General features: G+C 75.8%; 57 protein-coding genes, 1 tRNA gene and 1 pseudogene (2 of these 59 cut by a window edge). 45 read left to right on the top strand and 14 right to left on the bottom strand.

Features of this window, described 5'->3' with window-relative positions:
- On the bottom strand, positions 1–16 hold the 5' end (the start) of the coding sequence (locus CHC04_RS11270) for a TetR/AcrR family transcriptional regulator (RefSeq protein ID WP_245817117.1). 608 nt of this gene lie to the left of the window's left edge; the window shows 16 of its 624 coding nt (coding positions 1–16); it begins with the start codon at positions 14–16; its stop codon lies beyond the left edge, outside the window.
- A gap of 416 nt (positions 17–432) precedes the next feature.
- On the opposite strand from CHC04_RS11270, the gene steA reads away from it, so the two are divergent.
- The 8 genes from steA to CHC04_RS11230 are packed head-to-tail and all read left to right on the top strand — an operon-like array spanning position 433 to position 10,827.
- Entirely contained in the window at positions 433–1,620 is a 1,188-nt protein-coding gene (gene steA, locus CHC04_RS11265) for a putative cytokinetic ring protein SteA (RefSeq protein WP_089403955.1), read from the top strand.
- On the top strand, positions 1,617–2,570 hold the full coding sequence (locus tag CHC04_RS11260) for a copper transporter (RefSeq protein ID WP_089403954.1): 954 nt from the start codon (positions 1,617–1,619) through the stop codon (positions 2,568–2,570). Before steA ends, CHC04_RS11260 begins: the two co-directional genes overlap by 4 nt.
- A complete protein-coding gene (locus CHC04_RS11255) occupies positions 2,567–3,385 on the top strand; it encodes a hypothetical protein (RefSeq protein ID WP_089403953.1) in 819 nt (272 codons plus the stop codon). Before CHC04_RS11260 ends, CHC04_RS11255 begins: the two co-directional genes overlap by 4 nt.
- A gap of 17 nt (positions 3,386–3,402) precedes the next feature.
- Complete coding sequence (gene murJ, locus CHC04_RS11250; RefSeq protein WP_089404070.1) at positions 3,403–5,022, top strand: murein biosynthesis integral membrane protein MurJ; 1,620 nt, start codon at positions 3,403–3,405, stop codon at positions 5,020–5,022.
- Positions 5,015–6,151: a glycosyltransferase family 4 protein gene (locus CHC04_RS11245; protein WP_089403952.1), complete on the top strand. Its 1,137-nt coding sequence runs from the start codon at positions 5,015–5,017 to the stop codon at positions 6,149–6,151. Before murJ ends, CHC04_RS11245 begins: the two co-directional genes overlap by 8 nt.
- On the top strand, positions 6,148–8,511 hold the full coding sequence (locus CHC04_RS11240) for a hypothetical protein (protein ID WP_089403951.1): 2,364 nt from the start codon (positions 6,148–6,150) through the stop codon (positions 8,509–8,511). Before CHC04_RS11245 ends, CHC04_RS11240 begins: the two co-directional genes overlap by 4 nt.
- A complete protein-coding gene (locus CHC04_RS11235; RefSeq protein ID WP_281252222.1) occupies positions 8,489–10,225 on the top strand; it encodes a CTP synthase in 1,737 nt (578 codons plus the stop codon). The genes CHC04_RS11240 and CHC04_RS11235 overlap by 23 nt, the downstream gene beginning before the upstream one ends.
- A 2-nt stretch (positions 10,226–10,227) precedes the next feature.
- Positions 10,228–10,827, top strand: coding sequence for an NUDIX domain-containing protein (locus tag CHC04_RS11230; protein ID WP_217897300.1), 600 nt, complete (start codon positions 10,228–10,230; stop codon positions 10,825–10,827).
- Positions 10,828–10,922: 95 nt separating this feature from the next.
- Here CHC04_RS11230 and CHC04_RS11225 read toward each other — a convergent pair whose 3' ends face one another.
- Positions 10,923–11,615, bottom strand: a complete 693-nt coding sequence (locus CHC04_RS11225) for a fibronectin type III domain-containing protein (RefSeq protein WP_141233765.1) — start codon at positions 11,613–11,615, stop codon at positions 10,923–10,925.
- Positions 11,616–11,803: 188 nt separating this feature from the next.
- Positions 11,804–12,457, bottom strand: coding sequence for a hypothetical protein (locus CHC04_RS11220; protein ID WP_089403948.1), 654 nt, complete (start codon positions 12,455–12,457; stop codon positions 11,804–11,806).
- A gap of 192 nt (positions 12,458–12,649) precedes the next feature.
- Here CHC04_RS11220 and ald point away from each other — a divergent pair, with 192 nt between their 5' ends.
- The 9 genes from ald to CHC04_RS11175 all read left to right on the top strand — a co-directional run bounded on the left by ald (position 12,650) and on the right by CHC04_RS11175 (position 20,741).
- Positions 12,650–13,765, top strand: coding sequence for an alanine dehydrogenase (ald, locus tag CHC04_RS11215; protein WP_089403947.1), 1,116 nt, complete (start codon positions 12,650–12,652; stop codon positions 13,763–13,765).
- A gap of 2 nt (positions 13,766–13,767) precedes the next feature.
- Entirely contained in the window at positions 13,768–14,751 is a 984-nt protein-coding gene (locus tag CHC04_RS11210; protein WP_245817116.1) for a site-specific tyrosine recombinase XerD, read from the top strand.
- Positions 14,752–14,949: 198 nt separating this feature from the next.
- Entirely contained in the window at positions 14,950–15,855 is a 906-nt protein-coding gene (locus tag CHC04_RS11205; protein WP_089403946.1) for a ParA family protein, read from the top strand.
- Positions 15,852–16,355 (top strand): hypothetical protein, encoded by a 504-nt coding sequence (locus CHC04_RS11200; protein WP_089403945.1) that lies wholly within the window; start codon positions 15,852–15,854, stop codon positions 16,353–16,355. The genes CHC04_RS11205 and CHC04_RS11200 overlap by 4 nt, the downstream gene beginning before the upstream one ends.
- A 29-nt stretch (positions 16,356–16,384) precedes the next feature.
- Positions 16,385–17,221 carry a segregation and condensation protein A gene (locus tag CHC04_RS11195; RefSeq protein WP_089403944.1) on the top strand — a complete coding sequence of 279 codons (837 nt, stop codon included), beginning with the start codon at positions 16,385–16,387 and terminating at the stop codon, positions 17,219–17,221.
- Complete coding sequence (gene scpB / locus CHC04_RS11190) at positions 17,218–18,033, top strand: SMC-Scp complex subunit ScpB (RefSeq protein ID WP_089403943.1); 816 nt, start codon at positions 17,218–17,220, stop codon at positions 18,031–18,033. Before CHC04_RS11195 ends, scpB begins: the two co-directional genes overlap by 4 nt.
- Positions 18,034–18,050: 17 nt before the next feature.
- A complete protein-coding gene (locus CHC04_RS11185) occupies positions 18,051–19,142 on the top strand; it encodes a DUF2332 domain-containing protein (protein ID WP_176449941.1) in 1,092 nt (363 codons plus the stop codon).
- A 65-nt stretch (positions 19,143–19,207) separates the two neighbouring features.
- Entirely contained in the window at positions 19,208–20,053 is an 846-nt protein-coding gene (locus tag CHC04_RS11180; RefSeq protein ID WP_089403941.1) for a pseudouridine synthase, read from the top strand.
- 397 nt (positions 20,054–20,450) lie between these two features.
- Positions 20,451–20,741 (top strand): hypothetical protein, encoded by a 291-nt coding sequence (locus CHC04_RS11175; RefSeq protein ID WP_089403940.1) that lies wholly within the window; start codon positions 20,451–20,453, stop codon positions 20,739–20,741.
- 14 nt (positions 20,742–20,755) lie between these two features.
- Here CHC04_RS11175 and CHC04_RS11170 read toward each other — a convergent pair whose 3' ends face one another.
- Positions 20,756–21,010, bottom strand: coding sequence for a hypothetical protein (locus CHC04_RS11170; protein ID WP_245817115.1), 255 nt, complete (start codon positions 21,008–21,010; stop codon positions 20,756–20,758).
- A gap of 37 nt (positions 21,011–21,047) precedes the next feature.
- Complete coding sequence (locus CHC04_RS23560; RefSeq protein ID WP_141233764.1) at positions 21,048–21,371, bottom strand: hypothetical protein; 324 nt, start codon at positions 21,369–21,371, stop codon at positions 21,048–21,050.
- 245 nt (positions 21,372–21,616) lie between these two features.
- Here CHC04_RS23560 and aroH point away from each other — a divergent pair, with 245 nt between their 5' ends.
- Genes aroH through der form a run of 3 tightly spaced genes read left to right on the top strand, consistent with a single transcriptional unit; the run spans position 21,617 to position 24,053 of the window.
- A complete protein-coding gene (gene aroH, locus CHC04_RS11165; protein ID WP_089404066.1) occupies positions 21,617–21,979 on the top strand; it encodes a chorismate mutase in 363 nt (120 codons plus the stop codon).
- A 35-nt stretch (positions 21,980–22,014) separates the two neighbouring features.
- Complete coding sequence (gene cmk, locus CHC04_RS11160; RefSeq protein ID WP_089404065.1) at positions 22,015–22,710, top strand: (d)CMP kinase; 696 nt, start codon at positions 22,015–22,017, stop codon at positions 22,708–22,710.
- The gene (gene der / locus CHC04_RS11155; protein WP_089403939.1) at positions 22,707–24,053 is read left to right on the top strand and encodes a ribosome biogenesis GTPase Der; all 1,347 of its coding nucleotides are present in this window, start codon (positions 22,707–22,709) and stop codon (positions 24,051–24,053) included. Before cmk ends, der begins: the two co-directional genes overlap by 4 nt.
- Before the next feature lie 3 nt (positions 24,054–24,056).
- Here the strand turns inward: der and CHC04_RS11150 are convergent, their stop codons facing one another.
- Positions 24,057–25,625: an MDR family MFS transporter gene (locus CHC04_RS11150; RefSeq protein WP_245817114.1), complete on the bottom strand. Its 1,569-nt coding sequence runs from the start codon at positions 25,623–25,625 to the stop codon at positions 24,057–24,059.
- A gap of 149 nt (positions 25,626–25,774) precedes the next feature.
- On the opposite strand from CHC04_RS11150, the gene CHC04_RS11145 reads away from it, so the two are divergent.
- The 3 genes and pseudogenes from CHC04_RS11145 to CHC04_RS25270 form a co-directional block, all read left to right on the top strand.
- Positions 25,775–26,458 (top strand): CPBP family glutamic-type intramembrane protease, encoded by a 684-nt coding sequence (locus tag CHC04_RS11145; RefSeq protein ID WP_089403938.1) that lies wholly within the window; start codon positions 25,775–25,777, stop codon positions 26,456–26,458.
- Between the two features lie 84 nt (positions 26,459–26,542).
- Positions 26,543–26,616: transfer RNA gene (locus CHC04_RS11140), tRNA-Pro, on the top strand.
- Between the two features lie 236 nt (positions 26,617–26,852).
- Positions 26,853–27,257 (top strand): annotated as a pseudogene (locus CHC04_RS25270) (ATP-binding protein); the annotation flags it as partial.
- Positions 27,258–27,739: 482 nt separating this feature from the next.
- Here CHC04_RS25270 and CHC04_RS24120 read toward each other — a convergent pair.
- The 3 genes from CHC04_RS24120 to CHC04_RS24115 form a co-directional block, all read right to left on the bottom strand.
- Positions 27,740–28,147 carry a hypothetical protein gene (locus tag CHC04_RS24120; protein WP_089403937.1) on the bottom strand — a complete coding sequence of 136 codons (408 nt, stop codon included), beginning with the start codon at positions 28,145–28,147 and terminating at the stop codon, positions 27,740–27,742.
- 17 nt (positions 28,148–28,164) lie between these two features.
- On the bottom strand, positions 28,165–28,848 hold the full coding sequence (locus tag CHC04_RS11125; protein ID WP_176449940.1) for a GAF domain-containing protein: 684 nt from the start codon (positions 28,846–28,848) through the stop codon (positions 28,165–28,167).
- A 70-nt stretch (positions 28,849–28,918) separates the two neighbouring features.
- Positions 28,919–29,413, bottom strand: a complete 495-nt coding sequence (locus CHC04_RS24115; RefSeq protein ID WP_217897298.1) for an STAS domain-containing protein — start codon at positions 29,411–29,413, stop codon at positions 28,919–28,921.
- Positions 29,414–29,756: 343 nt separating this feature from the next.
- On the opposite strand from CHC04_RS24115, the gene CHC04_RS24555 reads away from it, so the two are divergent.
- Complete coding sequence (locus tag CHC04_RS24555) at positions 29,757–29,939, top strand: ANTAR domain-containing protein (protein WP_217897297.1); 183 nt, start codon at positions 29,757–29,759, stop codon at positions 29,937–29,939.
- A 38-nt stretch (positions 29,940–29,977) separates the two neighbouring features.
- Here CHC04_RS24555 and CHC04_RS11110 read toward each other — a convergent pair whose 3' ends face one another.
- The 3 genes from CHC04_RS11110 to CHC04_RS11100 all read right to left on the bottom strand — a co-directional run bounded on the left by CHC04_RS11110 (position 29,978) and on the right by CHC04_RS11100 (position 31,779).
- Positions 29,978–30,250: a hypothetical protein gene (locus CHC04_RS11110; RefSeq protein ID WP_089403935.1), complete on the bottom strand. Its 273-nt coding sequence runs from the start codon at positions 30,248–30,250 to the stop codon at positions 29,978–29,980.
- A gap of 82 nt (positions 30,251–30,332) precedes the next feature.
- Positions 30,333–31,058 (bottom strand): Crp/Fnr family transcriptional regulator, encoded by a 726-nt coding sequence (locus CHC04_RS11105; RefSeq protein WP_089403934.1) that lies wholly within the window; start codon positions 31,056–31,058, stop codon positions 30,333–30,335.
- Between the two features lie 70 nt (positions 31,059–31,128).
- Complete coding sequence (locus CHC04_RS11100) at positions 31,129–31,779, bottom strand: chemotaxis protein CheB (protein WP_089403933.1); 651 nt, start codon at positions 31,777–31,779, stop codon at positions 31,129–31,131.
- 132 nt (positions 31,780–31,911) lie between these two features.
- Between CHC04_RS11100 and CHC04_RS11095 the strand changes: the two genes are divergently transcribed.
- From CHC04_RS11095 to CHC04_RS11085, 3 genes are all read left to right on the top strand, one after another.
- Positions 31,912–32,358 carry a hypothetical protein gene (locus CHC04_RS11095; protein WP_141233762.1) on the top strand — a complete coding sequence of 149 codons (447 nt, stop codon included), beginning with the start codon at positions 31,912–31,914 and terminating at the stop codon, positions 32,356–32,358.
- 76 nt (positions 32,359–32,434) lie between these two features.
- Positions 32,435–33,457 (top strand): chemotaxis protein CheB, encoded by a 1,023-nt coding sequence (locus CHC04_RS11090; RefSeq protein WP_217897296.1) that lies wholly within the window; start codon positions 32,435–32,437, stop codon positions 33,455–33,457.
- 4 nt (positions 33,458–33,461) lie between these two features.
- Positions 33,462–35,390: a CheR family methyltransferase gene (locus tag CHC04_RS11085; protein WP_217897295.1), complete on the top strand. Its 1,929-nt coding sequence runs from the start codon at positions 33,462–33,464 to the stop codon at positions 35,388–35,390.
- 10 nt (positions 35,391–35,400) lie between these two features.
- On the opposite strand, the gene CHC04_RS24910 is transcribed toward CHC04_RS11085, so the two are convergent.
- Together CHC04_RS24910 and CHC04_RS24105 are read right to left on the bottom strand one after the other, a co-directional pair.
- Positions 35,401–36,705: an ANTAR domain-containing protein gene (locus tag CHC04_RS24910; RefSeq protein ID WP_089403930.1), complete on the bottom strand. Its 1,305-nt coding sequence runs from the start codon at positions 36,703–36,705 to the stop codon at positions 35,401–35,403.
- On the bottom strand, positions 36,692–37,093 hold the full coding sequence (locus tag CHC04_RS24105; protein ID WP_089403929.1) for a hypothetical protein: 402 nt from the start codon (positions 37,091–37,093) through the stop codon (positions 36,692–36,694). The genes CHC04_RS24910 and CHC04_RS24105 overlap by 14 nt, the downstream gene beginning before the upstream one ends.
- A 136-nt stretch (positions 37,094–37,229) precedes the next feature.
- Between CHC04_RS24105 and CHC04_RS11070 the strand changes: the two genes are divergently transcribed.
- From CHC04_RS11070 to CHC04_RS10985, 18 genes are all read left to right on the top strand, one after another.
- Positions 37,230–38,033: a GAF and ANTAR domain-containing protein gene (locus CHC04_RS11070; RefSeq protein ID WP_089403928.1), complete on the top strand. Its 804-nt coding sequence runs from the start codon at positions 37,230–37,232 to the stop codon at positions 38,031–38,033.
- Positions 38,034–38,464: 431 nt separating this feature from the next.
- Positions 38,465–39,730, top strand: coding sequence for an ROK family transcriptional regulator (locus CHC04_RS11065; RefSeq protein WP_176449938.1), 1,266 nt, complete (start codon positions 38,465–38,467; stop codon positions 39,728–39,730).
- 72 nt (positions 39,731–39,802) lie between these two features.
- The gene (locus tag CHC04_RS11060) at positions 39,803–41,107 is read left to right on the top strand and encodes an ROK family transcriptional regulator (protein ID WP_089403926.1); all 1,305 of its coding nucleotides are present in this window, start codon (positions 39,803–39,805) and stop codon (positions 41,105–41,107) included.
- 208 nt (positions 41,108–41,315) lie between these two features.
- On the top strand, positions 41,316–42,617 hold the full coding sequence (locus tag CHC04_RS11055) for an ABC transporter substrate-binding protein (protein ID WP_089403925.1): 1,302 nt from the start codon (positions 41,316–41,318) through the stop codon (positions 42,615–42,617).
- 65 nt (positions 42,618–42,682) lie between these two features.
- Positions 42,683–43,636: a carbohydrate ABC transporter permease gene (locus CHC04_RS11050; RefSeq protein ID WP_089403924.1), complete on the top strand. Its 954-nt coding sequence runs from the start codon at positions 42,683–42,685 to the stop codon at positions 43,634–43,636.
- Between the two features lie 13 nt (positions 43,637–43,649).
- Positions 43,650–44,483, top strand: coding sequence for a carbohydrate ABC transporter permease (locus tag CHC04_RS11045; protein WP_089403923.1), 834 nt, complete (start codon positions 43,650–43,652; stop codon positions 44,481–44,483).
- A gap of 160 nt (positions 44,484–44,643) precedes the next feature.
- The gene (locus tag CHC04_RS11040; protein WP_141233761.1) at positions 44,644–45,558 is read left to right on the top strand and encodes a thioredoxin family protein; all 915 of its coding nucleotides are present in this window, start codon (positions 44,644–44,646) and stop codon (positions 45,556–45,558) included.
- A gap of 27 nt (positions 45,559–45,585) precedes the next feature.
- On the top strand, positions 45,586–46,812 hold the full coding sequence (locus tag CHC04_RS11035; RefSeq protein WP_089403921.1) for an ABC transporter ATP-binding protein: 1,227 nt from the start codon (positions 45,586–45,588) through the stop codon (positions 46,810–46,812).
- Between the two features lie 14 nt (positions 46,813–46,826).
- On the top strand, positions 46,827–47,822 hold the full coding sequence (locus tag CHC04_RS11030; protein WP_089403920.1) for a sugar phosphate isomerase/epimerase family protein: 996 nt from the start codon (positions 46,827–46,829) through the stop codon (positions 47,820–47,822).
- Between the two features lie 27 nt (positions 47,823–47,849).
- Positions 47,850–48,236: a C-glycoside deglycosidase beta subunit domain-containing protein gene (locus CHC04_RS11025; protein ID WP_089403919.1), complete on the top strand. Its 387-nt coding sequence runs from the start codon at positions 47,850–47,852 to the stop codon at positions 48,234–48,236.
- A gap of 11 nt (positions 48,237–48,247) precedes the next feature.
- On the top strand, positions 48,248–48,658 hold the full coding sequence (locus CHC04_RS11020; protein ID WP_089403918.1) for a C-glycoside deglycosidase beta subunit domain-containing protein: 411 nt from the start codon (positions 48,248–48,250) through the stop codon (positions 48,656–48,658).
- The gene (locus tag CHC04_RS11015) at positions 48,655–49,686 is read left to right on the top strand and encodes a sugar phosphate isomerase/epimerase family protein (RefSeq protein ID WP_089403917.1); all 1,032 of its coding nucleotides are present in this window, start codon (positions 48,655–48,657) and stop codon (positions 49,684–49,686) included. The genes CHC04_RS11020 and CHC04_RS11015 overlap by 4 nt, the downstream gene beginning before the upstream one ends.
- Entirely contained in the window at positions 49,683–51,218 is a 1,536-nt protein-coding gene (locus tag CHC04_RS11010) for a GMC oxidoreductase (RefSeq protein WP_089403916.1), read from the top strand. Before CHC04_RS11015 ends, CHC04_RS11010 begins: the two co-directional genes overlap by 4 nt.
- Entirely contained in the window at positions 51,215–52,741 is a 1,527-nt protein-coding gene (locus CHC04_RS11005; protein ID WP_089403915.1) for a GMC oxidoreductase, read from the top strand. The genes CHC04_RS11010 and CHC04_RS11005 overlap by 4 nt, the downstream gene beginning before the upstream one ends.
- Positions 52,742–52,785: 44 nt before the next feature.
- A complete protein-coding gene (locus CHC04_RS11000; RefSeq protein ID WP_089403914.1) occupies positions 52,786–53,568 on the top strand; it encodes a nuclear transport factor 2 family protein in 783 nt (260 codons plus the stop codon).
- Complete coding sequence (locus CHC04_RS10995; RefSeq protein WP_089403913.1) at positions 53,568–55,001, top strand: MFS transporter; 1,434 nt, start codon at positions 53,568–53,570, stop codon at positions 54,999–55,001. Before CHC04_RS11000 ends, CHC04_RS10995 begins: the two co-directional genes overlap by 1 nt.
- A gap of 250 nt (positions 55,002–55,251) precedes the next feature.
- Positions 55,252–56,184: a sugar phosphate isomerase/epimerase family protein gene (locus tag CHC04_RS10990; protein WP_217897294.1), complete on the top strand. Its 933-nt coding sequence runs from the start codon at positions 55,252–55,254 to the stop codon at positions 56,182–56,184.
- Positions 56,181–57,127: the 5' portion of a sugar phosphate isomerase/epimerase family protein gene (locus tag CHC04_RS10985; RefSeq protein WP_089403911.1), read on the top strand. 25 nt of this gene lie beyond the right edge of the window; the window shows 947 of its 972 coding nt (coding positions 1–947); it begins with the start codon at positions 56,181–56,183; its stop codon lies off the right edge, out of view. The genes CHC04_RS10990 and CHC04_RS10985 overlap by 4 nt, the downstream gene beginning before the upstream one ends.

Below are 57,127 nucleotides of genomic sequence, written 5' to 3'. Positions count from 1 at the left end.
GCCGCCGCTCGCGCACCCCCGAGCCGCGCCGCTGCCGCCGCCGCGCGGCCCGCCCCGCCGGCGGCCCGTCGGCACCCGCCGACGGCTGCGCGGGGGCCGCGCGCTCACCGACCGGTGCGGGAGGGGGCTCGGACGGGGGCTCCGGACGCGTCCCCGGGACCGCCCGGATGACCGGAGCGGGGACCGGCGCCGGGGCGTGCTCCGGCGCCCCGTCGGCGGCGCCGGGGCGGTTCGCCGGGAAGCTGGCAGCTGGAGCCCCACGTGTCACGACGACGACGCTAGACAGCGATACCGGATCCTCCCCGGGTGCTGGTGGGGCGCACGTGCCGGGCGTGTCGCGCTCACCGTGGTGTCGGACACCCTGCGTGAGCAGGCCGTCGCCGAAGCGCGTCGGAGGGCGGCCCCCACAGGCGTGCGTGGGAGCATGCGGGCATGCGCATCGGCACCCTGCGACGGAGCCGGGCCCAGGAGGCGGCACCCGGGGTGAGCGGCACCGTCCGGCTGGACCGTCGCACGAAGAACCTCACCAAGCGCCTGCGGCCCGGGGACATCGCCGTCATCGACCACGTCGACATCGACCGCGTCAGCGCCGACTCCCTGGTCGCCGCGAAGGTCGGCGCCGTGGTCAACGCCGCCCCCAGCATCTCCGGCCGCTATCCGAACCTGGGACCGGAGATCCTGACCTCCGCGGGCATCCCGCTGGTCGACGGCGTCGGCAAGGACGTGCTCGGCGCCCTCAAGGAGGGCGCGCAGGTCCGCGTCGAGGGCGACACGCTCTACGGTCCCGACGGCGCTCCGGTCGCGAAGGGCACCGAGCAGACGCCGGACACCGTCGCGGCGGCGATGGCCGAGGCCCGGGCGGGGCTGTCCACGCAGCTGGAGGCCTTCGCCACCAACACGATGGAGTACATGAAGCGCGAGCGCGCGCTGCTCCTCGACGGCGTGGGCGTGCCCGACGTGCGCACGAAGATCGAGGGCCGGCACGTCCTCGTCGTCGTCCGCGGGTACGACTACAAGGAGGACCTGCAGGCGCTGCGGTCCTACATCCGCGACTACCGGCCGGTGCTCGTCGGCGTCGACGGCGGCGCCGACGCGCTGGTGGAGGCCGGCTACTCCCCGGACATGATCATCGGCGACATGGACTCGGTCAGCGACCACGTCCTCAGGAGCGGCGCCGAGGTCGTGGTGCACGCCTACGCCGACGGCCGCGCCCCCGGGCTCAAGCGGGTGCAGGACCTCGGCGTCGACGCCATCACCTTCCCGGCCGCGGCCACCAGCGAGGACATCGCGATGCTGCTGGCCGACGAGAAGGGCGCCAAGCTCATCGTCGCCGTGGGCACCCACGCCACGCTCGTGGAGTTCCTCGACAAGGGCCGCGGCGGCATGGCCTCGACCTTCCTCACCCGGCTGCGGCTGGGCGGCAAGCTCGTCGACGCCAAGGGCGTGAGCCGGCTCTACCGCAGCCGCATCTCCACCGGGGCGCTGATCGTCCTGGTGCTGGCCGCGCTGCTGGCCATCGTCGCCGCCCTGGCCGTCACCACCGCCGGGCGGATCTACCTCGACCTGCTGGTCGACCAGTGGGACAGCTTCGTGTTCTGGTTGGAGAACCTCTTCTCGTGATCGACTTCCGCTACCACCTGGTCTCCCTGATCGCGGTGTTCCTCGCGATCGCCCTGGGGCTGGTGATCGGCGCGACCCAGCTGTCGGGGCCGGTGCTGGACAACCTGCGGGGGCAGGTCAGCTCGCTGCAGGAGGACAAGCGCGAGCTGGAGGACACCACCCAGACACTGCAGACCCAGGTCGACGCCGACGACGCCTTCGAGTCCGCGGTCGCCCCCGCGCTGGTGCAGAACACGCTCACCGGGCGCAGCGTGCTCCTGGTGCTGACCTCCGAGGACGTCCCCACCGAGACCGTCGAGGAGGTGACCGCGCTGGTCACCGAGGCCGGCGGCACGATCACCGGCCAGCTCACCCTCACCCCGGGGTACAGCGACCCGGCCACCGAGTCGGCGCTGCAGAGCTACGTGACCACCCCGGCCGGCCGGCCCGCCGGCGTGGCGCTGCCCGAGACCGACGACACCGGCCAGCTCGTCGGCGCGCTGCTGGGCCAGACCCTGATGGTCCCGCCCACCGGCGCCCCGGTGCCCGACACCGCCGCCGTCTCCACCGTCCTGGCCGGGCTGACCGCGCTCGACGTGCTGTCCGCCGACTCGGACTCGGTCACCCCCGCCGACCACGCCGTCGTGCTCACCACCGGGACGCTCGACGGCGAGGACGCCGCCGACCGCACCGACACGCTGGTGGACCTGGTCACCGCCCTCGACGCCGCGGGCTCCGGCGCCGTGGTGGCTGGCGACGCCGCCTCGGCCGGGGAGAACGGCCTGGTCGGCGCCGTCCGCGACGACCCGGAGACCGCCGCCGCGGTCTCCACCGTCGACAACGTGACCAGCCCGTCGGGCCGGATCAGCACCGTGCTGGCGCTGGGCCGCGAGCGCGAGGGCACCTCCGGCGCCTACGGCACCGGGGAGGGCACCCAGCCGGTCCCGCCGCTGCCGGCCGCCACCCCGTGAGCCCGCACCCGGCGCTGCTCGTGGCGGCCGGGGCGGCGGCGGCCCGCGCCGGACTCGCCGCGGCGGCCGCGGTGGACGCGCGCCCGGCCGGGGCGCCGTGGCGGCGCACCAACTACGCCGGCCGGCCGGTGACCCTGCTCGGCGGCCCCGCGCTGGCCGCCGCCGCCACCGCCGGGGCGGTCCTCGGCGCGCCGGCCGGCACCCGCGGCGCGGCCGCCGTCGCGGGGGCGGTGTCCGGGCTGGTGGGCGGCTACGACGACCTGGCCGGCGCCCGGCCCGAGCAGGCCGGCGACAAGGGGCTGGCCGGGCACCTGCGGGCGCTGCGCGCCGGGCGGGTGTCGGCCGGCGCGGTCAAGGTCGCCGGGATCGGCGCCGCGGCCGCCGTCGCCGCGCTGGCCACGCGCCGCGGCCCGGTCGACGGCGTCCTCACCACCGGCCTGGTCGCCGGCACCGCCAACCTGGTCAACCTGCTCGACCTGCGCCCGGGCCGGGCGGCGAAGGCCGCCGCCCTCGCGGCGGCCGCCGGGCTGCGCGGTCCTGCCGGCGGCCTGGTCGCCGGCCCGCTGGGCGCGGCGCTGGCGGTGCTGCCGGCCGATCTCGGCGAGCGGGTCATGCTCGGCGACGCCGGCGCCAACGCCGTGGGCGCGCTGCTCGGGCTGCGGGCCGCCGCCGTCCCCTCCCGCCCCGTGCGCGCCGGCCTGCTCGCCGCGGTCACCGCGCTGACGCTGGCCAGCGAGCGGATCAGCTTCACCCGGGTCATCGAGGCCACCCCGGGCCTGCGCGAGCTCGACCGGCTCGGCCGCCGCCCGGCGTGACCGCGGCAGGGCCGACCGTGTCGGGACGCCGGGTGGCCGAGGGCGTGGCCGGCGCCGCCGCGCTCATCGCCGTCCTGACCGTGCTGGCCCGCCTCGCCGGGTTCGGTCGCACGCTGGTGTTCACCAACGCCGTCGGCGCCGACAGCACCGGCGACGTCTACACCGCGGCCAACACCGTCCCCAACATCGTCTTCGAGGTGGTCGCCGGGGGAGCGCTGGCCTCCCTGGTGGTGCCGATGCTCGCCGGCGGGATCGCCACCGGCGACCGCGAGCAGGTGCGCCGTACCGCCTCGGCGCTGCTGGGCTGGACCCTGCTGCTGCTCGTCCCGCTGGCCGCGCTGGTCGCCGTCCTGGCCGAGCCGATCGCGCGGCTGCTGCTCGGCGGCGGCTCCGACGCCGAGGTGGCCCTCGGCGCGCGGTTCCTGCTGGTCTTCGCCCCGCAGGTGGTGCTCTACGGGCTCGGCATCGTGCTCACCGGCGTGCTGCAGGCCCACCGCCGCTTCGCCGCGCCGGCGATCGCGCCGCTGCTGTCCAGCGTCGTCGTCGCCGGCTCCTACGGGCTGTTCGCGCTGCTCGGCGGCGCCCGGGACGTCGAGGCGCTGTCGACGCCGGCCGAGCTGGTGCTCGGGGTCGGGACGACGCTCGGCGTGGCCGCGCTGACCCTGCCGCTGCTGCTGCCGCTGCGCCGGCTGCACCTGGGCCTGCGCCCGTCGCTGCGCTTCCCGGTGGGCGCCGCGCCGCGGGTGCGGCGGCTCGCCGTGGCGGGCGTGCTCACCCTGGCCGGGCAGCAGCTGGTGGCCGCCGTCGCGATCCGGCTGGCCAGCGGCGGTCCCGACGGCACCCAGGTGGCCTACACCGCCGGGCTGACGCTGTTCCTCGTGCCGTGGGCCGCGGTCGCGGTGCCGCTGGCCACCTCGGCCTACCCGCTGCTGGCCGAGCGGGCCGGCACCGGCGACGAGGCCGGCTACCGGCGGGCGCTGGCCCCGGTCACCACGCTGGTGCTGGTGGCCTCGCTGGGCGCCGCCGCCGTGCTCGCCGCCGTCGCCGGCCCCATGGCCCGGGTGTTCCTCCTCGGCGGCAGCACCGGCGACGTCGCCGCGCTCCGCGACACGATCCTCGGCTTCGCGCCCGGCCTGGCCGGCTACGGGCTGGTCGCCGTGCTCACCCGCGCCCTCTACGCCCGCGGCCTGTGGAAGGCGCCCACGGTCTGCGTGCTCGGCGGGTGGCTGCTGGCGGTCGCCGCCGACGTCGGGCTGGCGCGGGCCCTCCCGCCCGCCGACCGGGCGCTGGCGCTGGCCGCCGGCCACAGCCTCGGGGTGACCGTCGCCGGGCTGGCGCTGCTCGCGGTCACCGCCCGGGTGGCCCCCGGCGGGCTGGCGGGCCTGGCCCGCTGCGGCCTGCCCGCGCTGCTCGCCGCCGGGGCCGGCGCCGCCGCCGGGCTGCTCACCGCCCGGGCGCTGGGCGCCGACCCGGTCCCGGCCGGCTCGCTGCCCGGCGCGGTCGGTGCCGGGCTGCTGGCCGCGGCGGCCGTGACCGCGGTGGCGGGGGCGGTCATGATGGGCACGGCGCGCCGGCCCCTGCTCGCGGCGGTGCGCGCGCTGCGGACGCCCGGGGGGACGGAGGTGCACGGTGGCTGAGCGGGAGCTGGCCGGCCGCCGCATCGCCGAGGTGCTGGCCACCAGCACCGGCGGCGTGGGCACCCACCTGCGCTCGGTGCTGCCCGCGCTCGCCGGCGCCGGCGCCGCGGTCACCGTCTGCGGCCCGGCGGCCACCGACGCGCTGTTCGGGTTCTCCGCGGCCGCCCGGTTCACCCCCGTCGAGATCTCCGCCGGCCTCGACCCGCTGGCCGACACCCGCGCCGTCCTCGCGCTGCGCCGGGTGCTGTCCGGCGCCGACCTGGTGCACGCCCACGGGCTGCGCGCCGGGCTGGTCGCCGCCACCGCGGTGCGCACCACGGGCGGGGCCCGCCGTCCGCTGGTGGTCACGCTGCACAACGCGCTGCCCGACCGCTCCGGCCCGCTGCGGCGGGTCCTGGCCCAGGCCGAGCGGGCCACCGTCCGCGCCGCCGACGTCGTGCTGGCCGCCTCGGCCGACCTCGCCGCCAACGCCCGGCGGCTGGGCGCCCGCGACGTCCGGGTCGCGCCGGTGGCGGCGCCCGCGCTGCCGCCGGCGACCCGCTCCCGCGACGAGGTGCGCGCCGGCCTCGGCCTGGCCGACGGGCGGCCCCTGGTGCTCGCCGTGGGCCGGCTGCACCCGCAGAAGGGCTACGACGTCCTCCTCGACGCCGCCGCCACCTGGGCCGCCCAGCCGGACCCGCCGCTGGTCGCCGTCGCCGGCGACGGCCCGCTGCACGCCGAGCTGACCGGGCGGATCCGCGCCCGGCGGCTGCCGGTCACCCTGCTCGGCCGCCGCGACGACGTCGCCGACCTGCTCGCCGCCGCCGACCTGGTGGTGCTGCCCTCCCGCTGGGAGGCCCGCTCGCTCACCGCCCAGGAGGCGCTGCGCGCCGGCACGCCCCTGGTCGCCACCCGCACCGGCGGGCTGCCCGAGCTGCTCGGTGCCGGCGCGCGGCTGGTCCCGCCCGGCGACGCCGCCGCGCTCGCCGAGGCCGTCACCGGCCTGCTCGCCGACCCCGCCCGCGCCGCGGCCCTCGCCGCCGCCGGGCGGGAGCAGGCCGCGGGCTGGCCCGACGAGGCGGCCACCGCCCGCGCCCTGGTCGCCGTCTACCGGGAACTGCTGGGACCCCCGGGGACCGGCGCGGCATGAGGCGCGCCGCCGTCCTGCTGGGGACGCTGCTGACCCTGCTCGTGGCCGGGCTGCCCGGCACGGCGGCCGCGGCCGAGGACTGGTCGGCCGACCGGGTGCTCGTCGTCGGCGTCCCCGGCCTGGTGTGGAGCGACCTCGACCCCGGGACGACGCCGGCGCTGTGGGAACTGGCCGACACCTCGCCGATCGGCGCGGTCTCGGTGCGCGCGGCGCGCTCGACCACCTGCCTGCTCGACGGCTGGGCCACCCTGGGCGCGGGCAACCGGGCCCGGTTCCCCGCGCCCGACGAGGCCGCCCCGCCGGTGCCGCTGCCCACGGTCCCGCTGCCGGGCGAGGGCTCCGGCGCGGGCGCCACCCCGTCGCAGCCGCCGGTGCCGGCCGGACCGCCGGTCAGCCCCGAGCTGTCCCACTGCGGCCTGCAGGAGCGGCTGGCGCAGGTCGGGCTGGCCGATCCGCTGACCGCCGTCCGCGCCGTCGCCGAGGACCCCGCCACCGCCCGCTTCGGCGCCGAGCCCGGTGCGCTGGGGACCGCGGTGGGCTGCGCGACCGTCGTCGGCCGGGCCGCGGCGCTGGCCGTCGCGGCCCCCGGTGTCGGGCTGACCCGCGAGGAGGCGCTGCCCGCCGACCCCGCCGCCGTGGCCGGCCTGCTGGAGCCCTGCCCGCTGACGCTGGTCTCCCTCGACGGGCTGGTCGACGCCGGCGTGCCCGCCCCGGAGGGCAGCGAGACCGGCACCGAGCCCGCCTCCCGGGCGGCGGCGGTGGCCGGGGTCGACGACGCCGTCGCGCGGCTGCGCGCCGCGGTGGCCGCGCTGCCGGGGGAGACGCTGCTGCTGGTGCAGGGCGTCTCGGAGGTCAACGACGGCCGCCCGCAGCTGCACGTGGGCATCGCCTCCGGGCCGGGGTTCACCGGGCCGGGCTGGCTCACCTCGGCCAGCACCGGCCGGGCGCCGTTCACCCAGCTCATCGACGTCGCCCCGACCGTGCTGCGCGCCCTGGGCGCCGAGCGCCCCGCGTCGGTCAACGGGCAGCCGCTGACGGTCACCGGCGGGCGGCCGCCCACGGCCGAGGCGGTCGCCGCGCTGGAGCGGGCCAACACCGCGGCGGTCACCCACCACCGCAGCACCGGCACGTTCTTCGTCGCGCTGGTGGCCGTGGACGCCGCCGTCGTCGTCCTCGGGCTGCTCGTCCTCGGCCTGCGCCGCGGCGCGCGCGCCCCGCTGGCCCGGCTGCGGCCGCTGCTGGAGGTCGCCGCGCTCGCCGCCGCGGCACTGCCGGTGGCCACCCACCTGGCCGGGCTGCTGCCGTGGGAGCGGGCCGGGTCCCCGCGCTGGGCGCTGGCCGGGTCGGTGCTCCTCGCGACCGCGGCGGTGACCGCGGTGGCGCTGCTCGGGCCCTGGGCGCGGGGAGCAGGGCGACGGCGGCGGCTCGGCCCGCCGCTGGCCGTCCTGGGGATCACCCTGGCCACGCTGGTCGGTGACGTGCTGGCCGGGTCGCCGCTGGAGCTCGACGGCCTGCTCGGCTACGACGCGATCGTCGCCGGCCGGTTCACCGGCTACGGCAACCTCGGCTCCGGCCTGCTCGCCGCCGCCGCGCTGGTGGCCACCGCCGTGGCGGCGACGGCGGCCGGCCGGCGCGCCGGGGCCGGGCGCGACGACGTCGGGCGGCGGCAGCGGCGGGTCACCGGCGCCGTGGTGCTGGTCGCCGGGGCGCTCACCGTGGTGCTGGTCGGGGCGCCGGGCCTGGGCCGCGACTTCGGCGGCGTGCTGGCGACCCTGCCGGGCTTCCTGCTGCTGGCGATGCTGCTCACCGGGGTGCGGGTGACGCTGGTCCGGCTGGCCGCGGTGCTCGCCGCGGGCGTGGTCGCCGTCGGCACGCTGGCGGTCCTGGACTGGACGCGGCCGGCCGACGAGCGCAGCCACCTGGGCCGCTTCGTCGAGCAGCTGCTCACCGGCGAGGCGTGGACGGTGGTCAGCCGCAAGGGGCAGGCCAACCTCGACATCCTGCTGGGCAGCGCCCTGGCGTGGGTGCTGCCCGTGGCGCTGGTGGCGGCGCTGTGGCTGGTCCGCGGCCGGCGGCTGCGGGGATACGGGCTGCTGCGCGACGGCGGCTCGGGCCTGGCACCGGCCGACGCCGCGGTGCTGCGGTCCGGGCTGGTCGCCGCCGCCCTGAGCCTTGCCCTGGGCGCCGCGGTCAACGACTCCGGCGTGGCGCTGCCGGCGACCGCCGCGGCGCTGCTGGTGCCGCTGCTGGTGGCGCTGGCCGCGACGTCCCCGGCGGGCCGCGAGGTGTCCGGCGGCACCCGGGGGGATCTGGCCGATCGTGTTACGGTGGGTTCCCGTGGGTCGACCTGGAATGCGTGATCGCGGGCTCCTCCACAACTCCCAGCCGACGAAGTTCGTCTTCGTCACCGGCGGAGTTGTCTCCTCTCTGGGCAAGGGCCTGACGGCCAGCTCCCTCGGCGCGCTGCTGTCCGCCCGCGGCCTGCGGGTGACCATGCAGAAGCTGGACCCCTACCTCAACGTCGACCCCGGGACGATGAACCCGTTCCAGCACGGGGAGGTGTTCGTCACCGAGGACGGCGCCGAGACCGACCTCGACGTCGGCCACTACGAGCGGTTCCTCGACACCGACCTCGGCGCGCGGTCGAACGTGACGACCGGGCAGGTGTACTCCGACGTCATCGCCAAGGAGCGGCGCGGGGAGTACCTCGGGGACACCGTGCAGGTCATCCCGCACATCACCAACGAGATCAAGGCGCGCATCCTGGCCGCCGCCGAGGTCGACGGGGAGGACGGCGAGGACTCCGCCGACGTCGTCATCACCGAGATCGGCGGCACCGTCGGCGACATCGAGTCGCTGCCCTTCCTCGAGGCCGCCCGGCAGGTGCGCCACGAGATCGGCCGCGACAACTGCTTCTTCCTGCACATCTCGCTGGTGCCCTACATCGCGCCGTCGGGGGAGCTGAAGACCAAGCCGACGCAGCACTCGGTGGCGGCGCTGCGCAACATCGGCATCCAGCCCGACGCGCTGGTGTGCCGCGCCGACCGCGAGATCGGCACCGGGCTGAAGCGCAAGATCAGCCTGATGTGCGACGTCGACGCCGAGGGCGTCATCTCCTGCCCCGACGCGCCGTCGATCTACGACATCCCCAAGGTGCTGCACCGCGAGGGCCTCGACGCCTACGTCGTGCGCCGGCTGGGGCTGCCCTTCCGCGACGTCGACTGGACCGTGTGGGGCGACCTGCTCGACCGGGTGCACCGCCCGAAGCAGACGGTGACGATCGCGCTGGTCGGCAAGTACGTCGACCTGCCCGACGCCTACCTGTCGGTGACCGAGGCGCTGCGCGCCGGCGGGTTCGCCCACCGCAGCCGGGTGCAGATCCGCTGGGTGCCCTCCGACGACTGCCAGACCCCCGAGGGCGCGGCCGCGGCGCTGTCCGACGTCGACGGCGTGTGCATCCCCGGCGGCTTCGGCGTGCGCGGCATCGAGGGCAAGCTCGGCGCCATCCGCTACAGCCGCACGAACGGCATCCCGACGCTGGGCCTGTGCCTGGGCCTGCAGTGCATGGTCATCGAGTACGCCCGCAACATGGCCGGCCTGGAGCACGCCAACTCCGCGGAGTTCGACCCCGACACCCCCGACGCGGTGATCGCCACCATGGCCGACCAGCTCGACGTCGTCGCCGGCGAGCGGGACCTGGGCGGCACCATGCGGCTGGGCAGCTACCCGGCGCACCTGCAGAAGGGGTCGGTGGCCGCGGCCGCCTACGGCGCCACCGAGGTCACCGAGCGGCACCGGCACCGCTACGAGGTCGCCAACGCCTACCGCGACCGGCTCACCGAGGCCGGCTTCGTGTTCAGCGGCACCTCGCCCGACGGCCACCTGGTGGAGTTCGCCGAGCTGCCGCGCGAGGTGCACCCGTTCTTCGTCGGCACCCAGGCCCACCCCGAGCTCAAGAGCCGCCCCACCCGGCCGCACCCGCTGTTCGCCGCGTTCGTGCAGGCGGCCGTCGACCGCGCCGAGTCCGCCCGGCTGCCGGTGCCCGACCTCGAGGCCGAGAAGGTCGGGATCTGACGGTGAGCGAGCCGGCCGCCGGCGGCGGGTACCGGGTGCTGGGCAGCGAGACGGTCTACGAGGGCCGGGTCATCCGCCTGGTCAGGGACACCGTCGCGATGCCCGGGGGCGGGGACAGCGTCCGCGAGGTGGTCCGCCACCCCGGCGCCGTCGCCGTCGTCGCGCTCGACGACGAGGGCCGGGTGGTGCTGCTGCGGCAGTACCGGCACCCGGTGGGCGGCTACCTGTGGGAGCTGCCCGCCGGCCTGCGCGACGCCGCCGGCGAGGAGCCGCTGGCCACCGCGCAGCGGGAGCTGGCCGAGGAGGTGCGGCTGGCCGCCGAGCGGTGGTCGCTGCTGACGACCACGTACAGCACCCCGGGCTTCTGCGACGAGCTGGTGCTGGTCTACCTGGCCGAGGGCCTGTCCGACGTCGACCGGCCCGAGGGCTTCACCGTCGAGCACGAGGAGCTCGACATGACCGTCGAGCGGGTGCCGCTGGCCGAGGCGGTGCAGCGGGTGTTCGACGGGTCGATCCGCAACGCGGCCGCCGTCATCGGGCTGCTCGCCGCCGCGCAGCACCGCGCCGCGGGCACGACGCTGCGCCCCGTCGACGCCCAGTAGGGCGCCCTCGCCCCGTCGAGATCGCGCGATCTCGACGGCCGGCCCGGCGTGTCCTGGTCGAGATCACGTGATCTCGACCGGGAGGGGGCGCGGGCTCAGCCGACGACGACCGGGCTCGACCAGCCCACCTGCACGTACTCGACCACCTGCGTGTCGGCGTCGAGCAGCGCCTCCTCGAGCCAGAACACGTAGCGCACGCCCGGGGTCAGGCCGCCGAGCACCGCGCTGACCTCGCCGCAGCCGGCGCGCTGGGCGACGTCGACCCGCGGCGGCTCCGGCTGCCCGCCGGTGGTCAGCGCCTGGCTGACGGCGGTCACCCGGTAGCCCCGGACGGCGTCGCGGCCGTCGGCCTGCCAGCTCACCGTCGCCGACCCCGCACCGGGCACCACACCGGGGGTCACCTGCCGCGGGTTGCCGTAGCCGCCGCACTCGGCCGGCGGCGGGGTGACCTGCAGCGGCTGCCCGCGGGGCACCATCGGCGCGGGCAGCTCGACCTGCAGCCGGCGCGCCGGCGGCGCCGCCACGGGGAGCTCCGCCACCGGTGCGGGGTCGACGGCGGCCGGCGCGACCGGGTCGGCCGGCGTCGCGGGGGCGGGCGGGCCGGCGGGAGCGGCACCGCGGACCGGCGCGTCCGAGGCGGTCACCTGCGCGGCGATGTCGGTGGCCGGGGCCGACAGCGCCACCAGGCCCACCGCCGCGGCCGCGGTCAGGCGGAGCGCGACCCTCCCCGCCGTCGGGCCGCCGCGCCGCCGGCGGGGTGCCGACGGCCGTCGTCTCGCTCGTCCCACGGACACCTCCCGGCTCGGGAGGGGACTTCGGCACCGGGGACGGCGGACTCAACCCGAGCGGGGCCGCCGCCCGGGGAGGGGCCTTCATCGCGACGAAGGCACCTTCCCGGCCCCCGCGAGGGGCCGATATCGCGATGAAGGCATCGTCCAGGCCCCCGGAAGGGGGCCGATATCGCCATGAAGGCACCTCACGGGCGGGACGGCGGTGCGGTGGCGCCGGACCCTGCCGCGTCGGGCACCGGCAGCCGCAGCCCCAGCCGGCCGGCCTCCAGCGTCGCCAGCAGCCGCACCGCCGCCGGGTCGCCGGCCCGCCACGCCTCACCGGTGCCCGGCGGCAGCGCGGCCAGCCGGGGCAGGGGAGCGGTGGCCACCGCGCGGGCGGCCAGCAGCTCCAGGTCCGGCCCGTCCCCCCGCAGCAGCCGTGACGCCGCCGACGCCTCCCGGATCCAGCGCAGCCGCCAGGGCAGCCAGCGCAGCAGCAGCCAGCCCACCGGCAGCACCACCAGCACGACGGCGAGCACGGTGGCCAGCGTGGCGACGGCGTCCTGCGCGGCCTGCCCGGCGCCGCTGACCGACCCGGCGGCGTCGCCGAGGGACCCCAGCGGCTCGGAGAGCTCGTCGCCGACCACCGGCACGTCCTCGGCCGCCGACGCCGCCGACCCCATGCTGTCGGCCACCGAGGTCCCGAGGTCCTCCACCGCCCGGCCGGGCTCGGCCAGCACCAGCACCGCGCCGTGCACCGCCCGGGCGACCAGCACCCACAGCACCAGCCAGGCGAGCACGCCGACGTCGGCCAGCACCTGACCGAGCCGGCGGTCGGGGCGCGAGGCGTACAGGCGCATCGGGGTGTTCCTCCTCCTCGGGGGTGACCCGGCCACTACCCGGGTCACCCGCCCGGCCATCGTGGGCGCTGCGCGGACTGACGGCAGCCCGGGCGCTGGTTAGGGTCCGTTCCGGGTCCCCTCACCGGGGGCGCGAGGACAGGCGCGGGACCGACGACCTCGGACCGGCCGCAGCGACAGGAGTGGACCGCCATGCACGTCGGGGTGCCCCGAGAGGTCAAGAACAGGGAGTACCGGGTCGCGCTGACCCCCGCCGGGGTCACCGAGCTGACCCGGGCCGGTCACACGGTGCTCGTCGAGCGGGGGGCGGGGGAGGGCTCGTCCATCCCCGACGGCGACTACACCGCCGCCGGCGCCCGCATCGTCGACAGCGCCGACGACGTCTGGGCCGACGCCGACCTGCTGCTCAAGGTCAAGGAGCCCATCGAGGAGGAGTACGGCCGGCTGCGGGCCGGGCAGACGCTGTTCACCTACCTGCACCTGGCCGCCTCGCGGCCCTGCACCGAGGCGCTGGTGGCCTCGGGGACCACCGCGATCGCCTACGAGACCGTGCAGACGGCCAACGGCGCGCTGCCGCTGCTGGCGCCGATGAGCGAGGTCGCCGGGCGGATGGCGCCGCAGGTCGGCGCGCACAGCCTGGAGCGGGCCCACGGCGGGCGCGGCGTCCTGCTCGGCGGGGTGTCGGGCGTCTACGCGGCCAAGGTCGTCGTCATCGGCGCCGGGGTGTCGGGCATGAACGCCGCCACCATCGCCCTGGGCATGCAGGCCGAGGTCGTCGTCCTGGACAAGGACGTCGACAAGCTGCGCGCCGCCGACAACGTCTACCGCGGCCACCTGCAGACGGTGACCTCCAACGCCTACGAGGTGGAGCGGGCCGTCCTCGACGCCGACCTGGTCATCGGCGCGGTGCTGGTGCCCGGCGCCAAGGCCCCGACCCTGGTCAGCAACGACCTGGTGAAGCGGATGAAGCCGGGCTCGGTGCTCGTCGACATCGCCGTCGACCAGGGCGGCTGCTTCGAGGACAGCCGGCCCACGACACACGACGACCCGACCTTCCGGGTGCACGAGTCGGTGTTCTACTGCGTGGCGAACATGCCCGGCGCCGTCCCGAACACCTCCACGCACGCGCTGACCAACGTGACGCTGCCCTACGTCATGGCGCTGGCCGAGCAGGGCACCCGGGCGGCGGTCACCGCCAGCCCCGCCCTCGCCCACGGCCTCAACGTCGCCGCCGGGCAGGTCGTGCTGCCGGAGGTCGCCGAGGCGCACGGGATGACCGCCGTGCCCTGGGAGGAGGTCCTGTCCTGACCGTGACGGCGCCGGCGGGCACGCCCGCGCGCGACACCGACGTCGAGCGGGTGGTCGGGGGCTACCTCGACCACCTCGCCGTCGAGCGCGGGCTGGCCGCCAACACCATCGCCTCCTACCGCCGCGACCTGCGGCGGTACGCGCAGTACCTGGCCGCGGCCGGGGTGCGCGGGCTCGGCGAGGTCGCCGAGAGCGACGTCGCCGGGTTCCTCGCCGCGCTGCGCGCCGGGGACGACGGGCACCCGCCGCTGTCGGCGACGTCGGCCGCGCGGGCCGTCGTCGCCGTCCGCGGGCTGCACCGCTTCGCGCTGCTCGACGGGCTGGTGCCCGGCGACGTCGCCGCGGAGGTGCGCCCGCCGGCGCCGGCGCGGCGGCTGCCCAAGGCGGTGCCGGTGGAGGCGGTGGTGGCGCTGATCGAGGCCGCGGGCTCGGTGGAGGGCCCGCGCGGGCTGCGCGACCGGGCGCTGCTGGAGGTCCTCTACGGCACCGGGGCGCGCATCTCCGAGGCCGTCGGCCTGGCCGTCGACGACCTCGACCGCGGCTCGTCGGTGGTGCGGCTGGCCGGCAAGGGCGGCAAGGAGCGGATCGTCCCGGTGGGCAGCTACGCGCTGCGCGCGGTGGAGGACTACCTGGTGCGCGCCCGCCCGGCGCTGGCCGCAGCGGGGACGACGGCGGCGCGCGGCGGGGTCCGCGGCGGGCGGCTGTTCCTCAACGCCCGCGGCGGGCCGCTGTCGCGGCAGAGCGCCTGGGCGATCCTGCGCTCGGCGGCCGAGCGCACCGCCGACGCCAGTCTCGCCGAGCACGTCTCGCCGCACACGCTGCGGCACTCCTTCGCCACCCACCTGCTCGACGGCGGCGCCGACGTGCGCGTCGTGCAGGAGCTGCTCGGGCACGCCTCGGTGACGACGACGCAGGTGTACACGCTGGTCACCGTCGACAAGCTCCGCGAGGTCTACGCCGGGAGCCACCCGCGCGCCCTCTCCTGACGAGACGGGCCGGTCCGGGTCGGCACCTTCTGCCAGCCCCTACTGCGCAGTACGGACGTGTCCCCGGCAAGATCCGCCAGCGACGGCGTGTCCCGTGGATCGGCGCAGGTCATCTCCCTACCGTCGTCCCCGACCCGAGCGGACCGGGCCGGCCGACCGCGGCCGGCACCGCCGGGGAGCACGGAGGAGTGGCGACTCATGGCGATCCGAGGGGACGGAGCCGGTCAGGCTCTCGCACTCCCGGCCGACGGCGGGGAGATGGGGGCGGCCGCCTCGCGGCTGGACCCCGCCCGCGCGCGTCAGCACCGACTGCCCGAGCCCCCGCCCCTCGAGCGGCACGGCCCGGCCCGGGTCATCGCGATGTGCAACCAGAAGGGCGGCGTCGGCAAGACGACGTCGACGATCAACCTGGGCGCCTCGCTGGTCGAGTACGGCCGCCGGGTGCTGCTGGTCGACCTCGACCCGCAGGGCGCGCTGTCGGTCGGCCTGGGCGTGCCGGCCCAGCAGCTGGACCGCACCATCTACAACGCGCTGATGGAGCGGCAGACGACGCTGGCCGACGTCCGCGTGGGCACCGACGTGCCCGGCCTGGACCTCGTGCCGAGCAACATCGACCTGTCCGCCGCCGAGGTGCAGCTGGTCAGCGAGGTCGCCCGCGAGCAGACCCTGCTGCGCAAGCTGGACTCCGTGCGCGACGAGTACGACTACGTCCTCATCGACTGCCAGCCCTCCCTCGGCCTGCTCACCGTCAACGCCCTGACCGCCGCGCACGGCGTGGTCATCCCGCTGGAGTGCGAGTTCTTCTCGCTGCGCGGGGTGGCCCTGCTGGTCGACACGATCGACAAGGTCAAGGAGCGGCTCAACCCGTCGCTGGAGATCGACGGCATCCTCGCCACGATGTACGACTCACGCACCGTGCACTGCCGAGAGGTGTTCAGCCGCGTCGTCGAGGCCTTCGGCGACACCGTCTTCCAGACCGTCATCCACCGCACGGTCCGCTTCCCGGAGACCACCGTCGCCGGCCAGCCCATCACCACCTGGGCGCCGACCTCCTCGGGCGCGGCGGCCTACCGCGACCTGGCGAAGGAGGTCATCTCCCTGTGACACGACGTCCGGTCCTGCCGGGCGCCGACGAGCTGTTCCGGCGCACCGACAACCCGCCCGCGGCGGAGGTCACCGAGCTGACCCCGCTGAGCTCCGCGGTGGCGTCCCCGGCGCTGCGCTCCGCGCGGCGGTCGGCGGTCCCCGAGCCGGAGCCCGAGCAGCCGGCGTCGCTGACGCTCGTGCCCGGCGGTGCTCCCGCCGACCCGCTGGCCGCCTTCCGCGCCCCGGCGCCCCCGCCGGTGCCCGCGCCCGGCGCGCGCACCCGCGGCAAGGCCGCCCGCGCCAGCGGAGCCGGCCGCACCCGGCACGACGAGAAGATCACCGTCTACATCTCCGCGGAGGACCTCCTGGCGCTGGAGAGCGCGCGGCTGTCGCTGCGCGCCCAGCACGGCGTGGCCGCCGACCGCGGCCGGATCGTGCGCGAGGCGGTGTCGGTGCTGCTCGCCGACCTCGCCGAGAACGGCGAGGACTCCGTGCTGGTGCGCCGCCTCAAGGGCTGACGCCGCCGCACGGCCTACATTTGCAGTCCGTGAGCGGAGAAGCGCACGCGGTCGCGACCGCGCCGGAGCCGGTGGACACCGGCCGCTTCACCGTCCGGCTCACGAACTTCGAGGGCCCCTTCGACCTGCTGCTGCAGCTGATCAGCCGGCACCAGCTCGACGTCACCGAGATCGCGCTGTCGGTGGTCACCGACGAGTTCATCGCCCACCTGCGCGCGCTCGGCGACGAGCTCGACCTCGACCAGGCCAGCGAGTTCCTCGTCGTCGGGGCGACCCTGCTCGACCTCAAGGCCGCCCGGCTGCTGCCGGCGGCCGACATCGAGGACGAGGACGACCTCGAGCTGCTCGAGGCCCGCGACCTGCTCTTCGCCCGGCTGCTGCAGTACCGCGCCTACAAGGAGGCCGCCGCGGTGCTGCGCGAGCGGGAGGCCGTCGCCGTCCGCCGGCACCCCCGGGAGGCGCCGCTGGAGCCGCGGTTCGCCGCGCTGCTGCCGGAGGTGCTGCTCGGCGTCACCCCCGAGCGGTTCGCCGCGCTCGCCGCGCGGGCGCTCACGCCGAAGGAGCCCCCGACCGTCGGGGTCACCCACCTGCACGCGCCGCCGGTCAGCGTCGCCGAGCAGCTGCTCGCCGTCCGCGCGGCGCTGCTGGGCGCCGGCACGCTGACCTTCCGCGCGCTCACCGGCGACTGCGCCACCACCCTGGAGGTCGTGGCCCGCTTCCTCGCGCTGCTCGAGCTCTACCGCCAGCAGCGGGTCACCTTCACCCAGCTCACCCCGCTCGGGGAGCTGCAGGTGCGCTGGACCGGGCCGGCCGACGTCGCCGCGGTGGCCGACCTCGGCGGGGCGGCCGACGGGGAGGCCCCGTGACCGCGGAGCCGCCGGACCGCGGCCCGGTCTCCTGGGAGGCGCTGGCCGCGGAGCTGGCGGCCACCCGCGAGGAGGCCGCCGGCCGGCCCGACGACGACCCCGCCGTCTGGGACGCCGTCGCCGCCGAGCTCGCCGCCCGGGTGGCCGAGCGCCCCGCGCCACCGGCCGGCGACGTGCCGCCGGTGCCGGAGGAGCCGCTGGTGCTGCCCGGCATGCCCGAGCCCGAGCCGGAGCCGGAGCCGGAGCCGGAGGAGGAGCTCGACCCGGCCGACCTGCGCGGCGGGCTGGAGGCGCTGCTGTTCGTCGCCGAGGGCCCGCTCGACGAGGCGACGCTGGCCGCGGCGCTGCGCGTCCCGGTGCCGCGGGTGCGGGCGGCCCTCGCCGAGCTCGCCGAGGGCTACGACGGGCGCCGCGCCGGCATCGCGCTGCGCCGCGCGGGGGAGGGCTGGCGGCTCTACACCCGCGAGGAGTTCGCGCCCGTCGTCGAGCGGCACCTCACCGGCGCCGCGCGCAGCCGGCTGACCCAGGCGGCGCTGGAGACCCTCGCCGTCATCGCCTACCGGCAGCCGGTGACCCGCGCGCGGGTGTCGGCGATCCGCGGCGTCGGCGTCGACGGCGTCATGCGCACGCTGCTCTCGCGCGGCCTGGTCGCCGAGGTCGGCACCGACCCCGACAGCGGTGGGGGCCTGTACGGGACGACGGCGCTGTTCCTCGAGCGGCTCGGCCTCAGCGGCCTGCACGAGCTGCCGCCGCTGGCGCCGCTGCTGCCCGACACCGCCGAGGTCGCGCGGGAGACCTCCGAGACGCCCTGACCCCTAGGGTCGCCGTCGTGCCAGGGGCGACCGCGGACGGCGAGGACCGGGCAGACCGGACCCGCCCGCTCGCCGACGCCTACCGGCGCTTCGCCGCGGACGCCGGCACCTCGCCGTTGTCCGCGCGCGTCGCCGGGGCGCTGGGCGGGTCGCCGGAGGCGCTGCGGGCGCTCGCGGCGCTGCCGGCCCGCCGGCGGCGGCCACCGGTCGTCCTCGCCGCCCTGCACGACCTCGCCCTCGCCGGGCGCGCCCCGGCCCTGGCCGCCGCCTACGTCTCCGGGGACGGCGAGGCCGCTGCCGCGGGGGCGGTCGACACCCTGCTGGGAGCGGCCGACGCGGTGGCGGCCACCGCCGCGCGGCGTCCGGTGCTGTCCGACGAGGCCGGGCACCCCGCGGTGCTGTACCCGGCGCTGGCCGAGGCGGCGCGGCGCGCCGGTGCCGGCGCGGTCGGGCTGGTCGGCGTGGGCCGCCCGGCGGGGCTGGACCTGCTCGTCGACCGCGTCGGGGTCTCCTACGGCGACGGGCGGTTCCTGGGCGACCCGTCGTCCCCGGTGCAGGTGTCGGCCCGGGTGGTGGGGGACCGCGCGGTCCCGGCCCGGTCCCTGCCGCCGGTCGTCGCCCGGGTCTGCGTCGACGCCGACCCGCTGGACGGAACCGACCCCGACGGCGTCCGGTGGCTGCGCGCCTGCCTCCCGCCGGACCGGCCCGAGCGCCGGGCGGAGCTCGACGCGCAGCTCGCGCTGGCCGGGACCGACCCCCCGGTGCCGGTGCGCGGCGACGTCGCCGAGGTGCTGCCCGACGCCGTCGCCCGGGTGCCCACCGGCGCCCTGCCCGTCGTCGTGACGGCCTGGTCGCTGGCGCGCCTGCGACCGGAGCGGAGGCTGCACTTCCTGCACCGCCTGGACGAGGCGGCGGCCGGGCGGCCGGTGGCGTGGGTGTCGGTGGAGGGGGTCGGGGTCGCGCCGGGCGTCCCGACGCTCGGCGACCGCCCCGCCTCGGGCCACAGCACGATCGGCGTCACGGTGGCCGGCCGGTCGGCGCGGCAGGCCGAGGCCGTCGGCCGGTGCTGGCAGCGGGGCCGCGTGCTGTCGTGGCTGGTCGACTCCTGATCCCCCGGCCGGCCGGCCCGCCGCCGCGTCCCGGCGGTCGTCCGGAGGGTGGGAGACTGGTGCGGATGGACACCGCACCGCAGCCCGACGACCTCCCCGGCACCCCCGGCGGTGAGGGCTGGTCGGAGGACATGGAGCTCGCCCCGGCCCACCCCGGCGACCGCCCGCCCTCCGCCACGGCCGAGCGCGAGGGGGAGCGGCTGCAGAAGGTGCTCGCCCGCGCCGGCGTCGGGTCCCGGCGGGTCGTCGAGAACATGGTCGACCAGGGCCGGATCAGCGTGAACGGCCGCACCGTGACGGTGCAGGGCATGCGGGTGGACCCGGCGCGGGACAAGATCGCCGTCGACGGGCAGCGGATCGAGCTGCGCGACGACCGGGTCACCTACGCGGTGAACAAGCCCGCCGGCGTGATCACCGCGATGAGCGACGACCGCGCGCGGCCCACCATCGGCGACATGGTGGGCGACCTCGCACCGGGGCTGGTGCACGTCGGCCGGCTCGACCAGGACACCGAGGGGCTGCTGCTGGTCACCAACGACGGCGAGCTCGCCCACCGGCTGGCCCACCCGAGCTACGGGGTGAAGAAGACCTACCTCGCGCAGGTGTCGGGCTCGATCTCCCGTGACCTGCACCGCCGGCTGCGCGCCGGCATCGAGCTCGACGACGGCCCGGTGAAGGTCGACTCCTTCCGGATCGTCGACGCCCACGCCGGCCAGTCGGTGGTGGAGGTCGTGCTGCACGAGGGCCGCAAGCACATCGTGCGGCGGCTCCTGGCCGCCGTCGGCCTGCCCGTCTCCCGGCTGACCCGCGTCGCGGTCGGCCCGGTCTCGCTGCAGCGGATGCGCAGCGGCGCGATCCGCCGGCTCACCCGCCAGGAGGTCGGCGCGCTCGAGGAGCTCGTCGGGCTCTGAGCCGGCGCGCGCTCACCCGGCCGGGTGAGCACCCGGCGGCGGGCGGCGGCCTCGGCGATGCTGCCCGTCGTGACGGGCGGGGACGAGGCGCGCTGGGCCGAGGCCCGCTCCCTGCTCGACCGGCGGCCCACGGCCTCGGCGGGGGAGCGGCTGGCCCGGTGGCGGCGCCGGCGGGTCCTGCTGCTGCTGGTGGTCCTGCTGGCGGGCACCGCGGCAGCGGCCGTGCTGGCCGTCCTCCTCGCGGACCCGGTTCCCGGCCGGGACGCGGAGGTGCCCACGTGGCGGGCCGTCGTCGGCTACGGCGTGGCCGCCGGGGGACTGGCGGTGCAGCTGACCGGCCTGGTCCTCGCCTGGCGCGGGGCACGCCGGGTGGGGGGGCTGGCGCAGCCCGCTCGCGGTGCTGACCCCGGCGCAGCGCCGGCAGCTGCTCGCCGGTGTCCGGGGCCGGCGACCGGTCGAGCCGGAGCGGCTGCCCCTGGCCCGGCTGCTGGCCGAGCAGCTGGTCCACCAGCGGGCCCAGGTCGTGATGTCGGCCGGCCTGGGGATCCTCTTCGCCGGCACGTGGGTGGCCGAGCAGACGGCGACCCGGCTGACCGTCCTCCTGCTGTGGGCAGCCGTGGCGTGTGTCGCCGGGCCGCTGATCGAGCGCGACGCCCGCCGCGCCCGGCGGTTCCTCGACCGGACGTAGCGCCGCCCCGACGGTCAGACGGTCAGCGCGAGGCAGATCCAGCACAGCGGGTCGTCGGCCTCGGCCCCGTCGTCGGGCCAGGACCACTCGGCCGGGTCGAGGAGCGCCACCGGCGCCAGGCACACCGACCGGCCGGCGACGAGGCCCTCCCCGCCCACCGCGTGCAGCCGGCCCTGCGGGACGGACAGCGGCTCCCCGTCCCAGGCGAGGGACACCACCGCGTCCGCACCCACGGTCCAGCGGTCCCGCGGCCGCGGCTCCGGGCTCACCGGCGCCCGTCCTGTCCGGGGAGGGAGGAGCCGGCCGTCACCGGAGCAGGAGCCGCTCGCCGGCAGGCGACCGCCGGGCGAGGTCGTCGAGGAGCGCGCGGGCGTCGTCGGCCACGGTGGCCGACCCGAGCCGCACGACGACCTGCCGGTGCCCGAGCCGCCGGAGCGCGGTCACCGTCCGGCACAGCGCCTCGGCGCCCACCCGGTCGAGGTGGCCGCGCAGGGCGACCGAGCCCGCGGCCCGGTCGGTGCGGGCGGTGAACAGCGGTGCCCTCGCACGGGACGTCCCGTCGAGGAGCGGGCGCGCGGGCGTTCCCGGTCGGCGTGCGGGGGATCGGCGGTGGGCCTCTTCTCGACTCACCCCTCAACCGTCACGAATCCGTCCGTTACTCCCCAGGGCCCTTGGTCCCGGTGGGCACCCTGGTTCCCGGGGGCTAATGCCTCGCCACCGTTATCCCTAACTCACGCACGAACAGGTGCGCGAGGAGGTGCCTTCATCGCGACAAAGGCACCTGGGGGAGGACGGGTCGGGGCGGGTGGCGGGCGGAACCTAGACTCGACCGGGCACCCCGGATCCGGGAGCCCGATCGACGGAGGAGGGTGCTCGTGGCCGTACGGGCCATCCGGGGCGCGACACAGGTGGACGCCGACGACCGCGGCCTGGTCCTCGAGGCCACCCGCGAGCTGGTGAACGCCGTGGTGGAGCGCAACGAGCTGCACCACGACGACATCATCAGCATCCTGTTCACCGCGACGCCGGACCTGGTGTCGGAGTTCCCTGCCCTCGCCGCCCGCGAGCTGGGCATGGGCGACGTGCCGCTGATGTGCGCCACCGAGATGGCGGTGCCGCACGCGCTGCCGCGGGTGCTGCGGCTGATGGCGCACGTGGAGACCGACCGGCCGCGGGCGGGCATCCAGCACGTGTACCTGCGGGGTGCGGTGGCGCTGCGGCGGGACATCGCCCAGTGAGCGGTTCGGTGACCCGAGGAGTGGAGGACGTGGACGTGAGTGGTTTCCGGGGACAGGTGACCCTCGACGGCCCGTCCGGCACGGGCAAGTCCAGCGTCGCGCGGGCGGTGGCCGCCCGGCTGGGTGCGGCCTACCTCGACACCGGCGCGATGTACCGCGCCGCCACGGTGGCGGTGCTCGACGCCGGGGTCGACCCCGAGGACGCCGAGGCGGTGGCCCGCGTGGTGGCCGGCGCCCGGATCGAGGTGGGGACGGCGGCGGAGACCGAGCGGGTCGAGGTCGACGGCGCCGACGTCGCCGAGCGCATCCGCGGCGCCGAGGTCACCCGCGCCGTCTCGGCGGTCTCGGCGGTGCCCGCGGTGCGGCGCCGGCTGGTCGACCAGCAGCGGTCGCTGGTGGGCTCGGCCGACGCGGTCGTCGTCGAGGGCCGCGACATCGGCACCGTGGTGCTGCCCCAGGCGACCGTGAAGGTCTACCTGACCGCGGCGCCGGAGGCCCGCGCGCAGCGGCGGGCGCTGCAGCTGGGGATCAGCGACCCGGCGGAGGTGGCCGCGCTCGCCGCCGACCTGCGCCGCCGCGACGAGTACGACAGCAGCCGCGCGGACAGCCCGCTGCGGCCGGCCGCCGACGCGGTGGTCGTGGACAGCACCGACCTGGACCGGGAGGCCGTCGTCGACCGGGTGGTCGGGCTGGCGCTCGCGGCGGCCGGGGCGCGAGAGGTGGACGCGTGAGCGAGGAGGGCACCGGCGGCCCGCTGCCGGTGGTGGCGGTGGTCGGCCGGCCGAACGTGGGCAAGTCGACGCTGGTCAACCGGATCCTGGGCCGCCGCGCCGCGGTGGTGCAGGACGTCCCGGGTGTGACCCGGGACCGCATCTCCTACGAGGCGCTGTGGAACGGGCGGCGGTTCACCGTCACCGACACCGGCGGCTGGGACCCGAAGGCCGAGGGGCTGGGCGCGTCGATCACCCGGCAGGCCGAGTTCGCGATGCGCACCGCCGACGTCATCGTGCTCGTCGTCGACAGCCAGGTGGGCGCCACCGACACCGACCTCGCCGCCGCGCGGATCCTGCGCCGCAGCGACCGGCCGGTGATCGTCGTCGCCAACAAGGTCGACGACGAGCGCAGCGAGTCCAACGCGGCGGAGCTGTGGTCGCTGGGGCTGGGGGAGCCGCAGCCGGTCAGCGCGCTGCACGGCCGGGGGTCGGGCGACCTGCTCGACCTGGTCCTCGACGCCCTGCCCGAGGCGCCGCGCGAGCAGCCGGAGGAGGGCGGTCCGCGCCGGGTGGCGCTGGTGGGGCGACCGAACGTGGGCAAGTCCAGCCTGCTCAACCGGCTGGCGAAGGAGGAGCGCTCGGTCGTCGACTCGGTGGCCGGCACCACCGTGGACCCGGTCGACTCGATCATCACCCTCGGCGGGGAGGAGTGGCGGTTCGTCGACACCGCCGGCCTGCGCCGCAAGGTCAACACCGCCAGCGGCACCGAGTACTACGCGAGCCTGCGCACCGAGGCGGCGATCCAGGCCGCCGAGGTCGCCGTCGTGCTGCTCGCCGCCGACGAGGTGATCAGCGAGCAGGACCAGCGGGTGATCACCCAGGTCATCGAGGCCGGCCGCGCGCTGGTCATCGCGTTCAACAAGTGGGACACCCTGGACGAGGACCGGCACGCCCAGCTCGAGCGCGAGATCGAGCGCGACCTCGCGCGGGTGAAGTGGGCCTCGCGGGTCAACATCTCGGCGGCCACCGGCCGCGGCGTCGGCAGGCTGCCCGAGCACCTGCGGGCGGCGCTCGCCTCCTGGGAGACCCGGGTGCCGACGGCGGAGCTCAACGCCTACGTCCGCCAGCTGGTGCAGGAGACCCCGCCCCCGGCGCGCGGCGGGCGCGCGCCGAAGATCAAGTACGTGACGCAGGCCGACGTCCGGCCGCCGCGGTTCGTCGTCTTCTCCACCGGCTTCCTCGAGGCCGGCTACCGCCGCTTCCTCGAGCGCAAGCTGCGGGAGCGGTGGGGCTTCGGCGGCACCCCGATCGACATCTCGGTCAAGGTCCGCGAGGGCCGGGGGAACGACCGGCGCGGCTGACGGTCAGGCCACGGTCGCGGCGTCGTCGGCGGGGTCCTCGTCGGGGTCGTCGGTGTCGCGGCCGCGGTCGTCGTCGAAGCGCAGCGGCTCGGTCCGCCGGGGCATGGCCAGCACGGCGAGGGCGATGACGACGGCGGTGACGGCCGTGGCGACGAAGACGCCGTGGGAGGCCGCGTGCAGGCTCTCCCGCGCGAAGTCGGCGACGGCGCCGCCCTGGGCGAGGGCCGCGGTCGTGCTGTCGACGTCGGCGGGCACCTCGCCGTCGAGACCGGGCGGCGGAGCGGCGAAGCGGGCGGCCAGGGTGGTGTTCGCGATCGCGCCGAACACCGCGGCGCCGATCGCCGATCCCATCGACCGGGAGAACATGTTCGTGGCGGTGACGACGCCGCGCCGGTCCCAGCCGACCACCGACTGCACCGCGACGATCAGCGGCGCCGACGACAGCCCGAGGCCGAGGCCGGTGAGGAACATCCACGCCCCGACCTGCCACAGCTGCGCCGACGGGCCCAGCAGCGCCGTCCCGGCCGTGCCGGCGACGGCGAGGACGACGCCGAGCAGCGCCGTGTCGCGGAACCCGATGCGCAGGTAGAGCCGGCCGGACAGGCTCGCCGCGATCGGCCAGCCGAGGGTCAGGGCGGCCAGCGCGAAGCCGGCCTCGAGCGCACCGGCGCCGAGCACCCCCTGCGCCCACGTGGGCAGGTAGGAGCTCAGGCCGATGAGCAGCGCGCCGAGCCCGATCGCGGCGACGTTGCCGCTGAGCAGGATCCGGCGGCGCACCACCCACGGCGGCAGCACCGGCTCGGCGGCCCGCCGCTCCACCAGCGCAAAGGCGACGAGCAGCACGGCCGCCGTCGCGAGGACCCCGATGGAGACCGGCGACGCCCACGCCCACGCGCTGCCGCCCTGCAGCAGGCCGACGATGAGCAGCCCGGCACCGGCGGCCAGCAGCACCGACCCGGCGACGTCGAAGCGGGCCTCCCGGCGCTCGACCGGCTCCGTCCACCGGCGCCACAGCGCGACCAGCGCCACCGCGCCCAGCGGCAGGTTCACCCAGAAGATCCAGCGCCAGGACAGGTAGTCGCTGAAGACCCCGCCCAGCGTGGGCCCGAGCACCGCCGAGATCCCCCACACCGAGGCGACGTAGCCCTGCACCCGGGCGCGCTCCTCGACGGTGTAGATGTCGCCGATGACGGTCATGCCGATCGGCTGGATCGCCCCCGCCCCGATGCCCTGCAGCGCGCGGCCCACGATCAGCGCCGGCATCGACCAGGCCAGGCCGCAGAACAGCGACGCCGCGACGAACACCGCGATGCCGACCAGCAGCACCGGCTTGCGCCCGTGGACGTCGGCGAGCTTGCCGTAGACCGGGACCGTGACCGCCTGCGTGAGCAGGTAGACGCTGAACAGCCACGGGAACTGGCTGAAGCCGCCCAGGTCGTCGACGACGGCGGGGACCGCCGTCGCGATGATCGTGCTGTCCAGCGCGATGAGGGCGGTGCTGAGCATGACCGCGCCGAGCACGGGACCGCGCTCGGAGCGGAGCCCGATCGAGGCCCGGGTTCCGGTTGTCACGGGCAACGACAACCCGGGGAGAGCCCAGGTCGTTCCCGGCGCGGCGTGCGGTCGTCGGCGCCGTGCACGCCCGGCTGCCCGAGGGGTAGGACCCGGTCGTGACGGCAGGCGCCGGGATCCCGCGGCGGACCACGACTGGGTGGCGCGGTGTGCCGCTCGCCGTCGCGCTCGTCGGGGTGCTCCTGCCGTGGAACAACCTCGTCGTCCCCGCCCTGCCGGAGGGCACCGGGACCTACGTCGGCGTGAACCTGGCCGCCGCCGGCGCGCTGCTGGCCACCGCCCGGCTGACCGGTTCCTCGTGGGCGGACCTCGGCCTGGACCGCCGCGACGTCCCGGCGGGGCTGCGGTGGGGCGGCGCGGCCCTCGCGCTCGTCGCGGCCGGCTACACCGCCGTCCTGGCGCTGCCCCCCACCCGCCCGCTGCTCGCCGACGCGCGCGTCGCCGGCCTCGGCACGGCGGAGATCGCCGGCGACGTGCTCCTGCGCATCCCCCTGGGCACGGTCCTGTGGGAGGAGGTCGCCTTCCGCGGGGTGCTGCTGGCGGTGCTGCTCCGGGTGCTGCCTGTGCGCGCGGCGACGGCCGCCGCGGCCGCCGTCTTCGGGCTGTGGCACGTCCGGCCCACGCTGAGCGGCCTGGCGGCCAACGACCTGGTCGACGGGCCGCTCGCCACGGCCGCGGCGGTGACGCTGGTCTGCGCGGGGACGGCGGTGGCCGGCCTGCTGTTCACGTGGCTGCGGCTGCGCAGCGGCAGCCTGCTGGCCCCGGCGCTGCTGCACCTGGCCACCAACACGCTGGGCACCCTGGTAGCGGTGGCCGCCCATCGGCTCGGCTGAGGCCGCCGACCACCGTCCGGGTCGGGGGAGCGGGTGCGGTAACCTGCTCTGGCAGCGATCGGGCGGTGCGAGCCGCCCGGCGCTCGGGCTGTAGCGCAGCTTGGTAGCGCACTTGACTGGGGGTCAAGGGGTCGCAGGTTCAAATCCTGTCAGCCCGACAGAGCAAGCTGCAGGTCAGGGGCCGTGTCCGGAGAGATCCGGTACGGCCCCTGACGGCTTTCCGGGGCGGTTCGACCACCATCGTGAGCCCGCGGACGCTCTCGACGGCTTGGGATGGCCGCACCGGGGTAGGTGACGATGCCGTCGGCACTGTGACAGCACGGGTCCGGCCGGTCCGTCGAGACGGGTGATCTGCCCATCCCCGGGTCGAGCGGGGACTCGACGCTCATCCGGGATGAGGTCGATGGGCAACTCGTCGTGGGTGCAGCCGCCGGCGCCGGGGCCGGAGGTGGCCGCCGCGTGGCACCGGCAACCGGGCACCGCCGCGGAGCTGACCGCCATGCGCCGTCGGCTGCGCGCGGCGCTGGCCGGCGGCGGGCTGCCCGCCGGGACCGACGACGGCGAGCGACTGCTGCTCGCGGTCGAGGAGCCGGCTGCCAACGGCCTGCGGCACGGCCGGCCACCGGTGCAGGTCACCGTCACCGCGGCCGGTCCGGGCTGGCTCGTGGAGGTCCGGGACACCGCGACCGCGCGGCCTCCCACACCGGCGATCGGCCGCGACGCCGCACTCGGGGGCATGGGCCTGCACCTGGTGGCCCGGCTCAGCCGCGCGCACGGCTGGGCCGTCGACGGGGACCGGAAGACCGTGTGGGCGCACATCGCCTACCGGCCGCCCCTGCCCCCGCCACCACCACAGCGGATCCGGGCAGCCACCGAGCGGGCCCGTGACCTGGCCGCGTACCTGGCCGCCACCGAGGTCCGGATCGCTGCGACGCTGCAGCGCATGGCCGCCGACGCCGCCGTCGAGGGCAGGCACGAGCGTGCCGACGTCTTCCGCCCCGTCGCCGAGCGCGCACAGGGACGCCGAGCGGGTGCGCCGGATCAGCCTCCCGCAGTCCCGGCCTCCGCTGGGGGAGACCGCCGGGCCGGGGCTCGGCGCGCTCCCCGTCGGACGGCCCGCCGGCACCGAGCGCCGGCGCTGACCGCCCCGGATAGCACCGAGCGCACGGAGGCCCGGGCGGTGCCGGTGTCCGAGGTGTCGGTCCTGGGGTCACGACTGTCACGGCGGACTGGCCTACCGGTGCGGTCCCTCCGGCGCGCCGGAGGGATGCCGGGGGCCGTTCACGCGCTGCCGCCTGGTTCCCCCTGGCCGGCCGACGGCCGAGGAGGAGCGGGCGGCGCACCCTCCTGCGGCCGCGGAACGGCGGCTGAGCCGTCGGGGCTCAGCAGCGCGTCGGTGACGGCGTGGACCTCGTCGGCGGGTGCCGGGGCGCGGGGCGCGCCGGGTCGCGGGGTGGTCAGCGGGACCCGGGCGGCGCGGTAGACCTCCTCGAGCGCCTCGTTCACGGCGACGGCGAGCACGTTCTGGTCGAAGCTGCCCAGCGGCAGCAACCCGTTGAGGTAGGCGTCGAGGTCGAACAGGTCCCCGTTGCCGCCGAGGGCGACGTAGCGCAGCCACAGCTCGTGGACGGTCATCTCCGCGCGCCGACGCGCGGCCTCCACCCGCTCGTGCCGGTCCTCGCCTGTCACCTCGGCCGCCCGTCGTCTCAGGACGTCGGCGGGTCGGCGGCATCACCGGCGAGCGTGGCGAGCAGGTCCTGTGCGACCTCGCGCACCGGGCGGTGGGTGCGCTCGGCGGCGGCGGCCAACGAGGCGAAGGCGACCTCCCGGTCGGGCGCGCCGCGGGCCAGCAGCACCCCGATCGCCTGGCTGATCACGTCCCGGCCGGCCAGCGCGTCGGTGAGCCGGCGGCTGAGCTCCCGGGCCCCGGCCAGGTTCTGAGTGGCGGACAGCAGGATGGCCGCCTGCCGGGCGAACAGCGTCATCACCTGCTCGTCGTGCTGGTCGAACCGGCCGGGCTGCAGCCCGTACAGCTTGATCGCGCCGATCGACCTCCCGCCGGTGACCAGCGGGGCGCTCAGCGCCGACCGGATGCCCAGTTCGGTGGCCTGCTCGTTCCAGGCCGGCCAGCGCCGGTCGCCGGTGGTGTCGTCGATGCGCACCAGCTGACCGGTGCGCCAGGCGGTCAGGCACGGTCCCTCGTCGAGGGAGTACTGCAGGGCGTCGGCCCGCTCGGCGAGCTCGCTGGTCGCGGCCATCGTGCGGGTGCCGTGCTCGTCGACGACGGTCACCGCCGCTCCGTCCGTGCCCGGCGCGGTCGCCGACGCCAGCGCGGTGACCAGCTCCACCGCGGAGCGGACCGTCTCCTGCGAGAGCACCAGCCCGGCCATCTGCACCAGGGTGGCCGCCAGCCGCTCGGACCCCTGGGAGCCGGCCGGTCCGTCCGGCCCCGCAGCCGCGTCAGGATCGGCCGGCGGCATCCCACGTCCCCTTCGCCGGCGCCCCGGTGCCCCGGCACGGTGGCCCGGCCGGCGTCGGCCCCAGGGCCGCGGGCCGGACCGCGGGAGCGGGGCCGGGGTGGCAGGCGACCGGCCCGGAGACCGACCGGGCCACCGGTGGCAGCGCATCGCCGAGGCCGACCAGCGGCAGCAGCCGCCGCAGGTAGGGCCGCGCCCCGACCACGATCACGGCCGCGCCGGCTGTCCGCGCCACCCGTCGGACCGCCGCCATCGCCCGCAGCCCCGACGCGTCGCAGAAGCTCAGTCCCGCCAGGTCCAGCACCCACGCCGGGGCAGCGGCACGGGCCAGCAAAGCGCAGGCGGCGTCCAGGTGCCCGCAGGTCGCCCTGTCCAGCTCTCCGCTGAGGAGGATGCGCCCGGCCGGGAGGTCGAGGGTCACCAGCAACCCGGCCACCGCCGGCTCCGCCGGGGGGAGAGAGGTCGTCGTCTGCTGCACGGCACGTCCCGGACTCGGGTGCGCGCGAGACGGGTCGACTCCGGTTCCCGGGCTCCCCGCGGCTGAGCGCGCACGGATCGGGCCGGGCGTTCGACCCGTCCCCCACGGTAGCCCCTGCCGGTGCCGGAGACCACCGGGCACCGGGACGTCCTGGTGCCCGAGCCCGTGCCGGACGGACGACGACGCGCGCGAGCAGACGACGCCGCAGCGGCTGCCGCACGTCGACGGCGGGTGCGGGACTGGGCGCAGCAGCGGCGGGCGGTCGCGCGGACGCTCCGGGAGGAGGCCCTGCAGGTGTGGGCGCGCACGGCCGGTCTCCGACCGCCGGGCGGGCAACCTCGAGGTGGCGCTGGCCAGCAACCGGCGCATCGGCATGGCGATCGGCATCCTCATGGGCCGCCACGGGCTGACCGATGCCCAGGCGTTCGACCTGCTGCGGGAGTTCGGCAACCGCCGCAACGTCAAGCCGGCCGCGGTGGCGGAGGACGTCGTCCACACCGGCGCACTGCGCATCGCATCCGCCTGATCCGCACCGCCCCGGGTCCTCCGGGCGACCACCGGGCCTCAGCCCACGTCGTCGACGCCCTCCGCGGTGAGCCGCGCGCGGACCCCGGCGGCACGGGCGCGGGCGACCCCGGCGAGGTGGCGCTCGGCCGCGGCGCGTTCCCGGAGCGCCGCGGCCCGGCGGCCGTCGACCGCGACCAGCACGGCCTCGTCCAGCCGGCCGGCCGTCGTCTCGTGGAGGGCGGCGGCGCGCTCGTGCAGCGCGATCGCGGCCCGCTCCCGCCGCACGGCGCGGTCGAACGCCTCGCGTCCCCGCGCCGTGGGATCGGTCACGCCGTCCAGTGTGCCCGGCCGGATGCCCCCCGAGGAGGCCGTGCGACGGGGAGGAGCCGACACGCCGGCGGCACCGGGCCGGTCACGCCTCGGGAGCGGCCGTGAGGCGCCGATACTCGGCCTGCACGACGTCGTAGCACTCGCAGGCCGCCTCGTGCAGGGCGGCGCCGTCGACGACGGTGATCCGCCCGCGCGTGTAGCGGATGACCCCGGCCTGCTGCAGCACCCCCGCGGTGAGCGACACGGTGCCGCGGCGCACGCCGAGCATCTGCGCGAGGAACTCCTGGGTGAGGGTGAACTCGTCGGAGCCGACCCGGTCGCGGGTCTGCAGCAGCCACCGGGCGCAGCGCTCCTCGGTGGTGTGCAGGCGGTTGCAGGCGACGTTCTGCGACAGCTGCACCATCGTCGCCTGCGTGTAGCGGTGCAGCAGGTCGTGCAGCGCGCCGTCGGAGGTGAGGAACCGGCGCAGGTCGCCCGTCGCCAGGCGGGCGGTGGTGCCGGCGATCTGGCAGTAGCAGTCGTGGGGGCTCTCGGTGGTGCCCAGGAACGCGGGCAGGCCCGACATGCCCTCGAACCCGACGGTGGCGACCTCGATCGCGGCCTCGCCCTCGACGGTGGCGATCACCGACAGGACGGCGTCGACGGGGAACCAGACGTGCTCGATGGTCTTCCCGGCCTCGTACAGCCCGTCGCGGACGTCCAGCGGGACCACCTCGAGGAGCGGCTCCAGGCGACGGAACTCCTCGTCGGGGAGGAGGCCGAGCAGGAGGTTGCGGCGCAGGTCCGGTGCGGTGTTGTCGTTCGGCACGGGCCGCCTTCGGTCGGACGGGGCTCCCGTCGTCTCCGGGAGGGGTCACGTTACCCCCGGAGGGCCGGGGTCAGGCCGGCACGGGCCGTGGGCCCAGTCGCGCCCACGGTGGTACGGGGACGGCGAGCAGGTCCGCGCCCCCCGGCGCCATCGTGTACGCCACCAGGGCGGGGGCGACGAGCGGCAGCGGCAGGGCGTGCTCCACGCAGCCCGTGGCCAGCGCCGCGCTGGGCATGCCGGGCGCCTCCGCGTCGTCGGGGTGCTGGACCAGCACCCGGCCACCGGCCCGCCGGACCGCGCGCACGCCCTCGGCGCCGTCGGCCAGCCGCCCGGTCAGGACCACGGCCAGCACCCCGGCCCCGTACGCGGCGGCGGCGCTGACGAGGAGGTGGTCGGCGCCGCCGAGCGGAGGTGCGGGCCGCAGCACGAGGCCGCCGTCGCGGTCGACGTCCGCGGTGGTCCGTGCCGGGAGCACGGTCACGCCAGGGTCCAGCGGGCCGGAGGTGCCCGTGCGCACCGGGAGCCGGCCGCGGGCACCGAGGATGCCGCTCAGCATCTCCGGCGTGCCGGGACCGCGGTGCTGGACCACGAGCACGGGCACCGGGAAGTCCGCCGGGAGGCCGCCCACCACGGTCGACAGTGCCCGCACCCCGCCGCTGCTGGCGGCCAGCACGACCACCCGGAAGCCGCCGCGGACGTCGGGGGAGGGGATCGCCGCCACCTCCCCGAGGCTACCCCTGTGTCAGGCACCTGACACAGGGGTAGCCGGCTTCCCCTGCCCTCGCGAGGCCGGGGGACGTAGGCTGGCCGTCGTCCCAGCAACCGGCCGGACTGCCGACCGGGGAGAGCGGCCGTGGTACCTGACGAACTCGCGTTGGCCTGCCGGCTGAGCGGCCTGCCCCTCGGCGACCTGTGGCTGCGCTACCTGGAGATGGGCGGCAACTGCTCCCGGCCGGAGCTGGAGGCGCGACTCGGCGGCGCGGGCTGGCCGCAGCGGGAGGACCGGTACCTGGCCGTCGTCGCCGACGAGGCCCTGCGGGAACGGGGCCTGCCGCGCCTGACCCCGCCCGCCGGTGCCCCGGAACCGCTGCTCGGCCGGCCCACGGGGGACGACGACCCGGTCGCGCTGCACCAGACCGCGAGAGCCGTGCTCGAGACCCACGCCCACGGCAGCAGGCTGACCGCGCTGTTCGAGCGGTGCGCCCGCTCGCGGGAGGACGCCCGGGGGGTCCGCGAGCGCGCCCACGCCTTCCGGCAGGCCCGTGACGCCGCGGTCCTGCCCGCGCGGGGCGGCCGCTGAGCGGTCCGGCCGTTCCTCGGCGCTACGGTGCACGGAGGACCCTGCGCGGATGCGCAGCGGGGAACGGAGAACCGTCGTGGCGCGACGAGACCTGGTCGTCGTCGGCGCCTCGGCGGGCGGCGTCGAGGCGCTGCGCGTGCTCCTCGGCACCCTGCCGCCGGACTTCCCGGCCGCCCTGCTCGTGGTCCTGCACGTGCCGCCGACCGGCCGCAGCGCCCTCCCGGAGATCCTCGACCGCGCGTGCCCCCTGCCCGTGCGGCGAGCGGAGAGCGGCGCCCCCCTCCGGCCGGGCACGGTGACGGTCGCCGTCCCCGATCACCACCTGCTGGTGGTGGGGGACCGGGTGATGCTGTCCCGCGGCCCCCGCGAGAACGGGCACCGCCCGGCGGTCGACGTCCTCTTCCGCACCGCCGCCCGGGCCGCCGGGCCGCGCGTCGTCGCCGTCGTCCTGTCCGGGGCGCTCGACGACGGGACGGCGGGGATGATCGCCGTCCGCGAGCGGGGCGGCGTGGGCGTGGCGCAGGACCCGGAGGACGCCCTGTACCCGAGCATGCCGGCGCACGCGATCGAGGTGGCCTCCGCCGACCACGTCGTCCCGGTGGGGAAGATGGGGGTCCTGCTGACCGACCTCGTGACCGAGGAGGTCGCCGACGGCGCTCCGGCGGCCAGCGACCTGATGGACCAGGAGGCGGCCGTGGCGGAGTTCGACGTCGACGCGCTGAACGACGACGTCCGGCCCGGCACGCCGTCGGGGTTCGGCTGCCCGTCCTGCCACGGCGCGCTGTTCACGATCACCGAGGGGGGCATGGAGCGCTACCGCTGCCGGGTGGGCCACGCCTGGTCGCCGGAGGCGCTGGCCGCCGAGCAGTCCGAGGCGCTGGAGGGCGCGTTGTGGATGGCGCTGCGCGGGCTGGAGGAGCGGGCCGCGCTGAGCCTGCGGATGGGCGAGCGGGCCCAGCAGCGCGGCCACACGCACACCGCCCGGACCTTCCGCACCCGCCACGACGAGGCCCAGTCCGCAGCGCTGCTGATCCGGAAGCTGCTGCAGCACGAGCAGCTCGACGGCGGGGCGCTGCCCGACGAGGTGGGGGAGCCGTGAGCCGGTGACCGAGCGACGACCTGAGACGGGCGGGGACGAGGAGGACCTGCCCGCCGACGAGACCGACCCGCGGGACGACGGCGCGGTCGGAGGCACCCTCGAGCCCGACCCCGACTTCGAGGCGCTGCTGGTCTACCTGCGCGAGCAGCGCGGCTTCGACTTCACCGGGTACAAGCGCCCCAGCCTGGCCCGCCGCGTGCGCCGGCGGATGGCCGAGGTCGGCATCGACTCGGTGGCGGAGTACCAGGACCACCTGCAGGTGCACCCCGACGAGTTCACGCCGCTGTTCAACACGGTGCTGATCAACGTCACCAGCTTCTTCCGCGACCGGAAGGCGTGGGACCACCTCCGCGACGAGCTGCTGCCCGAGATGCTGGCCGGGGCCGGCCCGGCGATCCGGGTGTGGAGCGCCGGGTGCGCGTCGGGGCAGGAGGCCTACAGCCTGGCGATCCTGCTGGCCGACGCGCTGGGCGCCGAGCAGTTCCGGCAGCGGGTGAAGATCTACGCCACCGACGTCGACGAGGAGGCGCTCGCCCAGGCGCGGCAGGCCTGCTACACCGAGCGCGAGCTCGCCGGCCTTACCCCGGACCAGGTCGAGGAGTACTTCTCGCCCGAGGGCGCCCGGTACGTCTTCCGCAAGGACCTGCGCCGGTCGGTGATCTTCGGCCGCAACGACCTGGTGCAGGACGCGCCGATCTCGCACGTCGACCTGCTGCTGTGCCGCAACACCCTCATGTACTTCACCGCGGAGACCCAGAGCCGCATCCTCGGCCGGCTGCACTTCGCGCTCAACCCCTCGGGTGTGCTGTTCCTCGGCAAGGCCGAGATGCTGCTGTCCCACGGCCAGCTGTTCACCCCGGTCGACCTGACCCGCCGCTTCTTCCGCAAGCGCGGCGGACGCCCGGTGGCCGAGCGCCCGGTCCTGGCCGCGCCGCTGCCCCAGCCGCCGCCGTTCACCGACCTGGAGCTCTCCCGGCTGCGGCGCGAGGCGATGCTGTCCGCGCCGGCCGCCCAGCTCGCCGTCGACGCCGACGGCCGGGTGGCGATGGTCAACCGGCAGGCCGAGCAGCTGCTCGGCGTCGACGACCGGGACGTCGGCCGCCCGTTCCAGGACCTGGAGATCTCCTACCGCCCGGTCGAGCTGCGGGGGGCCATCGCGGAGGCCGCGGCCGAGCGCCGGCCGGTCTGGCTGCGCGGCGTCGAGCGCCGCCGGCCGGGCCAGGAGCCGGCGGTGTTCGACGTGCAGGTGCGGCCGCTCTACCGCGAGGACAGCACCCTGCTCGGCACCACCATCGTCTTCGACGACGTGACGCAGTACCGGCGGCTGCAGACCGAGCTCGAGTACGCCAACCGGCAGCTGGAGACCGCCTACGAGGAGCTGCAGTCGACCAACGAGGAGCTGGAGACCACCAACGAGGAGCTGCAGAGCACGGTGGAGGAGCTGGAGACCACCAACGAGGAGCTGCAGTCGACCAACGAGGAGCTCGAGACCATGAACGAGGAGCTGCAGTCGATGAACGACGAGCTCCACTCCACGAACGAGGAGCTGCGCCGCAGCACCGACGAGGTGGGCACCCTCAACCGGTTCATGACCGGCGTGCTCGGCAGTTTCAAGGCCGGGGTGGCCGTGGTGGACCCCGACCTGCGGGTGCTGGTGTGGAACGCCGCCGCCGAGGACCTGTGGGGGATCCGGCCGGACGAGGTCTCCGGCCAGCACCTGCTCAACCTCGACATCGGGCTGCCGCTGTCGGACCTGCACCCGCTGCTGCGCCGGCAGGTCGCCGGCGACGGGCCGCCGCACGAGACCGTCGACCTGGCCGCGGTCAACCGGCGCGGCCGGCCGGTGCGGGTGCGGGTGACCGTCAGCTCCTTCGCCCGGAGCCCGGAGCAGCGCGGCGGTGCGGTGATCCTCATGGACCCGAGCGAGGCCTGAGCGCCGGCGGTCAGTCGCCGGCGGCGATGACCAGGTCGGTGTCGCCCTCGACGACCAGCTGGGCCAGGTCGCGCACCTTCACGTTGAGGCGGTTGCTCAGCGCCACCAGCCGGGCGAACGCCTCGTCGGCGTCCACACCCAGCCGGGCCATGAGCACGCCCTTGGCCTGGTCGATGACGGCCCGCGAGGTCAGCGCCTGCTCCAGGTTGCCCGCCAGCGAGGAGAGTGCCTCCCGCTCGGCGACGTTCTGCAGCACGCCCGCGACCGCGGCCGCGGCGAGCTCGCCGATCCGGCGGTTGGCCGTCCCGAAGGCCTCCGGCCGGGAGGAGTAGACGTTGATGACGCCGGTGGATTCGCCGCCCTCGCGCACCGGGACGGCCAGGACGGCGCGGACCTCCGCGTCCGCGGCGAGCGCACGCAGCCGCGGCCAGCGGTCGTCGGTCCGCACGTCGGCAGAGGTGACCGCCCGGCCGGTGCGGTAGGCGTCCCAGCACGGACCCTCCTGGGCGTGGAGCTGCCGGCCGTCGAGGTCCTGGGCCTGGGTGGAGTCGCTGCCCAGCCGCTGCGGCTCGAGCGGGGAGCCCAGCGTGATGCTCACCCAGTCGGCGCCGGCCACGGCGCTGTGCACCAGGGTGGCCATCCGGCCGAGCAGTCGCTGCCGATCGGGCTCCTCGACCGGCAGGGCCGAGAGCTGGGCGAACGACGCCGCCAGCCCCACGACGTCGGTCGCCTCCCAGGCCTCGGCGTCGTGCGGGACGTCGTCGCGCACCGCCGCCGGGCCCTGCCCCTGAGCACCGTCGTCCCGAGGAGCCAGCACCCACTGCACCCGGGCGGCGGACGCCGGCGGGCCCGGGGTCTCGGTGAAGCCGAACAGCTCCGACCGCCGCTGTGGGCCGCTCCGCGGCCGGAGGGCCACCTCGAGACGTCGTTCGGCCGCCGCAGGACGCGACAGCGAGCGCAGCGCGTTGCGGAACGCCAGGACGTCCTCCGGGGAGAGGAAGACCGACAGCGGCTTGCCCCGCAGCCGGCTGAGCCCGACCCCGACCGCAGCGGCGAGCGCGGGGTTGACCTCGAGCAGCTTGCCGTTGCCGTCGGTGAGCGCCAGGCCCAGGGGGACCACGGCGGCGAGCTGGCTGCGCCAGCGGACCTCGGCCTCGTGCCGGCCGAGCAGGGTGGTCACCTGCTCCTGCTGGACGCGGAGCTCCTCGGAGACCACCTCCAGCTCCTCGGAGCGGACGTCGAGGGCGGCCAGCTGGGCCATCACCTCGTCCACCGACGGCGGCCTGCCGGGGGAGCCGTTCTCACCGGCCGTCATCGGGGTGCCCCCCTCGTCCGTCCGCCACGACGGCGAGGTCGTCGGCGGCGGCTCCCCGCTCGTCCTCGGCCGCCGCGTCGCGGTGCTCGGCCGCGCGGCTGCGGTGCGCCTCGGCGTCGCCGACGCCCGCGCGGGCCGCGGCGTCGTGGAGCTCGGCGCTGCGCTCGTGCGCCCGGGCCGCCCGCCGGTGACCGTCGCGGGCCCGCTCCAGCGACTCGCGGGCGCGCTCGGCCGCCGTCTCCGCCTGGGCCCGGGCCTCGCGGACGGCCTCGTCGCCGGGTGCCTGCCCCGCCGCCAGCCGGGCGAGCCGGTCGGACAGCTCGCGCGTGCGGCGGCCCGCCGAGACCGCCCGCCCCGCCGCCCGCCGTCCGGCGTCCTCGGAGTCCATCCGGGCCCCCTCTCGACCGGTCCCATCCTCCTCCCATCCTCCTGTGTGACCCCCCCCGCTGTCGCGCCCGAGGCCGGTGGCCGCGGAACGGACCACGGGCATTCCGCTCGACCGCGCGCCGTGCCAGAGTTCCGTCATGGACCGCAGGAGTCCTGCACCGGCCGGACCCCCGGCGGACGGGCGCTCGCGGACCGAGGCTCCCGCCGCGCCGGCCGGGCGCCGAGGACTGCCCTCGGCGCAGGCCACCGGGGATGCGGTCCGCCAGGACCTGTCCCAGCGGCTGGCCGACCTGGCGCGGGAGATGCAGCACCAGACCGACGCCACGGCGGTCATGGGGACGATCGTCTCCGCGGTCAGGGGGACGATCCCCGGCGCCGACGAGGCGACGATCAGCCTGGTGCAGGGCCGCCGCCGGGTGCTGTCGGCCGCGGCCACCGGTGAGCGGGCGCGGCGCTTCGACGACCTGCAGCAGGAGGTCGGGCAGGGCCCGTGCCTGGACGCCATGTACGAGCACGTCACCGTCCGCGTCGACGACCTGGCCACCGACCCGCGCTGGCCGGAGCTGGCCCGCCGGGCCACGGCGGAGCTGGGCGTGGCCGGCATGCTGTGCTTCCAGCTGTTCGTGCACGAGAGCGACCTCGGGGCGCTGAACCTGCTGGCCCGCCGCCCCGGGGCGTTCACCGACGAGTCCGAGCGCGTCGGGCTGCTGTTCGCCAGCCACGCCGCGATCGCGGTCGCCGACGCCCAGGACCTCCACCACATCACCACCGCCCTGGCCAGCCGCGACGTCATCGGACAGGCCAAGGGCATCCTGATGGAGCGCTACAAGATCACCGCGGACGTGGCGTTCGCGCTGCTGGCGAAGACCAGCCAGGACAGCAACCGCAAGCTCACCGAGGTGGCCGAGCACCTCACCCGGACCGGCGCCCTCGACATCTGACACCGATCACGCGGTGGTGGGGAGGCTCGCCCGCCGGGTGGCCCTCCCCGCTCCAGATCCCGGGTGGCACCTCGTCGAGCCGTGCCTCCTCGTCGGTGGGTCCGGTCCGGGTGGATCCGGAACGGCCCCTGACGGCTCTCCGGGGGCGGTTGACCACCTCCTCGCCCCGCCGGCCACCCTTCTCCGCCGACGGCGGCACCGAGGACGTCCATCACCTCACGGGAGACGTCGGGTGCGTCGACCCGGGCGTGAGGGAGAGCTCCCAGCGCGAGAGAGAAGAGGACGGACGTGTCTCGGAGCGCCCGTGGCGGGATGATGGGCGCGAGGTCCCGGTGCGGTCCCCCAGAGGGACCAGCTCGTCCCGGTGGGACGCCGGCACGCGGGCGCCTGCACCGATGATGGGTGGAGCCGTTCGGGGAGGAGGCGCTGTCGTGCCGAGTGATCGCTACACGGGCCTGGCTGCGGTGCTCGGCGCCATCCGCAGCTCGTCGGACATCACCCAGCCGATGCTCGTCGAGCAGGTGGGGCTCGGGCGCAGCGTCGTCGCGCAGCGGGTCGCGGAGCTGGAGGCCGCCGGCCTCGTCGTCTCCGACGGCTTCGGGCCCTCCACCGGGGGCCGGGCACCGCGCCGCCTGCGCCTCAACAGCGGGGCCGGCTACGTGCTGGGAGCCGACATCGCCACGAACGAGCTGGTCGTCGGGGTGGCCGACCTGTCCGGCGCCCTGCTCGACACACGGCACCGGGAGATCGACGTCGTCGACGGGCCGGACGTCGTCGTGGCGCTCGTGGAGCAGCTGGCCGGTGAGCTCGTGGACGGCGTCGGTGCCGGCCGCAGCCTGTGGTCGTTCGGGGTGGGGATGCCCGGCCCCGTCGCCTACGACGACGGGGGTCCCGCGGCGTTGCCGACCATGCCGGAGTGGACCCGTCACCCGACGCGCCGGCGCCTGACCGACCGCTTCGGGGTGCCGGTGTGGATGGACAACCGCACCAACCTGTCGGCCCTGGGGGAGCGGCGGGTGAACCCCCTCGCCGCGCGTTCCCGGCACATGGTCTACCTGGGCGGCGGCTACGGCATCGGCGCCGCCGTGGTCGTCGACGGCCGCATCCACCGCGGCGCCCACGGGCTGGCCGGGGCGATCGACCACCTGCCGGTGCCCGGCGCGGCCGACGTCGCCTGCCGTTGCGGCAGGACCGGCTGCCTCGAGGCGGTCGCCGGGGGCGGGGCGCTGGTGCGCGACGGGCGGCTGCTCGCCGAGACCGGCCAGAGCCCGGCCCTGGCGCGGGTCCTCGAGCGGACCGGACGGATCCGCCCCAGCGACGTCACGGGGGCCGCGGGGTCCGGGGACGCCGCCGCCCGGGCCCTGCTGCACCGGGCCGCGACGCTGCTCGGACGGAGCCTGGCGACCCTGGTCACCGTGTTCGACCCCGACCTGGTGGTGGTCGGCGGCGGCATCGCCCGGGCTCGCGCGCACGTCCTGGCGGCCATCCGCGAGGAGATCTACCGGTCGGCGCTGCCCGCGGCCACGCGGGACCTGCGCATCGAGCCGTCCGCGTTCGACCAGGAGATCGCGGGGATCACCGGCGCGGTCGAGTTCGCGCTGGGGGAGCTGTTCAGCCCCGAGAACCTGCCCACGGTCCTCGACGCCCGCGACCGTTCCGGGACCGTGGCCACCCTGGAGGAGGGCCTGCCGGCCTGAGGCCGGCACCGTGTCCGCGTCGGTCCGCCTGCTTTCTCCGCACGCAGGTAAAAGTCCGGCTACGCTCCGCTCGTGAGCGCGGACACCCGGCGCCGGGGCGGCGCGCCGGTCCCCGGTGAGCGACTCGACGGTCTGGTGGCCGTCCTCGACGCCATCCGATCCCGACCGGGCACCACGCATCCCCGGCTCGTCCAGCAGCTCGGGCTCGGCCGGACGGTCGTGTCCCAGCGCGTGGCACGCCTGGAGGCGGCCGGCCTCGTCGCGCAGGACGGACTCGCGCCGTCCAGTGGCGGCCGCTCGCCACGCCGGCTCCGTCTCCGGCGGAACGCGGGGCTGGTCGCCGGCGTGGACATCGGTGCCACCGGCATGACGGTGGGGCTGGCGGACCTCTCCGGCAGCGTGCTCGCCGCGTCCCGCGAGGCGGTCGACGTCGCCGACGGGCCGGACGTGGTCCTCGGCCGGGTCGAGCGACTGGTCGAGGACCTGCTCGCCCGGCTCCCCGCCCCGCCACCGCTGTGGGGCATCGGGGTCGGGGTCCCCGGTCCGGTCGAGTTCGCCACCTCCCGGCCCGTCGCCCCGCCGATCATGCCCGGCTGGGACGGCTACCCCGTCCGGGAGCGGCTGGCCGGCCGGTTCGCCGCCCCCGTCTGGGTGGACAACGACGTCAACGTGCTCGCGCTGGGCGAGGTGAGGGCCAACCCGGCCGCCGCCGAGGCGGGCGACCTGCTCTACGTCAAGATCGGCACGGGCATCGGCGCCGGACTGGTGTCCGGAGGACGGGTGCACCGCGGCGTGAACGGGTGTGCCGGCGACATCGGGCACGTGGCCGTGGCCGAGGCCGGTGCGGTCTCCTGCCGGTGCGGCAACGTGGGCTGTCTCGAGGCGGTGGCGGGCGGGGCGGCCCTGGCCCGCGAGGCGCGCCGGCTGGCGGAACGAGGAGGCAGTCCGGCGCTCGCCGAGGCCCTCGCCGCTCGCGGCGGCCTGACGGCAGCGGACGTGACCGCCGCCGCGGAACGCGGTGACCCCGCCGCCCGCGCCCTCCTCGCCCGGGCCGGCCGGCTGGTCGGCGGCACCCTGGCGACCCTGGTCAGCTTCTACAACCCCGGCCTGGTGGTCCTCGGTGGGGGAGTGGTGCACGCCGGGGACCAGGTCCTCGCCGCTGTCCGGGAGTCGGTCTACCGGCGCTCACTGCCGCTGGCCACGCGCATGCTCCGCATCGAGCTGTCCGCCCTGGGGGAAGCGGCCGGGCTGACCGGCGCCGTCCACCTCGTCCTCGACAGCGTGTTCGAGGCCGAGCGGCTGGCGCGCTGGCTGCCCTGGGGGTCTCCGGCCGGTCATCCCGACGTGGCCTGCGGCCCGGCACCCGGGCCCGCCTGACGCCGTCTCGGCGGGAGCCCACGTCATCACCGCCGCTGATGCGGCCCATCAGCAGCGTTACGCCCACGTTGCATTGACTTCCTCCGTTGACTGGCAGAAGTATGTGGTTGCCATCACGCGGACGGTGCCAGCAGAGACCGGACGCGGCGCTCGAGACCCAGCATCGGTCGTCGTCCGGTTCGCGGACACGTGAAGGAAGGGCAACCTCATGACCCAGCAACGCCACCGGGGCCTCCGCCGCATCGGCGTCCTCGTCGCCGTGCCTGCGGTGAGCGCACTGACGCTCGCGGCGTGCGGGGGCGGTGACGACGACAGCGGGTCGGGCGGCTCCGGCGGGTCCGCGGACAGCTTCAGCTTCGCCTTCGAGAACGCCTCGGGCGGGCAGGAGAACCCCTGGCAGCTGCTCGCCGACCAGTACTCCGAGGAGACCGGCGTCCAGATCGAGACGCAGGGCCTGCCGCCGGACAGCTACGGCCTGTCCATGCGCACGCAGCTGCAGGGCGGCAGCGCCCCGGACGTGATGATGTTCTCGCCCGGCGCGGGCAACGCCAACGCGGTGCTGCCGCTGGCGGAGGGCGGCTACATCGAGGAGCTCGGCGAGGAGTCGGCGGCTCTCATCCCCGAGGGCAACGAGTCGCTGTTCGAGATCGACGGCAAGGTCTACGCGCAGCCGACCGACATCATCCCCGTCGGGGTGGTGTGGAACTCCGGCGCCGCCTCCGACGCGGGCGTGGAGGTCCCCGCGGACGAGTCCGCGATGCTCGACGACTGCGGCACCCTCGCCGGCGACGGCAAGTCCTTCCTCGCGGTCGCCGGCTCGGCGCCGCCGAACATGGGCCTGATGGCCATGGCCATCTCCGCCACCCGGGTCTACGCCGAGACCCCGGACTGGAACGAGCAGCGCTCGGCCGGGGACGTGAGCTTCGCCGACAGCGAGGGCTGGCAGGCCACCCTGCAGACGATCGTCGACATGAACGAGGCCGGCTGCTTCCAGCAGGGCGCGGCCGGCGGCGGCTTCGACGCCATCACCCAGGGCCTCACCCAGGGCACGTCGCTCGGGGCCTTCGTCCCCGGAGCCGCGGCGACCGAGCTGGCCAAGGCCACCCCGGGTCTCGAGCTGCAGGTGCAGCCGTTCCCGCCGGCCGACGGCGGGGAGCCGTTCCTGCTGGCGAGCCCGAACTACGCGCTGTCGATCAACGCCTCGGCCGACGAGGGCGCCAAGGAGGCCGCGCGCGAGTTCCTGGCCTGGATGGCCGAGCCGGAGAACGCCGCGCGGTTCACCGAGCTGCAGGGCGGGGTCGCCATCACCGGCCCGGACGAGAACCTCTCGCCGGTGTACGAGCCGGTCGCCGACCTGCTGTCCGACGGCGACTACGCGCCGCTGCCGAACCTCGCCTGGCCGAACCCGGGCGTGTACGACGCACTGTCGACCGGCGTCCAGGGCCTGCTCGCCGGCCAGGGCGACGTCCAGTCCGTGCTCGAGTCGATCGACCAGGCCTGGGACCAGTGACCCGGGCCGGCTGACCCCGGCACCACCTCCCGACCGCACCTCCGGAACGCACCGAGGGACTGACGATGACCGCAACCATGGGCACCCCGCAGGACACCGGTGCAGTCGTCCGGGGCACGGTCCCGGCCGCCGGGGGCGGGCGCCCCGCCCGCTCCCGGCGCAGCCGGCCGCTCATCACCTACGGCCGCTGGTGGTGGGCGCTGCCCGCCGTGCTGGCGGTGCTGCTGATCCACTACGTCGCCACCGCCGGCGGGGCGTTCTACGCCTTCACCGACTGGACCGGCATCGGCGACTTCGACTTCGTCGGCCTGGACAACTTCCGGCGCATCGTCGAGGACCCGGCGCTCATCGGGTCGCTCGAGAACACGCTGTTCCTCGCCTTCGGCTTCCTGATCGCCACCAACGTCGTCGGGCTGCTGCTGGCACTGGCGCTCAACCGCACGCTGAGGACCCGCTACCTGCTCCGGGTGCTGTTCTTCATGCCGGTGGTGCTCAGCCCGCTGGCGGTCTCCTACATCTGGAAGTTCATCTTCGACTTCAAGGGCCCGCTCAACGGCGTCCTCGGCTGGTTCGGCATGGCGCCCAAGACGTGGCTCGCCGACCCGACGCTGGCCCTGTGGGCGGTGCTGGTCGTCATGGCCTGGCAGACGACCGGCATGGTCATGGTCATCTACCTCGCCGGGCTGGCCACCGTGCCGGCCGAGATCGAGGAGGCGGCGGCGCTGGACGGCGCCAGCACCTGGCGCCGCTTCCAGCACATCACGCTGCCGTCGATCCGCCCCTCGGTGGCGATCGCGTCGACGCTCATGCTCATCCAGGGCCTGCGCGTCTTCGACCAGGTCATGGCGCTCACCGGCGGGGGGCCCGCGGGAGCGACGGAGACACTGGCCACGCAGGTCTACAAGGAGACGTTCGCGCTGAGCAACTTCGGCTTCGGCGCCGCACTCGCCCTCCTGCTGACCCTCATCATGCTCGTCTTCTCGGTGCTGCAGCAGGCTGCCACCAAGGACCGGTCGTAAGGGATCCGAGCCGATGTTCCGCTACACGAAGGCGACGGCGCTGCGCGAGGTGCTCGTCTGGGCCGTCGCCCTGCTGACCCTGCTGCCGTTCTACTTCCTCGTCATCAACGCGCTCAAGCCGGACGAGGAGCTGCTCACCACCGGCTCCTCGACCCCGCCGAGCCGGCCGACCATCGAGAACTTCACCGAGGTGCTCACGGCCGGCGGTGACTCCAACATCCTGCTCGGCCTGTTCCACAGCGTGGTGATCACCGTCGGCAGCATCGTCGGGCTGGTCGCCTTCGGCTCGCTGGCCGCCTACGTCCTGGCCCGGACGACGGCGAGGTGGGGGAGCGTCGCCTTCTACCTCTTCCTCGTCGCCATCGTGCTGCCGACCCAGCTCGGCCTCATCCCGCTCTACATCGGTGCCCGGCAGATCGGCCTGGTCGGCTCGGTGTGGGGGATGGTCGTCCTCTACGTCGGCACGCTGATGCCGCTCGCGGTGTTCCTCTACGCCGGCTTCTTCCGCAACCTCCCCCGGGACTACGAGGAGGCCGCAGCGCTCGACGGCGCCAGTCCGGCACGGGTGTTCTTCCGCGTCGTCCTCCCGCTGATGGCGCCGGCGACCGGGACGGTGGCCATCCTGACCGGCCTCATCGTCTGGAACGACTTCTTCTCCGCGCTGATCTTCCTGGGCGGCTCGGACAGCCAGACGCTGACGGTGTCGATGTACTACTACGTCGGCTCGCTGGTCTCGGCCTGGAACAAGATCTTCGCGATCGTGATCATCTCGATGGTCCCCATCCTCGCCTTCTACCTCTTCGCCCAGAAGCGCTTCATCCAGGGCTTCGCCGGCGGCATCAAGTAGTCCTCCCGCGCGCCCTCCCACCGGCGGACCGCGCTCCATCACCCGCGCCGATGCCGTGCATCAGCACGGACAGGCACCCGCGTCGTTGACTTCCTCCGGCTATCGGAGGAAGTGTGTACCCCAGGTCACGGACAGTGGCCTCCGCACCGAGGGAGTCCCCGTGAGCGATCGCCCCCGCGCCGACCGCCGGCTGGCCGTCGGCGACCCCGCACCGTCGTTCTCCCTCCCGGACACCGAGGGCCGGACGGTCCGGCTCGACCCGGGCGCACGCGCCGCGACCGTCGTCGTCTTCACGGCCAACGGCTGCCCCTTCGCCCGCGCCTGGCACGGCCGCATCCAGGACGTCGCCCGCGCCTACGCCGGCCGCGACGTCGCCGTGCTCCAGGTCGTGAGCAACGACGAGACCGACCACCCCGAGGACTCGGCGGCCGGCATGCGGCAGCGCGTCGCCGCCGGCGAGCTCGCCGGCCCCTTCCTCCGCGACGCCGAGCAGTCGGTCGCGCGGGCCTACGGCGCGACCGCCACCCCGGAGGTCTTCGTCGTCGACCGCGCCGGGCTGGTCCGCTACCACGGGGCCCCTGACGGGGACCACGACGACCCGGCCCAGGACGCCGCCTGGCTGCGTGCGGCCCTGGACGACGTGCTGGCCGGGCGCGCGGTGGCCCGGCCGCTGACCTCGCCGGCCGGCTGCTCGCTGAAGTGGCGGGTCGAGCTGCTCTGGTGGGCCGGCTGCCCCACGCACGACCGGGCCGCCGCCCTGCTCCGGGACACCCTCGCCGAGCTCGGCCGGGCGGACGTGCACGTCGTCGAGCGCGAGGTCGGCACCCGCGAGGAGGCGGCCCGGCTCGGCTTCCCCGGGTCGCCCACCTTCTCCGTCGGCCGCCGCGACCTCTTCCCCGTCGAGGCGGCGTCCGCCCTCACCTGCCGCGTCTACGTCCGCGACGACGGCCGCAGCTCACCGCTGCCCGAGGGGGCGGACCTCGCCGCCCGCCTCCGGGACGCCCTGGCCCGCCCCTGGGACCTCCCGCACTGGGTGGACCCCCGCAGGCCCGCCCCCGCCGACAGCCCGTCCTGACCGACCCCACCCGCAGCAGGAGCAGCCATGGCATCGATCACCTACGACCGGATCACCAAGCGGTACCCGGACGGGACGCAGGCCGTCTCCGAGCTGGACCTGTCCATCCGCGACGGCGAGTTCCTCGTCCTCGTCGGTCCCTCCGGGTGCGGCAAGACGACCGCGCTGCGCATGGCCGCGGGCCTGGAGGAGATCTCCGACGGCTCCCTGCTCATCGGTGACCGCGTCGTGAACGAGGTGCACCCCTCGCAGCGCGACATCGCGATGGTCTTCCAGAACTACGCGCTCTACCCGCACATGTCCGTGCGGGACAACATCGGCTTCCCGCTGCTGTGCGCCGGTGTCGCCAAGGCCGAGGTCGGGAAGCGGGTGGACAGGGCGGCCGAGTCCCTGGGCCTCACCGACCTGCTGCACCGCAAGCCGAAGGCGCTCTCCGGCGGGCAGCGGCAACGGGTGGCCATGGGCCGGGCGATCGTGCGCCAGCCGCAGGCCTTCCTCATGGACGAGCCGCTGTCCAACCTCGACGCCAAGCTGCGCGGCCAGATGCGCGCCGAGATCCGCAGCCTCCAGCGGGAGTACCGCACGACCACGCTCTACGTCACCCACGACCAGGTCGAGGCCATGACGATGGGCGACCGCATCGCCGTGCTGCGCAAGGGCGTGCTGCAGCAGCTGGGCACCCCCGACGAGCTCTACGAGTCCCCGGCCAACCTGTTCGTCGCCGAGTTCATCGGCTCCCCGCCGATGAACGTCGTCAGCGCCACCGTGACCCGGACGCCCACCGGCGCCGAGATCGTGCTCGGCTCCCAGCGGCTGGTGCTGCCGGCCGGCACGCTCGACGCCCACCCGGCACTCGCCGGCGCGGACGCCACCCCGGTCGCCCTCGGCCTGCGTCCCGAGGCGCTGCGCGCGGTGGCCGGCTCCGACCCCACGTGGCCGCGGCTGGTCGCCGACGTCGAGCTGGTGGAGAACCTCCCCCCGGAGAAGCTGGTCCACCTCCGCGTCGACGCCGACCCGGTGGTCACCGAGGCGACGCTGGAGATCGCCGCCGACATCGACCAGGCCGCCGCCGAGGACCTGCGGGCGCTGGGCGCCGGCTCGGTCCTCCACGCCCGGCTGCCCGGCACCGCGGCCGTCCGCGAGGGCACCCGCGCCCAGTTCGCCGTCCCGCCGTCGGCCCTGCACTTCTTCGACCTGTCCACCGGGCAGGCCATCGCCCCGCGGTCCCCGCGCCTGGTCGCGGCGACCGCCTGACCGGGAGGACCCCCGTGAGCGCACCGGCACACCAGATCAAGCGGGGCGTGAGCCTCTACTCGTTCCAGGAGGAGTACTTCCTCCGGACGCTGTCCGTGGAGGACTGCATCCGCGTCGCCGGCGAGATCGGCGCCCGGGGCATCGAGATCATCCCCGAGCAGATGATCCCCGGGTTCCCGCACGTCAGCGACGAGTTCGTCGAGGACTGGTTCGCCTGGATGGAGCGGTACGGCACCACGCCGGTCGCCACCGACCTCTTCCTGGACACCAAGCTGCACCCCGACCGCTGGCTGACCCGCGAGGAGCAGGTCGCCTCGATCTGCCGCGACGTCGACATCGCGGTGCGGCTGGGTGCGGGCATCGTGCGGGCGATCATCAACACCCCGCCGGAGGTCATGGAGGAGGCGGCGCCCTACGCCGAGGAGCAGGGCGTCCGGCTGCTGCTCGAGGTGCACGCCCCCTTCCACTACGAGCACCCGTGGATCCTCGAGCACCTCGAGGTCATGCACCGCACGGGTTCGCCGGCGCTGGGCCTGATGCCGGACATGGGGACCTACGTCGAGCGCTTCCCGCGCGTGGTGAGCGAGCGGGCGCTGCGCGACGGCGCCGAGCCCGAGCTGGTCGACCTGATCGTGAAGACCTACGACGACCACGGCGACACCCACGCGCTGATGGACGTCGTCAACTACCGCGGCGGCGGCCCGGCCGACTTCGGCCTGGCCCGCCAGGCGACGCACTACATCTGGAGCGAGCCCAAGGCGATGCTCGAGCACATGCCCCTCATCGGGCACATCCAGGCGAAGTTCTACGAGATGACCGACGACGGGGTCGAGTACTCGATCCCCTACGACCGGATCGTTCCGGTGCTGGTCGAGGGCGGCTTCGACGGCCACCTGTCCAGCGAGTACGAGGGCAACCGCCACATCCAGGACGTGCACCCGGTCGACAGCGTCGAGCAGGTCCGCCGCCAGCACGCCATGTTCGCCCGCCTGCTCGGCGAGACCGCCTGAGCCCCTCCGTCCGCTGAGGAGACCGACGTGTTCGACAAGTACATCGTGTGCGAGGAGGGCTTCCGGGTCCTCGACGACGGCCGCACCGGCGGGGTCGTGGAGGTCCGGATGCCGTACTACCGGGGCCTGACGCTGTCGATGGTCGAGGCCGTCGACCTCGTCCTCGACGGCCGGCCCGTGCCCCCGTCGCGCACCACGTTCACCGTGCACGGGCACACCTACCGCTTCGACCAGCTGCCGCACACCACCGACGACCGGTGGGAGATGGGGGAGCGGGCGCAGCTCGCCTTCGAGACCGACGAGCCGCTGGCGCCGGGCGAGCACGAGGTCGCCGTCACCGTCCGGCTGCGCATCTCGTACATGCCGGTGCCCGGCGGCGGCCGCGACAGCAAGCGCCTGACGCTGGCCGCCTGAGAGGAACGGACATGGGACCCCTCGACGACCAGGTGGTGCGCGCCGACTCGCTCACCGCCACCCCCGACGGCCTGGACATCGCCGTCTACTCGCACTGGTACCGCGCCCTGCCGCTGCCCTCACTGGCCCGCGTCGACCTCACCGTCGACGGCCGGCGGATCGACCCGGCCGAGCTGTCGGTCACCGTCAACGGCACCCGCCACCCGCTGTCGGAGGTGGCCTCGGCCGGGGACGAGTACTGGTTCACCACCGACCCGCTGGTGCTGCACACGCCGGTCGAGACCGCGCCCGGCCGCGAGCACCGGGTCCAGCTGCTGCTGGGCCTGTCGATCCCCTACATCCTCACCGGCCCGGACCGGGTGCCCCTGGTGGCGCCCAGCGCCACCGACAAGACCCTCACCGCGGCGGGAGCACGCTCGTGACCGACACCGCGCCGGGGCTGCCCCGCCTCGGCACCACCCTCTTCAGCCTCACCCTGGAGCAGCGCAGGCCCGGCCGGGACTTCGCCTCCCTCGTCGGCGAGGTCGCCGCCCGCGACCTGGGGCCCGGGCTGGAGATGGTCGCCTTCCAGAGCCTGCGCGGCTGGCCCCGCCTGTCCGGGGACCAGGAGCGGGAGGTCCGCGGCGTCATCGAGTCCTCCGGGCTCACGCCGTCGTGCCTGGCCATCAACAACGACCTCGGCCTGTACCCCGGCCGGCTGCTCTCGGACGACGAGTCCTACGAGTACGTCGCCGTGCAACTGCGCGGCGCGGCCGCGCTCGGCTTCCCCGTCGCGCGCGTCGGCATCGAGACCGGCCCGGCGATCCTGGAGCGGCTGCTGCCGCTGGCCGAGGAGCTCGGTGTCAAGGTGGGTGTGGAGATCCACGCCCCGCTCACCATCGACGCCCCGCCGGTCGCGGCGCTCGAGGAGCTGTTCACGCGGCTGGACACGCCCTGGCTGGGCTTCATCCCCGACATGAGCGCGAGCATGCGGGCGGTCCCGGACGCCGTGGACGACGCCCACCGCGTCGCCGGCATCGCCCCGGAGCTCACCGCGCTCACGAAGGAACTGTGGGCCGAGCCCGGCCCGACCATGGCGAAGTTCCCGGAGCTGGAGCGGCGGGCGGCGCAGGCCGGCGCCACGCCGCCCCAGATCGGCAACCTCAAGATGCTGTTCACCATGCACGGGCGGATGGCGCCCGAGCGGTGGGCCGACTTCTTCCCCCACGTCGTCCACGTGCACGGCAAGTTCTACGGCATCGTCGAGGGCCCCGACGGGCTCACCGACCCGTCGATCGACTGGCCCGCCGTCGCCCGGGTCCTGCGCGAGCAGGGCTACGACGGCTACATCTCCAGCGAGTACGAGGCGCACGCCTACAGCGACCGGTACAGCGCCTTCGACCAGGTCCGCGCGCAGCACGACATGCTCAAGCGGCTGCTCGAGGCCGAGCCCGCGGTGGCCGCCCGATGAGCGCCTCCTACGACGTCGTCGTGGTGGGCTCCGGGCCCGTGGGCACCGCGGTGGCCCGGGAGCTCGCCGACACCGGCCCGGGCCTGCGGGTCCTCGTGCTCGAGGCCGGGCAGGCGCTGGGCGACCCGGCCGGCGGCCACGTGAAGAACATCCTCGACGTCGAGGCCCGGGACGCCGCCCTCGCGGCGCTGGCCACCGGGCCGGGCCCGCTGCCGGGGGGCACGCCGGCCCGGCCGGGGACCACCCTGGTGGGCGCGGCCGCCATGCCCAACGCGGCGGTCTCGACGAACGTCGGCGGGATGGGCGCCCACTGGACCGCGGCCTGCCCGCGGCCGGTGGACGACGAGGTGCCCGACTGCGTCGACCCGGCGGTGCTCGACGAGGCGCTGACCCGCGCCGAGGCGCTGCTGGCGGTCACGACGCACGCCTTCGACCGGGCGCCGCTGACCGGTGCGGTGCAGCGGGTCCTGGGCGAGCTGTTCGACCGGCCGCACCGCCGCCCCGCCGGGCCGATGCCGGTCGCGGTGTCCGTCGGCGAGGACGGCTCGCTGCACTGGACGGGCCCGGCGATCATCGCGGGGGACCTGTGGGACCGGCCGGACGTGGAGCTGCGCACCGGCACCCTGGCCCGGCGGGTCCTGCGGGACGGCGACCGCGTCAGCGGCGTCGAGGCGGTCGACCTGGCGTCGGGGGAGCGCTACGGGATCCCCGCCCGCGCCGTCGTCGTCGCGGCCGACGCGTTCCGGACGCCGCAGCTGCTGTGGGCCTCCGGCATCCGGCCGCCGGCGCTCGGCCGGTACCTCACCGAGCACCCGCAGGTCATGGCGGCGTCCCTCCTGGACGAGCGGCACGTCCCCGCGGACGCGCCGGTCGACGCCGACCTGCCGGTCACGGCGGCCGCGGCGCCCGGGGGCGGGGCGATCGTCCCGGTCTCCGGTGTCTCCTGGGTGCCCTACGCCGCCGACCGGCCGTTCCACGGCCAGGTCATGCAGATGGACGCCTCCCCGGTGCCGCTGGACCCGGGGACCGCCGTCCGGCCGGGGCAGGTCGTCGGTCTCGGCTGGTTCTGCCGCAAGGAGCTCTCGCCGGACAACCGCGTCTGGTTCGACGAGGACACCGCCGACCCGCACGGGCTGCCGGCCATCCGCATCGACTACGCGCTCGGCGACGCCGACCGGGCCTCGATCGCCGCTGCCGTCGAGGAGGTCGCCGCGGCGGCACGGGCCCTCGGCCGCCCGCTCGGGGACCCGTTCGTCATGCCCCCGGGCAGCTCGCTGCACTACCTGGGCACCACCCGGATGGGTGGCACCGACGACGGCACCAGCGTCTGCGACCCGGCCGGCCGCGTCTGGGGCACCGCCAACCTCTACGTCGGCGGCAACAACGTCATCCCCACCGCGACCGCCTGCAACCCCACCCTCACCGCCGTCGCCCTCGGCGTGCTCACCGCCCGGGCCGTGGCCACGCAGCTGGCCGCGGAGCCGGCCGCCCGGTCGGCTCCGTCCCCCGTCGCCGAGGAGGCGCACGCATGACCGCCCGGATCCTGATCGTCGGCAGCGGGCCGACCGGCGCCACCCACGCCCGGGTGCTGCTCGAGCAGCTGACCGACGTCTCGGTGCTCGTGGTCGAGGCCGGGCCGCTCGTCAGCCGCCCGGCCGGCACGAACGTGAAGAACATCCCCGACCCCGAGGAGCAGGCGGCCGCCCGGCTGGCCTCCCAGGGCCCCTCCTCCGAGAGCGGGGTGTCGGGCATCCCCGGCGGGGTCGTCGTCGAGGGCACGATCACCGCCCGGCAGGGCACGCACCTCATCGGCCGCGCCGCCGACGGCTCCCCGGGCATGCCGGCCGCCGCCGGCGCCACCTGCGTCGGCGGCCAGGGCGTGCACTGGACGTGCGCGACACCGCGGCCGGTGGGCAGCGAGCGGATCCCGTTCCTCGACGCGGCCGAGTGGGAGGAGCTGGTCACCGAGGCCGAGGGGCTGCTGCACGTCCACCGGCCGGACTTCGCGGGCTCGCCCCAGGCGACGGCGATCCTCGAGACGGTCCGCGCCGAGTTCGCCCCCGACGGCATCACCGTCCGCCCGCTGCCGGTGGCCGCCGACCCGCGGCCGGACGGCTCGCTGCGCTGGAGCGGCACCGACGTCGTCCTCGACGGCGTACCGGACGACGAGCGGTTCACCCTGCGCCCGGAGACCCTCTGCGTGCGGCTGGTCCGCGAGGGGGACCGGGTCGTGGGCGCCGTGCTGCGCGACCTGCGCACCGGCGAGGAGGAGGAGGTGCGCGCCGACGCCGTCGTCGTCGCCGCCGACGCCCTGCGCACGCCGCAGTTGTTGTGGGCCTCCGGCATCCGGCCGGCCGCGCTCGGCCGGTACCTGACCGAGCACCCGCTGCTGTTCGGCGTGGTGGCCGTGCGGCCGGACCTGCTGCCCGAGCGGGAGGACCCGACGGCGCCGGTCGACCCCATCCGGGCGATCGTGTCCGTCGGTTTCGACGAGGAGCGGCACCCCTACCACGCGCAGCTCATGTGGAACCCGGTGTCGCCGGCGCCGCTGCCCGAGGGCAGCCGGTTCCGGGACAACCCGGCCGGCTACGTCGGCATGGGCTGGGGCATCCGCAAGTGGCCCCGCCCGGAGGACCGGCTGACCTTCGAGGACGACCGCCCCGACGAGCACGGCCTGCCGGGGATCCGGATCGCCTACGAGCTCACCGAGCGCGAGGAGGCCGAGTTCGCCCGCGCCCGCGTGCACCAGGCGCGTGCGGCGGCCGCGCTCGGCGAGTTCCTCGACGGTATGCCGAAGGTCATGCCGGCCGGCAGCTCGCTGCACTACATGGGCACCGTCCGCATGGGTCCCGCCGACGACGGCACCAGCGTGTGCGACCCCCTCTCCCGGGTGTGGGGCGTGCCCGGCCTGGTGCTGGCCGGCAACGGGCTCATCCCGACCGCCAACTCGTGCAACCCGACGCTCACCAGCGTCGCCCTCGCCATCCGGGCCGCCCGGGCGCTGGCGGCCGACCTGGCCGACGTGCCGGCGGTCGCGGGCGCGGCGAGCGAGTAGCGGCACCGCCGCAACCCCGACGACCCACCAGGACAGGAGCTGACATGACGACCACGGAGATCTCCGTCGAGGCGCTCGCCCGCCGCGTCGACGAGCTGCAGGAGCAGCTGGAGCAGACGCGCCGGGAGGCCACCCGCGCCGCCGACCGCGGCGCGGTGGACAACGTCTTCAACCGCTACATGCACTACCACAACGCCTACGAGGACGAGCGGATCATCGCCGAGCTCTGGGCGGAGCCGGGCACCCCCGGCATGTGGTCGCGCTACAACAACGTCGGCCGCTACACGACCTACGAGTCGGTGACCGCCTACCACCGCGGCCGCCCGCGCCCGATCGGCAAGCTGCTGTTCCACTACACGACCACCCCGGTGATCGAGGTCGGCGCCGACGGGCAGACCGCCAAGGGCATCTGGATCATGGCCGGCCTGGAGTCCGGGCTCATGGACCCCGAGGTCGCCGAGAGCGCCCCGCCGTGGGTGTTCTCCGGCGGGGAGGTCGACGGCAAGCCGGTGTGGGCGCACTGGGTGTGGTGCAAGTACGGCGTCGACTTCGTCAAGCAGGACGGCGAGTGGCGGATCTGGCACTTCCGCTGCTACGAGGTCGCCCGGGCACCGTTCAACCGGGACTGGATCTCCTTCGCCAGGGACAACCAGGAGAGCCACGACTCGCAGCTCGCCTGGTTCGGCGACGACGGCGTCCCCATCTTCCTGCCGCCGGTCGACGAGCCGGTGGAGACCGTCTACCACCCGTACGCCAACGACCGGGCGCAGACGCTGGAGCCCGAGCCGCCGAAGCCGTACACCGAGTTCGAGGACACCTTCCGGTAATGCGGCCGGCAGTTGCGGCGGCACCGGTCCCGGTGCCGCCGCGGCGCACGGGGGTGCTGCTCGCGATCGCCTGCGCGGCGCAGTTCATCGCGGTCCTCGACGCGTCGATCGTCAACGTCGCCCTGCCGCCGATGCAGGAGAGCCTCGGGCTCTCGCCCACCGGGCTGCAGTGGGTGGTCAGCAGCTACGCGCTGACGTTCGCCGGGTTCCTGCTGCTCGGGGGCCGGGTCGGCGACCTGTTCGGGCGCAAGCGGGCGTTCGTCGTGGGCCTGGGCCTCTTCGCCGCGGCCAGCCTCGCGGCCGGCCTGGCGCAGGAGGGCTGGCAGGTCGTGGCCGCCCGGTTCGTGCAGGGGCTGGGCGGCGCGGTGCTCGTGCCCACGACGCTGAGCCTGGTCGCCGCCGGCTCCCCCGACGCCCGTGCGAAGGCCAGGGCGCTGAGCCTGCTCACGGCGGCGGCCGCGTCGGGCTCGGCGCTCGGCGGCGTCATCGGCGGCCTGCTCACGGGGCTGCTGAGCTGGCGCTGGGTGTTCTTCGTCAACGTGCCGCTCGGTGTCGCGCTGGTCCTGGCCGCGCTGTGGGCGCTGCCCGGCCGGCCGCCGGGGCACGTGCGCGGGCGGCTCGACGTGCCGGGGTCGGTGACCGTCACCGTGGCCACCGCGGCGCTCGTCGGGGCGGTGATCCTGGGGGAGGAGCGCGGCTGGACGTCGGCGGCCACGCTCGGCTGTCTGTCGCTCGCCGTGGCGTCGGCCGCGCTGTTCGTGCTGGTCGAACGCCGGGCCGAGGAGCCGGTCGTCCCGCTGGACGTGTTCGGCGTCCGGTCGGTCACCGTCGCGAACGGGCTGAGTGCACTCGTCGGCGGCCTGCTGCCGACGACGATGTTCTTCCTGGCGCTGTACCTGCAGCGCGTGCTCGGCATGGACCCGCTCCAGGCTGGTCTCGCGCTCACGCCGGGGGCCGTCGGCATCGCCCTGGGCGCGCGGGGGGCGTCGCGGTGGATGGCGGTGCTGGGGCCGCGGCGCAGCTACGTGCTGGGCGCCCTGGTCGCCGCCGGGTCGCTGGCCTGGCTGTCGGGGATCGACGTCGAGGGCCGCTACGCCGTCGACGTGCTGGTGCCGCTCACCCTGGCCATGGCCGGCTTCGGCGCCTCGGGCCTGCCGCTCACGGTCACCGCGATGTCCGGTCTCCCGCCGGAGCGGACGGGGCTGGCGTCCGGCCTGCTCAACACCTCGCGCCAGGTGGGCAGCGCCGTCGGACTGGCGGCGCTGGTGTCGCTGGCCAGCGCGGTGGCCGCCCGGCACGGCGGAGCGGACGACGCCACGGCGCTGACGTCGGGCTTCGGGACGGCGTTCCTCGTGGGGGCCGGGCTGCTGGTCGTCGCCTCCGTGCTGGCGCGCGCCCTGCCGGCGCGGCGACCCCGGCATCACGAGGACTGATGCCCGTCATCAGCAGATCGGTCTGGCCCTGCCGCCGCCCGCGGCGGCAGGATCGGACCAGCTGAGAAGCTCGCACCACACCTTCTGCTCGACCAGGGCGGTCTCGCCCCAGGTGGCTCTCGATGCCGCCGCCGAGGGCCTCGGCCCCCGGTTCTCGGACCGTCGCGCCGGGCCCTCGCAGGCTCCGCGTCGCGCGCCAGCGAAGGGATCCCGCGTGGTCTGGACCAAGTGGTCGTACATGGATCACTGGGTGACGGAGACGCCGCAGGGGCCGCAGCCCCCGTCGTTCAACCGCGCCTACATGGACCGGTACGTCAAGCAGCTGTCGGCCCTGGGCTTCACGGGCTTCGACACCTTCTTCTTCTACCTGCCGCTGTACGCCGGGATGTACGGCGGCGTGCCCGGCTTCGAGCGGTTCCTGCAGGACAACGGGTTCGACAAGATCACCGGGATCTTCTCCGCCTACCCGTCGGCGACCAGGTACACGGCGCCGCACGTCCGGGAGACGCACGACCGGATCGTCGCCGACTGCGAGAACACGCTCCGCATGTGCGAGGGGCTGACCGGCGTCGAGAACTTCATCGTCATGCCGACGTCGACCCACCACCAGACCGAGCCGGTCACCGACGACACGATCAAGGTCGTCGCGGACCTGTGGAACCGGGTCGGCGCGCTGACGCTGCAGCACGGCATGAAGACGACGTGCCACTTCGAGTTCTGGGGCGCGATCCGCACCCGAGAGCAGCTCGACACGTTCTTCCGCCACACCGACCCCGAGCTGGTCTTCTTCTTCTGCGACACCGCGCAGCACACCATCGCCGGCGTCGACCCGGTGCAGATGTTCCGCGACTACTCCGACCGCTGCACCGGCTTCCACTTCAAGGACACGAAGAACGTCGACGAGCACGAGGCGTACCGCACGCCGCCGGACCCGGAGCTGATGGCGCCGCAGGTCACGCGCTGGTTCTACGAGATGGGCGAGGGCGGGCTGGTCGACTTCCCGGCCCTGATGAAGGAGATCGTCGCCTCCGGCTACGACGGCTGGCTGACCGTCGAGCACGACAAGGCCGAGCTCGGCGGCGGCAGCTACGCCGAGGCCACGGCGGTCGCCAAGTGGTACATCGACAACGTGCTCGCCGAGGCCGAGGCCGAGGCGCGCGCCGAGCTGGAGACGGCCCGATGAAGGACACCCTGCGCTGGGCCTACGCCCTGAACCAGTGGAACGTCCGCCTGGACGTCTTCGTGCGGCACGAGGACCAGCAGCGCGCACTCAAGACGGTCTCGGCCTGCGGCTTCGACACCATCGAGCTGGCGTCGGGCACCGGCCGCTGGGACAACATCAGCCGGCCCGAGGTCATCCTGCTCAACCACGGCAGCCACCAGGGCTTCCTCGACTTCCTGCGCCGGGCGCAGGTGCGGGGCGTCTCCAGCGTGTTCTGGGACCCCCAGGCGCCCACGGAGGAAGAAGAGGGGTACGCCTTCCGGTCGACCGCGAACCCGGCCGACGCCGACGCGATCGTCGAGTGGTCCAAGCCGTTCGTCGACTTCGTCGCCGGCGTGGGCGCCGACCAGCTCGTCGTCCGCCCCGTCGGGTCGGCGTGGATGACGCCGCCGCTGGACGCCGACGGGATCAAGGTCGTGGCCGACGTCTGGAACCGGATCGGCGAGCGCACCGCCGCCGCGGGGATCGGCCTGGCGCTGCACTACGACTGCCTGGGTGCGGTGCACACCCACGCCGAGCTGACCGGCCTGCTCGAGGCGACGGACCCGGCGACCGTCGGGTTCGCCCTCGACACGGCGGAGCTCACCGTGGGTGGCATCGACCCGGTGGCCTTCTACCGGGAGCACGCCGACCGCGTCACCCACGTGCACCTGAAGGACACCCGCTACGCCGACACCGGCGAGGAGTACCGGATGCCCGGTGCCGAGTCGACGATGCTCAAGGGCGGGGCCGGGCGGCGGATCGAGCGCTGGTTCTACGAGCTCGGCACCGAGGGCGGCCTGGTCGACGTGCCCGGCTTCGTCGCCGCGCTGCGCGAGCACGGGTACCCGGGCTGGGTCGTCGTCGAGAGCGACCACGGCGGCAACCCCGCGGAGCTCGCGATGCTCAACAGCTGGTACCTGCA

The organism is Geodermatophilus saharensis, from assembly GCF_900188205.1.
GTDB classification, from domain to species: Bacteria; Actinomycetota; Actinomycetes; order Mycobacteriales; family Geodermatophilaceae; genus Geodermatophilus; species Geodermatophilus saharensis.
The sequence above is the reverse complement of the archived record's forward strand: the minus strand, read 5'-3'. Positions and strand labels throughout refer to the sequence as shown.

Bases quoted from the DNA above. Each gene is read 5' to 3' on its own strand.
- steA (WP_089403955.1), top strand. From the start codon at position 433: ATGCGCATCGGCACCCTGCGACGGAGCCGGGCCCAGGAGGCGGCACCC.
- CHC04_RS11240 (WP_089403951.1), top strand. From the start codon at position 6,148: ATGAGGCGCGCCGCCGTCCTGCTGGGGACGCTGCTGACCCTGCTCGTG.
- CHC04_RS11220 (WP_089403948.1), bottom strand. From the start codon at position 12,457: ATGCGCCTGTACGCCTCGCGCCCCGACCGCCGGCTCGGTCAGGTGCTG.
- ald (WP_089403947.1), top strand. From the start codon at position 12,650: ATGCACGTCGGGGTGCCCCGAGAGGTCAAGAACAGGGAGTACCGGGTC.
- CHC04_RS11205 (WP_089403946.1), top strand. From the start codon at position 14,950: ATGGCGATCCGAGGGGACGGAGCCGGTCAGGCTCTCGCACTCCCGGCC.
- CHC04_RS11180 (WP_089403941.1), top strand. From the start codon at position 19,208: ATGGACACCGCACCGCAGCCCGACGACCTCCCCGGCACCCCCGGCGGT.
- CHC04_RS11125 (WP_176449940.1), bottom strand. From the start codon at position 28,848: ATGGCCGGGCTGGTGCTCTCGCAGGAGACGGTCCGCTCCGCGGTGGAG.
- CHC04_RS24910 (WP_089403930.1), bottom strand. From the start codon at position 36,705: ATGACGGCCGGTGAGAACGGCTCCCCCGGCAGGCCGCCGTCGGTGGAC.
- CHC04_RS24105 (WP_089403929.1), bottom strand. From the start codon at position 37,093: ATGGACTCCGAGGACGCCGGACGGCGGGCGGCGGGGCGGGCGGTCTCG.
- CHC04_RS11070 (WP_089403928.1), top strand. From the start codon at position 37,230: ATGGACCGCAGGAGTCCTGCACCGGCCGGACCCCCGGCGGACGGGCGC.
- CHC04_RS11055 (WP_089403925.1), top strand. From the start codon at position 41,316: ATGACCCAGCAACGCCACCGGGGCCTCCGCCGCATCGGCGTCCTCGTC.
- CHC04_RS11050 (WP_089403924.1), top strand. From the start codon at position 42,683: ATGACCGCAACCATGGGCACCCCGCAGGACACCGGTGCAGTCGTCCGG.
- CHC04_RS11045 (WP_089403923.1), top strand. From the start codon at position 43,650: ATGTTCCGCTACACGAAGGCGACGGCGCTGCGCGAGGTGCTCGTCTGG.
- CHC04_RS11035 (WP_089403921.1), top strand. From the start codon at position 45,586: ATGGCATCGATCACCTACGACCGGATCACCAAGCGGTACCCGGACGGG.
- CHC04_RS11020 (WP_089403918.1), top strand. From the start codon at position 48,248: ATGGGACCCCTCGACGACCAGGTGGTGCGCGCCGACTCGCTCACCGCC.
- CHC04_RS11010 (WP_089403916.1), top strand. From the start codon at position 49,683: ATGAGCGCCTCCTACGACGTCGTCGTGGTGGGCTCCGGGCCCGTGGGC.
- CHC04_RS11005 (WP_089403915.1), top strand. From the start codon at position 51,215: ATGACCGCCCGGATCCTGATCGTCGGCAGCGGGCCGACCGGCGCCACC.
- CHC04_RS11000 (WP_089403914.1), top strand. From the start codon at position 52,786: ATGACGACCACGGAGATCTCCGTCGAGGCGCTCGCCCGCCGCGTCGAC.
- CHC04_RS10995 (WP_089403913.1), top strand. From the start codon at position 53,568: ATGCGGCCGGCAGTTGCGGCGGCACCGGTCCCGGTGCCGCCGCGGCGC.